Source organism: Paenibacillus sp. FSL H7-0737, assembly GCF_000758545.1.
GTDB lineage: Bacteria > Bacillota > Bacilli > Paenibacillales > Paenibacillaceae > Paenibacillus_AQ.
Window position 1 is genome coordinate 1,557,131 of record NZ_CP009279.1, and the last position, 57,671, is coordinate 1,614,801.

General features: G+C 42.6%; 41 protein-coding genes and 3 pseudogenes (2 of these 44 running past the window's edge). 27 read left to right on the plus strand and 17 right to left on the minus strand.

The window, feature by feature from the left end; genetic code table 11:
* A protein-coding gene (gene nrdI / locus H70737_RS06850) for a class Ib ribonucleoside-diphosphate reductase assembly flavoprotein NrdI (RefSeq protein WP_042185827.1) crosses the window boundary here: on the minus strand, positions 1–129 show its start. Its footprint begins 231 nt before the window's first position; the window shows 129 of its 360 coding nt (coding positions 1–129); it begins with the start codon at positions 127–129; its stop codon lies beyond the left edge, outside the window.
* 480 nt (positions 130–609) lie between these two features.
* Here nrdI and sigK point away from each other — a divergent pair, with 480 nt between their 5' ends.
* Positions 610–1,311: an RNA polymerase sporulation sigma factor SigK gene (sigK, locus tag H70737_RS06855; RefSeq protein ID WP_042125228.1), complete on the plus strand. Its 702-nt coding sequence runs from the start codon at positions 610–612 to the stop codon at positions 1,309–1,311.
* A 367-nt stretch (positions 1,312–1,678) separates the two neighbouring features.
* On the opposite strand, the gene H70737_RS06860 is transcribed toward sigK, so the two are convergent.
* The 5 genes from H70737_RS06860 to H70737_RS06880 form a co-directional block, all read right to left on the minus strand.
* Positions 1,679–3,244 (minus strand): histidine kinase N-terminal 7TM domain-containing diguanylate cyclase, encoded by a 1,566-nt coding sequence (locus tag H70737_RS06860; RefSeq protein ID WP_042185829.1) that lies wholly within the window; start codon positions 3,242–3,244, stop codon positions 1,679–1,681.
* Between the two features lie 409 nt (positions 3,245–3,653).
* Positions 3,654–4,643 (minus strand): glycoside hydrolase family 43 protein, encoded by a 990-nt coding sequence (locus H70737_RS06865; RefSeq protein ID WP_042185831.1) that lies wholly within the window; start codon positions 4,641–4,643, stop codon positions 3,654–3,656.
* Between the two features lie 29 nt (positions 4,644–4,672).
* Entirely contained in the window at positions 4,673–5,506 is an 834-nt protein-coding gene (locus H70737_RS06870; RefSeq protein ID WP_042193441.1) for a carbohydrate ABC transporter permease, read from the minus strand.
* A 16-nt stretch (positions 5,507–5,522) separates the two neighbouring features.
* Positions 5,523–6,419, minus strand: a complete 897-nt coding sequence (locus H70737_RS06875) for a carbohydrate ABC transporter permease (RefSeq protein WP_042185833.1) — start codon at positions 6,417–6,419, stop codon at positions 5,523–5,525.
* 85 nt (positions 6,420–6,504) lie between these two features.
* Positions 6,505–7,842, minus strand: a complete 1,338-nt coding sequence (locus tag H70737_RS06880) for an ABC transporter substrate-binding protein (protein WP_042185834.1) — start codon at positions 7,840–7,842, stop codon at positions 6,505–6,507.
* A 263-nt stretch (positions 7,843–8,105) separates the two neighbouring features.
* Between H70737_RS06880 and H70737_RS06885 the strand changes: the two genes are divergently transcribed.
* Positions 8,106–9,170 (plus strand): GntR family transcriptional regulator, encoded by a 1,065-nt coding sequence (locus tag H70737_RS06885; protein ID WP_042185836.1) that lies wholly within the window; start codon positions 8,106–8,108, stop codon positions 9,168–9,170.
* A 790-nt stretch (positions 9,171–9,960) separates the two neighbouring features.
* Here H70737_RS06885 and H70737_RS06890 read toward each other — a convergent pair.
* Complete coding sequence (locus tag H70737_RS06890) at positions 9,961–13,113, minus strand: amidase family protein (RefSeq protein ID WP_081951055.1); 3,153 nt, start codon at positions 13,111–13,113, stop codon at positions 9,961–9,963.
* 215 nt (positions 13,114–13,328) lie between these two features.
* On the opposite strand from H70737_RS06890, the gene H70737_RS30975 reads away from it, so the two are divergent.
* Both H70737_RS30975 and H70737_RS06900 read left to right on the plus strand, forming a co-directional pair.
* Positions 13,329–13,580 carry a hypothetical protein gene (locus H70737_RS30975; protein ID WP_042185838.1) on the plus strand — a complete coding sequence of 84 codons (252 nt, stop codon included), beginning with the start codon at positions 13,329–13,331 and terminating at the stop codon, positions 13,578–13,580.
* 255 nt (positions 13,581–13,835) lie between these two features.
* Complete coding sequence (locus tag H70737_RS06900) at positions 13,836–14,402, plus strand: sigma-70 family RNA polymerase sigma factor (RefSeq protein ID WP_442950255.1); 567 nt, start codon at positions 13,836–13,838, stop codon at positions 14,400–14,402.
* A 246-nt stretch (positions 14,403–14,648) separates the two neighbouring features.
* Here the strand turns inward: H70737_RS06900 and H70737_RS30645 are convergent, their stop codons facing one another.
* The gene (locus H70737_RS30645) at positions 14,649–14,903 is read right to left on the minus strand and encodes a hypothetical protein (protein WP_156113067.1); all 255 of its coding nucleotides are present in this window, start codon (positions 14,901–14,903) and stop codon (positions 14,649–14,651) included.
* A 347-nt stretch (positions 14,904–15,250) separates the two neighbouring features.
* Between H70737_RS30645 and H70737_RS06905 the strand changes: the two genes are divergently transcribed.
* The 9 genes and pseudogenes from H70737_RS06905 to H70737_RS06940 all read left to right on the plus strand — a co-directional run.
* Complete coding sequence (locus H70737_RS06905; protein WP_231573473.1) at positions 15,251–16,234, plus strand: Gfo/Idh/MocA family protein; 984 nt, start codon at positions 15,251–15,253, stop codon at positions 16,232–16,234.
* Positions 16,235–16,240: 6 nt separating this feature from the next.
* Positions 16,241–16,550, plus strand: a pseudogene (locus tag H70737_RS06910) (sugar phosphate isomerase/epimerase); the annotation flags it as partial.
* A gap of 145 nt (positions 16,551–16,695) precedes the next feature.
* Complete coding sequence (locus H70737_RS06915; protein ID WP_042185843.1) at positions 16,696–17,328, plus strand: carbohydrate-binding family 9-like protein; 633 nt, start codon at positions 16,696–16,698, stop codon at positions 17,326–17,328.
* Between the two features lie 161 nt (positions 17,329–17,489).
* Positions 17,490–17,735 (plus strand): DUF1871 family protein, encoded by a 246-nt coding sequence (locus H70737_RS06920; RefSeq protein WP_042185845.1) that lies wholly within the window; start codon positions 17,490–17,492, stop codon positions 17,733–17,735.
* 583 nt (positions 17,736–18,318) lie between these two features.
* Complete coding sequence (locus tag H70737_RS06925) at positions 18,319–18,822, plus strand: hypothetical protein (protein WP_231573395.1); 504 nt, start codon at positions 18,319–18,321, stop codon at positions 18,820–18,822.
* Between the two features lie 15 nt (positions 18,823–18,837).
* Positions 18,838–19,311 carry a hypothetical protein gene (locus tag H70737_RS06930; protein WP_042185849.1) on the plus strand — a complete coding sequence of 158 codons (474 nt, stop codon included), beginning with the start codon at positions 18,838–18,840 and terminating at the stop codon, positions 19,309–19,311.
* Positions 19,312–19,514: 203 nt separating this feature from the next.
* A complete protein-coding gene (locus tag H70737_RS06935; RefSeq protein ID WP_042185851.1) occupies positions 19,515–20,504 on the plus strand; it encodes a hypothetical protein in 990 nt (329 codons plus the stop codon).
* Positions 20,505–20,509: 5 nt separating this feature from the next.
* A complete protein-coding gene (locus H70737_RS31450; protein WP_269321842.1) occupies positions 20,510–20,797 on the plus strand; it encodes a DUF4368 domain-containing protein in 288 nt (95 codons plus the stop codon).
* 512 nt (positions 20,798–21,309) lie between these two features.
* Positions 21,310–21,716: pseudogene (locus H70737_RS06940) on the plus strand (sigma factor); the annotation flags it as partial.
* A gap of 184 nt (positions 21,717–21,900) precedes the next feature.
* Here H70737_RS06940 and H70737_RS06945 read toward each other — a convergent pair.
* Positions 21,901–22,104, minus strand: coding sequence for a hypothetical protein (locus tag H70737_RS06945; protein WP_042185853.1), 204 nt, complete (start codon positions 22,102–22,104; stop codon positions 21,901–21,903).
* A 118-nt stretch (positions 22,105–22,222) separates the two neighbouring features.
* Between H70737_RS06945 and H70737_RS06950 the strand changes: the two genes are divergently transcribed.
* On the plus strand, positions 22,223–22,861 hold the full coding sequence (locus H70737_RS06950; protein WP_042185855.1) for a YczE/YyaS/YitT family protein: 639 nt from the start codon (positions 22,223–22,225) through the stop codon (positions 22,859–22,861).
* Between the two features lie 70 nt (positions 22,862–22,931).
* Here the strand turns inward: H70737_RS06950 and H70737_RS06955 are convergent, their stop codons facing one another.
* Positions 22,932–23,348, minus strand: coding sequence for a MerR family transcriptional regulator (locus H70737_RS06955; RefSeq protein ID WP_042185857.1), 417 nt, complete (start codon positions 23,346–23,348; stop codon positions 22,932–22,934).
* 120 nt (positions 23,349–23,468) lie between these two features.
* Between H70737_RS06955 and H70737_RS06960 the strand changes: the two genes are divergently transcribed.
* Positions 23,469–24,521 carry an NAD(P)-dependent alcohol dehydrogenase gene (locus tag H70737_RS06960; protein WP_042185859.1) on the plus strand — a complete coding sequence of 351 codons (1,053 nt, stop codon included), beginning with the start codon at positions 23,469–23,471 and terminating at the stop codon, positions 24,519–24,521.
* Between the two features lie 198 nt (positions 24,522–24,719).
* Here the strand turns inward: H70737_RS06960 and H70737_RS06965 are convergent, their stop codons facing one another.
* Positions 24,720–25,757, minus strand: coding sequence for a LacI family DNA-binding transcriptional regulator (locus tag H70737_RS06965; protein WP_042185862.1), 1,038 nt, complete (start codon positions 25,755–25,757; stop codon positions 24,720–24,722).
* 493 nt (positions 25,758–26,250) lie between these two features.
* Between H70737_RS06965 and H70737_RS06970 the strand changes: the two genes are divergently transcribed.
* The 9 genes and pseudogenes from H70737_RS06970 to H70737_RS07010 all read left to right on the plus strand — a co-directional run bounded on the left by H70737_RS06970 (position 26,251) and on the right by H70737_RS07010 (position 39,662).
* Positions 26,251–27,144, plus strand: coding sequence for an ABC transporter permease (locus H70737_RS06970; RefSeq protein ID WP_081951057.1), 894 nt, complete (start codon positions 26,251–26,253; stop codon positions 27,142–27,144).
* Between the two features lie 17 nt (positions 27,145–27,161).
* Positions 27,162–28,043 (plus strand): carbohydrate ABC transporter permease, encoded by an 882-nt coding sequence (locus tag H70737_RS06975; protein WP_042185867.1) that lies wholly within the window; start codon positions 27,162–27,164, stop codon positions 28,041–28,043.
* 61 nt (positions 28,044–28,104) lie between these two features.
* A complete protein-coding gene (locus H70737_RS06980; protein ID WP_042185869.1) occupies positions 28,105–29,715 on the plus strand; it encodes an ABC transporter substrate-binding protein in 1,611 nt (536 codons plus the stop codon).
* 116 nt (positions 29,716–29,831) lie between these two features.
* Entirely contained in the window at positions 29,832–31,313 is a 1,482-nt protein-coding gene (locus H70737_RS06985; protein WP_042185871.1) for a glycoside hydrolase family 32 protein, read from the plus strand.
* A 21-nt stretch (positions 31,314–31,334) separates the two neighbouring features.
* Positions 31,335–32,228 carry an ROK family protein gene (locus tag H70737_RS06990; RefSeq protein ID WP_042185873.1) on the plus strand — a complete coding sequence of 298 codons (894 nt, stop codon included), beginning with the start codon at positions 31,335–31,337 and terminating at the stop codon, positions 32,226–32,228.
* Positions 32,229–32,315: 87 nt separating this feature from the next.
* Entirely contained in the window at positions 32,316–36,119 is a 3,804-nt protein-coding gene (locus tag H70737_RS06995; protein WP_052404192.1) for a GH32 C-terminal domain-containing protein, read from the plus strand.
* Between the two features lie 271 nt (positions 36,120–36,390).
* Positions 36,391–37,371: an ROK family protein gene (locus tag H70737_RS07000; protein ID WP_442950256.1), complete on the plus strand. Its 981-nt coding sequence runs from the start codon at positions 36,391–36,393 to the stop codon at positions 37,369–37,371.
* A 262-nt stretch (positions 37,372–37,633) separates the two neighbouring features.
* Positions 37,634–37,933 (plus strand): annotated as a pseudogene (locus tag H70737_RS07005) (MFS transporter); the annotation flags it as partial.
* A gap of 547 nt (positions 37,934–38,480) precedes the next feature.
* Positions 38,481–39,662 (plus strand): sensor histidine kinase, encoded by a 1,182-nt coding sequence (locus H70737_RS07010; protein WP_042185879.1) that lies wholly within the window; start codon positions 38,481–38,483, stop codon positions 39,660–39,662.
* Positions 39,663–39,870: 208 nt separating this feature from the next.
* Here H70737_RS07010 and H70737_RS07015 read toward each other — a convergent pair whose 3' ends face one another.
* Positions 39,871–41,802 carry an ATP-dependent DNA helicase gene (locus H70737_RS07015; RefSeq protein ID WP_231573396.1) on the minus strand — a complete coding sequence of 644 codons (1,932 nt, stop codon included), beginning with the start codon at positions 41,800–41,802 and terminating at the stop codon, positions 39,871–39,873.
* A gap of 334 nt (positions 41,803–42,136) precedes the next feature.
* Here H70737_RS07015 and H70737_RS07020 point away from each other — a divergent pair, with 334 nt between their 5' ends.
* Positions 42,137–42,583: a V4R domain-containing protein gene (locus H70737_RS07020; RefSeq protein ID WP_042185883.1), complete on the plus strand. Its 447-nt coding sequence runs from the start codon at positions 42,137–42,139 to the stop codon at positions 42,581–42,583.
* A gap of 118 nt (positions 42,584–42,701) precedes the next feature.
* Here H70737_RS07020 and H70737_RS07025 read toward each other — a convergent pair whose 3' ends face one another.
* The gene (locus H70737_RS07025) at positions 42,702–45,356 is read right to left on the minus strand and encodes a cation-translocating P-type ATPase (RefSeq protein ID WP_042185885.1); all 2,655 of its coding nucleotides are present in this window, start codon (positions 45,354–45,356) and stop codon (positions 42,702–42,704) included.
* Between the two features lie 516 nt (positions 45,357–45,872).
* Between H70737_RS07025 and H70737_RS07030 the strand changes: the two genes are divergently transcribed.
* Positions 45,873–50,330, plus strand: a complete 4,458-nt coding sequence (locus tag H70737_RS07030) for a glycoside hydrolase family 10 protein (protein ID WP_042185887.1) — start codon at positions 45,873–45,875, stop codon at positions 50,328–50,330.
* 714 nt (positions 50,331–51,044) lie between these two features.
* Here H70737_RS07030 and H70737_RS07035 read toward each other — a convergent pair.
* The 3 genes from H70737_RS07035 to H70737_RS07045 form a co-directional block, all read right to left on the minus strand.
* Positions 51,045–53,450, minus strand: coding sequence for an MMPL family transporter (locus H70737_RS07035; RefSeq protein WP_042185889.1), 2,406 nt, complete (start codon positions 53,448–53,450; stop codon positions 51,045–51,047).
* A 28-nt stretch (positions 53,451–53,478) separates the two neighbouring features.
* On the minus strand, positions 53,479–54,096 hold the full coding sequence (locus H70737_RS07040) for a TetR/AcrR family transcriptional regulator (RefSeq protein WP_042185890.1): 618 nt from the start codon (positions 54,094–54,096) through the stop codon (positions 53,479–53,481).
* Between the two features lie 257 nt (positions 54,097–54,353).
* A complete protein-coding gene (locus H70737_RS07045; protein WP_231573474.1) occupies positions 54,354–55,796 on the minus strand; it encodes a DHA2 family efflux MFS transporter permease subunit in 1,443 nt (480 codons plus the stop codon).
* A 294-nt stretch (positions 55,797–56,090) separates the two neighbouring features.
* Here H70737_RS07045 and H70737_RS07050 point away from each other — a divergent pair, with 294 nt between their 5' ends.
* Positions 56,091–56,672, plus strand: coding sequence for a TetR/AcrR family transcriptional regulator (locus H70737_RS07050; RefSeq protein ID WP_042185894.1), 582 nt, complete (start codon positions 56,091–56,093; stop codon positions 56,670–56,672).
* 69 nt (positions 56,673–56,741) lie between these two features.
* On the opposite strand, the gene H70737_RS07055 is transcribed toward H70737_RS07050, so the two are convergent.
* On the minus strand, positions 56,742–57,671 hold the 3' portion of the coding sequence (locus H70737_RS07055) for an ABC transporter substrate-binding protein (protein WP_143764054.1). Its footprint extends 342 nt past the window's final position; only the last 930 of its 1,272 coding nucleotides appear in the window; its start codon lies off the right edge, out of view; it ends in the stop codon at positions 56,742–56,744.

Consider the following 57,671-nt stretch of genomic DNA (forward strand, 5'->3'; position numbering starts at 1 on the left):
GGTGGTATATGTAATAAGCACATAGGGCTCGTCAATGGTCATATGCTCTTCAATCTGCACAGCTGGCAGCTTAAGCTTACCAATGAAGCGTTTGACGTTTCCGGTTTTTGAATCGTATGCGACTAGCATGGAGTCTCTCCCCCTGTATATATTACTGTAAAGATTGAATAGATAAGCTATAAATACTGGAAAATCATATGCATACTATATTTAGTGTGCGTTGTTTATTTTATCACTATATGTTGAAAAGTCAACATGAAAAGTGCTTCCTAACTAGTCGGAAACTGGTCTAGTAAACGCTCTATTAAAGTGTTAATATCACGAAAATACGCAGGTTGGAGCGGTTTGCTAAGGCAGCTGTGTTGTTTTTTGTGCTGGATCTTACTGCATCTTTTTTATCATGACAAATTAGCGTCACTCCGTTGAGCAGAACTGGGAGAAGATGGATGAGATCATTAATGAAGCAAAAGCGGAGAGACTAACAATGGGGTTGTACAATTTCCCCCGTACATGCACTTCTAGGCATCTACCCACATACAATAAGATGACCATGAACCCGTAAGGCTAACAGATCGGTTTCATTGTACAAGTGCGGGAGGTGTCGCCAAGTTGCCTGGATTCTTAAGTACGATCGCGTTGCTAATCAAAGAACTGACGTTGCTGGTATCCTACGTAAGGAACAACGCATTTCCACAGCCGCTCTCGGAGCAGGAGGAAAGTAAATACTTAGGCATGATGGCTGAAGGGGATGCTAAAGCCCGAAATTTGCTTATCGAGCACAATTTGAGACTTGTCGCCCATATAGTAAAAAAATTCGATAATACTGGGGAAGACATGGAGGATCTGATCTCCATCGGCACGATCGGCCTGATTAAAGCCATAGAGAGCTATCGCCCGAACAAAGGGACAAAGCTAGCCACTTTTGCTGCCCGATGTATCGAAAACGAAATTCTGATGCACTTAAGATCCTTGAAGAAAACACGGAAAGACGTATCTCTGCACGATCCAATTGGGACAGACAAGGAAGGTAATGAGATCACGCTGATCGATATCCTTGGCTCCGAGGCTGATGATGTCATTAAAGAGGTCGATCTGAAGATCGAGAAGAGCAAGATTTATCGTAATCTTGATATTCTGGATGACCGAGAGAAAGAAGTTGTGGTGGGTAGGTTTGGGCTGGATACAGGTGGAGAAGAGAGGACGCAGCGGGAGATTGCCAAGGAGTTGGGGATCTCGCGGAGTTATGTTTCGCGGATAGAGAAGAGGGCGCTCATGAAGTTGTATCATGAGTTTTATAAGGCGAAGCGGTAAGACTGATGACAATTTCACAGTAATAATCCATTAATAATAAAACTTGAAAAGCGACTTGTCTAAGGATGAGTCGTTTTTTGTGTGGATAGGGTTCACCCTACTTATGATACGGTTCACCGTAACATCTATAGAGCGAAATACAGGTAATTCTCATACCTATACCGTTTACAATTCCTCTTTCTGTAAATTGCCTAATAGCATCACTAGCATATGATCCTTCAATATCAGAATAACTGACTGTTATATCCTGTTGAAACAGTCACTCATAAGTATATTTCTTCTTGATTGATAGGCATTTTGCTCTCAATCCACCAAGTTACTAAACTAAGCACGGCTCCGATGTACGCCTCTATTTTAATTTGCTGTACTATTCCACATATTCGTACTTTTCATTAAAAACCCGCACTTGATTTCGACCAGCTCTTTTGGCAGCATAAAGTGCTTCATCAGCTTTATGAAGAAGTTGATGGATTGTTTCCTCCACAGCTCCTGTCGTTACGGATACCCCAAAACTAGAGGTAATCGTTACCGATTTTTCATTTTCAACTAGAGGCTTCTGTTCAATGCAAAATCTAAGGTGATTAGCGAAGTTTTCCCCTTCCGCTAGTGTATAACCAGGTAAAGCGAGTACAAATTCTTCACCACCATATCTAGCAAATAGTATATGTTCTCCCATCTCAGCCTTACATATTTGAGCCACATGTACTAGCATTTGATCTCCGGTTTGATGCCCATAAGTGTCGTTCACTTTTTTGAAAAAATCAATATCAAATAGAATAATCACAAAGGATGATAATTCACCCTTTGCTTTCATTAAGCTTTGCTCACTTTTCTGGAAAAAGGCACGACGATTGTATATTTGTGTAAGATCATCATAATAGGCTTGATGCTCTAACTTTTGTTGTAATGTATGTAGCTCTGTTATATCCGTAAATATAATTAGTAAGCCAGAGTTATTATTAGATTGTTGAAGCATAGAAATACGTAGCTGATATATATATTTACCTTGATGAATCGTAACATTCAATTTATCTGAGATCGTATCTAATTGAACAGGGAATGATTGATCCGTTAGCATATACCAAACTTGATCAAATGGCTGCCCTAACGTTGATCGATCCAATTCACTAAACATACTTTTACAAGCTTGATTATATTCGATTAATTGATAGGTATCATTAAGCACAATGACACCATCGTTCATACTATTAAAGATCGTTTCCTTTGCAATTGGCATTATTGATAACATTCGAGAGGAGGTAATAGACCAAAGGTACAAAACAGAAGAAAACCAAATAACCATGGGTACAGGATCGATACCATCGGGTGTCACTCCTATGAATAATAAAAATGCAGTCATTATTGGAAGCAGTTGACCGCAGATGAGGGCAAATAATTGAGATCGATATACACTAACGGTTTCCTTCCAGCGTGAAAGCAGCAATAAGAGCGCAGCTAACATACAACAGAAAATGTAAATATTATGTACGGCAAACCATGCCCCATACTCAATCTCACTATATGGAGCCCCGAGCACCGAATGGATATCATATATTCTATAGTAAAAATGATGGGATTCATTAGTTACATTGATGAGAAAAGTAATACAAGGCATTGTAAGTAGCGCGATTATTCTTTTTCTCGTTATTTTATAACCCAAATATTGCATGACAAACATTAATCCTAACGGAGGGAAAAATGGCATCCCTGCATACTGTACAATATTCCAAAATCTAAGCTGTTCTAACGAAGTCGATGTTAAGCTAAAGGCATAACCAAAGCAATAAATCATTGAAGTTAATGTATTCCACATGAACAAATTAGCGATATTTGTATAATAATGTCTCCTCCAATAAGTAAAGACAAGTATAGACAAATTCAGAACAGCCGAAGTACAAACTAATGTTATATATGCTGCTAGCTTCGAATCCAATAGGTATACCCACTTTCATACAATACATATATTTACGTTAACACGATTAATATAAGATGTTGATTTGTTCCTTGAACCATTTACAGGATTCCGTCCACATCACTATTATGTCTGTACTACCCACATCGTATTGATTATTGCTTCATGAAATAGATTGTTTTTAACTTAGCATGACACTCATGACAGTAGCAACACATTTAGCCAATCAGTAATGTTGTACTAACTATTTCGTCTATACCGATCACCAAATAGTTAGTACAACATTACGTAATTCATCACTTCTATTGCATTGCAAACAAGTACCCATCGATTGGATGGGTACTTGTTTTTATTTCTAATTATAAAGGCTTCCCCATGTACGACATAAGTCAACTAAATCCATTTAGAATTTTGTAAGGCGCTTGCAGATCTATTCGTATTGTACAGAACGTGCAAGTGCCGCAACAGAGCCGCGAAAATCAGGTCTGCCGTCATCCGTCCACAACAGCTCCGCTACAAATGTATGGCGATTCGGATCGTATAGCGGATCTCCTACAATATGCTTATACGTTCTTGCGTGGAACATAAACAGCGTCTTCTCGCCAGTCTCTGACACCGTGAAACTATTATGACCAGGACCATACATCGAGATGCTCTCATCAGTCGTGAGAACCGGTACTTTCGACTTGCGCCATGAGACAGCATCGAGCAAATCCGAGTCCGCATCGGCTTCAAGCAAGCCCATGCAATAATTGAAATCAGTAGCGCTAGCAGAGTAAGTGAGGAATACTCGATTATCTTTGCGAACAAATGCCGCGCCTTCGTTCACTTTATACCCGATGATCTCCCAGTCATATTCGGGCATCGTAATCATCGTTTGCGCCCCAATCAACGTCCACGGATTGCTCATTTTAGATATGTAGAGATTAGAGTTGCCTTCGATTTCCGGATCCTTTTGTGCCCATACGAAATAGAGGCTACCATTGTGCTCAAAGGTAGTGGCATCGAGGGAGAAGCTTTCCCACGCGGTACGAACCTGTCCTCTTTCCGTCCAGCTGCCTTCGAGCGGATTTGTATTTTCATTCTCCAGTACATACATCCGATGGTCGAACAAGCCTTCTGTCGTTTCCGACGTATGCGCGGCAGCGAAATATACGTACCATTTTCCATCAATAAAATGCAGCTCTGGCGCCCAAATATTGGCACTAAGAATGCCAGTCTCTCTCTTTCTCCAGATCACTACAGGAGCTGATGTAATAAGCCCTTCAAGGTCCTGTGCCCTACGGATTTCAATCCGATTATACTCTGGAACCGAGGCAACGAAATAATAATAACCATCTGAATGTCGGCATATAAAAGGATCAGCTCGTTGCTCGATCAATGGTTTAATGACGCGTAACTCCTCTTGTTGGACTCCCATCTTATCACCTATTTCATAAGTAATAGATACTAACCTTTAACAGCACCCGCAGTCATACCATCAATGAAATATTTCTGGAAAGCGATAAACAATATGAAGATTGGAATGATGGAGAAGAAGGAGCCCACGATCAGAAGGTCATAGTTATTCCCATAAGGAGTTAACAATGTTTTTAAACCGATTGGCAGTGTATATTTATTTTGATCTCCCAACACCATGAATGGCCACAATAGATTATTCCAGCTATTCATACCATTCAGAATGGCCATTGCCGCAAAGGAAGGCTTCATAATCGGCATAATCACTCTGAAATATATCGCATATTCGTTTGCTCCATCAACTCGCCCAGATTGAATAATTTCTTTTGGTATGCTTCTGAGATATTGCCTAAAGAAGAATATCGTCCCGGCATTAGCTATACCCGGCAGAATGATTGCCGAATAGCTATTCACCATTTGCAAATCATTTATTAAGCTGTACAAAGGAACCAGCAATATTTCAAATGGCACCATCATAATGAGCAACACACATATAAAGAGGAAGTTCTTACCTTTGAAATCATACGCTGCAAAACCATATGCAACAAAAGCGCTTACAAACAGTGTCAAAGCAACCTGAATGATTGTTAACGTCATACTGTTCCAAAACCATACAAAATAATCATGTTGTCCAGTAAATAAATAGATAAAATTATCAAAACTCATTATTTCAAAATTCAAACTTAAGTTAAGACCATATCTTATTAAAGCTTCACCTGGTTTAAAGGAAGAGAGGGCCACTGCGTAGAATGGAACCATAATTATAACGAATAGTATAATAAAGGTACTAATTATGACTATTCTAGCAATTAAGTTGTTCTTCATCTGACTAGTGTCCATTTTAATCCTCCTCCTTTTTGAACATTCCACTAAATTTCAACTGCGTTAAATTGATAATCATAGCAATGACTAATAGAACGATACCAACTGCTGCAGCGTAACCGAGCTTATTCTTCTCAATTCCTTGTCTATACAAATATCCCACTATAGTTAGGCCAATATTTTTCGGTGAATTGTTACCGTTAAACATCATTAAGCTCTCGGTAAACATTGCCAAACCTGCATAAACACTAATTGTCGTAACATATATCGTGGTCGGCTTCAATAATGGCATTGTAATCGATCTGAACTTCTGCCAAGCAGATGCCCCGTCAATTGAAGCAGCCTCATAATAATCGTTGTCAATGTTTTTCAAACCAGATAGATAGTACAGCATATTAACACCTGTCCATCGCCAACATGCAAGAATTAATAGTGCAGCCATACTCCATTCTGCATCTTTCAAGAATTTAGTAGGCTCTACACCAAATAGACCTAGAAAACTGTTCATTAATGAACCATCCATTTCGCCGAATGTTAGGCGAAAAATAGTACCCGCCACTGCGACAGATGTCAATGCAGGAAGAAAGAACGAAGATTTAAAAAACTCCCTCCCCAGCATTAACTTACTGTTTATCATAACTGCAAATAACATTGGGAAAGGGATTAACAGCACTAAGGTTCCTAGCATGTATACAACGCTATTTTTAATAGCCGTCAAAAACACTTTATCTGTGAATAACTTCGAATAATTCGCTTCACCAACCCATTTTGGATCCTGTCCCAACATCCTATCTTGAAAACTCATTACGAATGAATTTACAAGTGGATAAGACCAGAATATCAAGAATATGATTATGAATGGCAACACAAATACATAAGGTGCAACCTTTTGAGAGTATACAAATTTCTTTATCATAATCCCACTCTCCCTTGACTATGACTAAACCTGCCGAGCACCATTCTTGCCGACAGGCTTAATCATAACCATTTACTTATTATTTTTATTTCAATTCTTGTTCAATTGCTGCCTGTGCTTCATCGAGAGCTTCCTTCACGTCTTGGCCATCTTCAAAGATCGCATTCAGAGTAACCGTATTGAGCACATTGCCGATCGTCGGTGAAGCTTTTACGGATTTGATAGCTCTAATTTCGTCTTTGATTTCATTCAAAGTATCAAATGCATTTGTTTTAAAATACTGGACGTATTCGTTATCAGGGTTTTTCGTTACAGCCTCATCTTTCCATACTTCCATATTGATTGGGTCAAATCCAAGTGTATTCCAGATTTCAGTAGTAGCTTCTTTCGAAAGCTTAGCAAAAGCTACAAACTCTTTTGCCAACTGAACGTCTTTACCAGTCTTAGTAACAACTGTGCCAGTACCGCCTAAGCCAACGGAACGAGGATTACCTTCTTCGAATACAGGCAATGGAGCAATTGCATACTTACCTTTAAGGTCCTTCATTTCGTTTACAAAGCGGGACATGTACCACTCAGGCATCAATGCGCTTGCGTAGTTGCCTTTGTTGTATTCGCCTTTTGCTTCTTCTGTGTCGGGTTGTCCGCCTGGGATCGTATGAATAACATTATTCTTCTGCAGGTCAACTAACATTTCAAACGCTTTAATCATCTCAGGTGAGTTAACTTTTGGATTGCCATTTTCATCTGTAAAATCAGCGTTTTGCTGAGCAAGTAACAGCGAGGCTTGCCACGTAGCGGATGTATCAGCAGTACCTAAGTACTTACCAGTCTTTTCATAAACCTTGATACCTGCTTGATTGTAATCTTCCCAAGTTTTGATCATCTTGTAGTCAACACCTGCTTGTTCGAGAATTTCCGTGTTGTAGAAAGCAAGCGTAGCACCTACGTGATAATCAAAGCCATAAACCTGGTCAGCTTTGGAGTAAATATCAACACGTGAGGGAACGACAACGTCTTTGTATGGTGCAAATACATCATTCAAAGATTCCAGTGGAACGTTGTCCCCTTCCAAGAATTTAGGGAACTGACCAAGCTCGATATCCGCAATATCAGGAGCACCTTTTCCACTTGTAACTGCCAATAAGAGCTTGTTGTGCATATCATCGTAAGGCATAACCGTTACATTCAACTTAATCTGTTTGTCTGGATTCTGTTGGTTCCATAACCCCAGCATTTTATCCAAATGCTTGCCATGCAAATCTACGAATGTCCAAAATGACATTTCTGTTGCATTCTCACCGGCATCAGCGCCTAACTGCTGTGTTTCCGTTGATGAACTGGAAGACTTACTACATGCCGACAAAACTAGTGACATCATAAGGATTGTAACGATGGAGATTAATGTAATGCGTTTTTTCATTTGTTCGTCATCCTCTCTTTTTTTGTTACTCATTTGAGATGCTGGGTGACTGGTCACTTCTGTTAATTTAAGCGGTTTCAATACGTCTCGTTACCAACCTTCTTAACATGATTCTAACCTTTCAATGAAAAGACACCTTCGTAATAAATTTCCTAATTCTGTATTGTAAGCGCTTTATAAATTGCATTATAATATATACGTAATATATTTTATATAACCAATTGATTATAAAAATCATTAAATTTTAAGGGAGATGTACTTATTTGAAAAAGCTGGTGCTCTACAAGCAAATTCAAGAAGATATTGTACAGAAAATTAAATCTGGGCAGCTTCGGCCAACGGACCGCGTCCCTTCTGAACAAGAATTAATGGACGAATTCAAAGTAAGTAAAATAACCGTCAAAAACGCCTTAACCCAGCTAGCTGACGAAGGATTAATTATACGCGTACAAGGCAAAGGCACATTCGTCTCTTCTAGTCTTGATGTTTCTAGCATTGATTCTCCATTATCTCCACACAGCGCGTCGTCCTTGCCGCTCATCGGCTTCATTATTCCGACGATGGTAACCCGTGTCATTCAGAAGCTCGTCGACTACACGGAACAATTCCTGTCTGAAGCTGGCCTTAGCATGGTACTAAGCATCACGCGAGAGTCCTCCTCTATCGAATCGAACGCCATTCGTACACTAACGGGGCTCGGTGTGAAGGGACTGATCGTTTTTCCAACAGAAGATGAGAAGTACAACGAATCACTACTGCGTCTGTCGCTCGATAAATTCCCATGTGTGTTCATCGACCGCTACCTGCGCAACATTGAGACATACACGATTACATCAGACAATTACGGCGGTGCGTATAAAGCTGTCTCTCATTTGCTATCCAAGGGTCATCATCAGATTGCACTCATCTCACCTGAGAATGCCAATACAGCCATCGAGGATCGCACGCTCGGCTTCGAGAAGGCGTACATAGATCGAGGTATATCAATCGACAAGAGCTTGTGGTGTCACATCCCTCTCGACATTCTACGCGGTAAGCAAGCATTGGACTATGTAAGCGACTTCTTGCAGGGGCATAGTGGAATTTCGGCAGCTTTCTCCTTAACCGAAGAAACCGCACGCCTTACATCGGCCGCTATCAGCCGTCTCAACAATCACTCAAATATCGATTTGCTATCTTTCGATAATCCACATCTTTCATTCGTAGCTTATGTACAGCAGGATGAACAGGAAATGGCACGTACAGCCGTAAAGCTGTTACTTGAACAAATAGAGAATATATATTCACCTAAGAATGCCGTCATTCCCGTGCAGCTCATCTTCCCCTAACTATTTCATTGGACTTTATCGACACTCTAGGAGCACCTTCAGTAGAAGTTGTCTTCTTTTGCGTTCCAGCGCATAGAGTATAACAATATATCATAAAGGTGCTAGCGGCCAAAACGGGAGATTCGCTCCACTTTGTTACGAAAACCGCTGATTCATACGGATGAAACCGATCTTCGGGTCGGGGAGTGAGTGTCAAGGAATCTCAGAGCATGATGATCATGAAGGAATATTCAAATGTCTCCAGGAACTCAATGAGGAAATAAATATGAAAATGTTTATATGAGCAAATAATTTTCTAGGCGCTGGATGGAGTAAGATCGAGTAGGGATGACATGCCGAGTGTACCGACTTGTACATCGACCGAGCCCCCACCATAGTAGATTGTAAGATATTCATACTGATTTGAGACCATATTTTATTCACGTTTTGTAGCCAACTATTTGTAGAATCTTTATAGTGATTATCGCCGCTGTAGCTTGCAGTAATAGTGTGATTACCAACCGTAAGATCTGACGCCTCATAGACCGCTAGTCCCCTGGTATACAGTCCCTAACTCTACTTTTCCGCCATAAAAAGTGATAGTCCCGCTAGGAACAAACGACTTACAGAGGGAACTTCTGCTATAAACGAGACCGTCTTTCCATAATCCGAAAAAAAGTCTTTTCGTTCTACTTGTGGTACGGTTCATCGCACTATCTGTAACGGCAAGTTATAAGGCCATCCCTTTCGGGATGGCCCTTTCTGTAAACGTGGTTACTCGAGTACTCTGTCATTTTTAATTGAATTTCTTTTAATTAATAGTTCCTAGTAATCTGGAAACAATTGCTGCAAACTCTGCTCTAGTAATATCTTTTTCAGGCTTAAATGTACTGTCTGCGTAACCTGTAATAATATTATTGGATGCGAGTGCATCAATGGAATCATAATACCATGCATTTCTTGTAACATCTTTGAATGATGTGTTTCCAGTACCTGTTAGCTTAAAAGCTCGAGTGATTAGTGTCGCTAATTCACCACGACTAATCTTCTCATCTGGACGGAATCTTCCGTCACTATATCCGTTCATCAAGCCTGATCCAGCAGCTGCACCAATAAACTTATTCGCCCAATGAGTTGGAGATACATCTATAAAGTTACTTTCTTGTCCTTCAAGTCCCATGTAAGTTGCAATTACTTTAATTGCTTCGGCACGAGTCAAACCTGAATTTGGACGGAATGTTCCATCGGAATAACCGGTCAATAATCCCTTAGCAATTAGTGCGTCAATGCTTGCTTTTGCCCAATGATTCATTGTATCTACAAAACTAACAACTTTCGGCTTATCTGCTGGTGTTATTGTTTCTGCAGGTGCCGTTGTTTCTATAGGCGTTGTTACTGCTGGAGGTGTACCTCCTCCAGTATTTGGATTGGTTGGTCCATTATCTGTGTTTGGATTAGGATTAGTAGAGTTTGAAACATATTGAAGTGCTGGAGCAAATGTTGTAAGTAGTCTAGCTTGACTTTGTTGCTCAAGGGCGTAGCCCATGCCTAAAATTTTTGCATCGTCCCATGCTCTACCAACCAGTTGCATAGAAATAGAATATCCGCTGTCATTCGTTCCTACAGGAACAACTACCGTAGGGAGACCCACATTAGAGGTTAATACGCCCGTGTTACGGTCAGAACTTAATTGAGAAGCTGATGCGTCATTGTTATATACATCACTAATAAAACCTGCATAAACAACAGCATCAACGCCATTCGCGTCCATCCAGTTTTTAATAACTTCCTTATAGTCGGTTCTATACTTAATGTAATCTTGTACAGCTTGTTCAGTCATACGAGTTGGAGTACTATATCCTCTTTGATTATAGATAAGCACCTTATCTGAAGCTAGTACACTTGCTCCATCAATATAAGGGAAGTCCTTATGAAGCTCAATATAACGTGCCCAACCTTCAGTAGATCCATTAATACCTGAAGGACGACTAGGGCCTGATGGTACAGCTGACATTTCAACCATTGTCGCCCCCGCTGCTTGAAGCTCTGAGAACTTATCCATCACTGCCCGTCCAGTATCATCATCAGCATATGCAGATACAAAGGAAGCAGGAATATATCCAATTTTCTTTCCTTTCAATGCATTAGCATCCAGAGATTCCTTCCAATCCACTGGACGCTTATGATCTGCATCAGCAGTGACTGTGAAAATATCTTGTGGGTCCGTACCCGTTGTAGTATTCAATATAATAGCTAGGTCAGTTACTGTTTTAGCAATGGGACCTGCATAATCTTGTCCCCAAGTGAGTGGAAGTACTCCTGTAGTACTTGCCATACCGTCTGTACCCCGGAAGCTTTTTAAGCTAGCGCCTGTAGTTGGTGCATAGAGAGATACCCCTGTTTGCGATCCCATTGCTGCTGCTGCAAAATCAGCTGCAACAGATACTGCAGACCCGCCGCTTGAGCCAAAAGATGTTTTTGATGGATAGAGTGCATTCCATGTTTGCTGCCAGCCGCTCTCACTAAAGCTTCCGCTGTTAGCAAACTCAGAAGTATTTACTTTACCAATAATTACAGCTCCAGCTTCCCGCAGCTTTTTCACTTGGAATGCATCGGAATCAGGCTGCCAGCCTTCAAGAGCTTTACTGCCACCTGTAGTAGGCATATCCTTTGTGTCATAAATATCTTTTATCGCAATTGGAATACCCAATAAATCACCTTTTACACCTTGTGCACGGGCATCGTCAGCAGCTTTTGCTTGGTTAAGCGCAGTTTCAGATACATGCAGGAATGCATGGAATCCCAATTGTCCCTCATCGTATACCTTGATTCTATCTAAATAGGCTTGAGTAATTTGTACAGAAGTAGTTTTACCATTAATCATATCCTTCTGCATTTCTGCAATTGATTTATTCTTAACATCATACGGCGATGAAGTTATTAATTCTTTGGCCGCAGGAGCATTTGGAATATCCAGATGATCTCCAGTATCAAGTCCCTCTATAGCAGATATATCCCAGTTGCTAATTGAACGAATTTGTGCGTTTGTTAATCCTGTTACATCCAGCAGACTATTAAGTCCATCTAGCATAGCAACCAGATTTTTCAACCCTTCTTCACCAGCTTCTCCAACTTGTACATAATTTACTAGGGACTTCGATTCGCCCGGCCCAATATTGAGTGAATTAATGAACCCATAGAAATTCGCTTCATTTCCATACTCAGCTAAGGGTACTGTGAATGGATCCTGTTGCTGATTCCCTAGACCTGTTAATCCATTATCAAACGGTTTTGGTGATCCCACTGCAACGCCTAGCGGCTTATTGTTTCTGGCACTGCTATCTACAACAATCCATGAATCATCTGTTGTTACCTTTAGATCGCCTGAGTAGGTTGCCTTAACTACTGAAGCATTTGTTGTTGTGCCATATCCTAAAGAGCCACCGAATGATACATCAACTTTTATAGCGACATCATTTTTATTAGTGAATGTATCAAAGAATCTCGTTCGATTATGAATAGTATCCACATACACCTCACGTGTTACAGTTACATTTCCTAGATTTACAGATTGAGCCGAAGTAAACTTATTAACGCCATCGTATTTCAAGTCAAACCCACGCATCATTTGACCATTCATCAGTGGAGCTGAAGGCGAGGACACTTTAACAAAGATATTGCCGAAACCTTGTACTTGTGTAGCACCAACTGTACGCAAACTTCCTGTGTCTAAGCTAGGAGCAAAAACATCGTGAATCTCCCATACTGTGCCACTTTCTGAAGTAACTCTAGTTAAAGCGTCAGCTGTTTGGAACGGAATTACACTCGTAGCAATAACAGATAACACAATTGAAGTAGCTATAAATTGCTTTTTACTCCAATTTTTTTTTGCAGGTGAATATTCAGATCGGGTGGAACCAGAATGATCTCTTTTAGTTTCACGTAGACGTTTGAACTTATTCATGTGCGTAATCTCCTTTTCCTTTATGTATTTTATTATTTAATGTTAGGAAATATAACACTAGTATTTGTTACAGTCAATAAATATTATCAATTTAATATATTTTGAGTTTGAAAAAAAGGAAAAAAAGGCTTTTTTGATTATTTTGTGTAATGTATATGTGAAATATTATGTTAAATAGATAACGTTATATGATAGGTTTTAGGGGCCATAGGATATTGAGTATCTTCATCCGCCTGCATCATCAAAAACCTTTAATTTCACGAAATCAAAAAGAAGAGGAACAGCTAATAATTAACGGAGAATATTATGTTTTTCATTTCATGAAAGTGGAAGATTTCTATATGGGAGAATGGCATAAAGCGGAATCACTGATGATTCCAGATGCACGAGCCCGCAAGATCAATAATGGACATCCTGAAAAGAGTAAGGTATCTGCTGGGAAAGAAGCCATAAGAATAGCCAGGTAGTATATCTGGAATAAGTGGGATTTCATTGTGGAAACCACTTTAGCGGGTGGTAACGTTATAAGGCAGATGAGGGATACAAAGGAACAAGGCTTTGAAATTATTGTGTTTTTATGTGGGACTAGAAGATGTTCGACTAAATATTGAATGTATTGCTCTACGTGTGAAAAACGGTGGCTATCATATTGAAACCGAGGATATTGTTAGACGCAATTTAACAAGTATGAATAATCTCACTTAGAGTTGATTGATCAATTAATTGTTATTGATAATAGTAAAGCTGTAATTGGTTTATTTTTTTTGACATCACATCGTGTCCATAACCTCAAAAAATTCGATAATACTGGAGAAGACATGGAGGATCTGATCTCCATCGGCACGATCGGCCTGATTAAAGCCATCGAGAGCTATCGCCCGAATAAAGGGACAAAACTGGCCACATTTGCGGCTCGTTGTATTGAAAATGAAATCCTGATGCACCTTAGATCCTTGAAGAAAACACGGAAAGACGTATCTCTGCACGATCCAATTGGGACAGACAAAGAAGGTAATGAAATTACACTCATTGATATCCTCGGTTCGGAAGCGGATGATGTTATTAAAGAAGTGGATTTGAAGATCGAGAAGAGCAAGAAGAGCAAGATATATCGAAACCTCGATATATTGGATGACAGGGAAAAAGAAGTTGTCGTTGGTCGGTTTGGATTGGATACAGGCGGGGAAGAGAGGACACAGAGGGAGATTGCGAAGGAGCTGGGAATTTCGCGGATAGAGAAGCGGGCACTCATGAAGCTGTATCATGAGTTTTATAAGGCTAAGCGCTAGGATCTTAAATAATAACTAAAGATTCACTATAGAGTGTTTTAAAAGCGACTTGCCAACAGGGGAGTTGCTTTTTTGTTAATTCAATTAGTTGGGATAAATGAACAAAAAAACATATTCAGAAAATTATCTTTTTAGCTGCTGAGGGCGGGGGGGCGAACCCGTACGGTACTCACGTACGCAAGATTTTAAGTTCTGCGCTTCTACCTACTGCAATTCACCGTGATCCCGATCATTTTGGTGGTCGGATCAGCCTCCTTTGCCTTCCGGTGGTAGACGCCGGAAAGCAGAACGATAGGCTGCCTGGGTAACACCGTGTAGGTTCGCTCCTCCATCGCAATGGCATACATAGAGCAGCATACATAGAGCAGCTCGAAATCGTACAGCCTCCTTCTCGGGAACAAGCGAGGTGCGATCCTCTGGAACTGTGCGTAATGGATGGAGGGAGTCCGCTCCTGGAAGGAGACTCGCTTGCGGACCGGTGTTGGAGAGGGGGTGGTTCATAGCGGGACAGCTCCCTTACATAGAATTAGACAGAATAACGGAATCGTGCAAAAAGTAACTTTCTTAGCTAAATAAAACTATCCATCATTCTTATATAATAAAGGTAACAAGGTATCATAACTGGATAAAAGTTATTCTGTATTAATCCGGTATAATACAAATGTAGTAGAAGGATATGCATGAAGAATGGTAAATCATCAATACCCAAGAAGACTAGACGCTGTAGGGAGACTTCGGCTTCTCCCAACATGGAGCTTGGATTAACATAAAATAACCTCCGCGAGTGAGAAGGATAGGATGGATGCATCATGAAAAGGTACGGGGCGGTCGTGATAGGCTGCGGTTATATGGGCTCTCTCCACTTGGACGCGATATCACGACAGGAGCGGGTCCGGTTGATCGGCGTGGTGGATTGGAACCGGGACAGGGCCTCCTTAGTGGCAGGCCAATACGGAGCCGAGTGTTGGAGCACGGATTACCGGGCCTTGATCGAGCGTGACGATGTGGATCTGGTTATTATCGCCACGTACCCGTCCTCCCATCTGGAGATCGCAAAAGATTGTCTCGCTGCAGGGAAGCATATCCTATGCGAGAAGCCGATGGCGGGCAATGCACGGGAAACGCAGGAATTCATGAAGCTGGCCCGTGGAGCCAAAACCAAGGTCCTGATCGGTCACATCCTTCGCCATAACACCACGTACCAGGCGGTTATGAAGATGATCCGGGAGGGCGCTATCGGCTTCCCCTTGGTCATCCGGTTATCCCAATTGAAGCCCTCCAAAAACTGGGCTTCCCAATTGTCCCTGCTCCGGGACGTCTCGCCGATCGTGGATTGCGGCGTTCATTATATCGATGTGATGCGTTGGGCTACAGGGGCGGACGTGGTAAGCGTCAACGGGATTGGGCAGCGTCTCTATGAAGAAGTCCCGCCGTACACTTACAATTACGGACTAATGACCCTCCGTCTGTCGGACGGCTCCATCGGCTACTTTGAGACGGGATGGGGCAAGGGGATTCCGACTGATAACCGGAAGGAATTCATCGGACCCGCAGGCCGGATCCGTATCATCTACAAGAACGATCGACCGCGAGAGGATCAGCATTTGGGAAATCTGGTCGAGGTCGAAGACCACCGGAAAGGAACGTTCCGGCAGATCAATATGGACTTCTCCGTGAAGCCTACGGGTGCCCAACTGGACTATTTCCTGTCCATGCTGGAGAACAACTTGCCCGCTATACCGGCAATGGAGGATGCTTGCCGGGCGATGGAGATCGCTCTCCTGGCCGACCGGGCGATTCATGAAGGAATTACGTTACCTTGCGCGAAATAATGGTGGGCCAACATGGTGATGGTAACAGGGGGTGGTCCGGTGCATGGTGTACACCTGCTGAAGGACTATATCGTCCACACCCATGTGAAGGACGGCATCCGACATCAGCTGCTCGAACCGAGGGATGTATACGGTGCCGTCGGGTACCAGCCGCTGGATCATCAACGGATTGCAGAGCTTGTAAGCTCCGGAGCCATATTCCAGGAGGTTCCGTTGGGCGAGAGGAAGGGCCGCCTTGCAGGAGAGCGGATACGGGGAGGATGCGCCCGAGAGGGATATAGAGCGGGCGGTCTCCTTCATCCTCCAATACAGGTAACGGCAGACGGCCGTGCGAAATCTCGGGGATCGAAACTGCGTATTGGAAACCGGGGAATCGCGGCGGATCTAAATAATCAAGTTAATTAATGGGGTTGTTTTGCTGTGTTAGCCCCAGTGGGATTCCGAACAGAAGGGAATGAACCATGGAAAGAAAATTAGAAACCTTAGTAATTTCCCGCCTGGCAAATCAGACGGATGGTTCAGATACAGAAGAAGTCCAGATCATCAAGCAGTATCAATGGCTTAAAGGGTATAACCCGGTCGTTACAGCAAGATTAAATTACAGTCAGGAGGATCTGAAGCTTCAGTTTAAGGTTTACGAAAAGAATCCAATACGAACATATAGAAACATGAATGATCCCGTGTATAAGGATAGCTGCATCGAGTTCTTTTTTCAGCCTACTCCTGATTCGGACCAGCGCTATATGAATTTCGAATTTAATGCGAATGGCGCAATTCTCTTGCAGATAGGAGCGGATCGGTATGATCGCTTCCCAATCACTATCAATCCGGCACTTTTCCACGTCCTATGCACCACGGATCAAATCAATGTTAAAGGAGAAGTCTATTGGGAATTAAGCTTTTCGATCTCATGGGCTTGGGTACAATCTTATTTTTCGGATTTTCGGGTAGTACCGGGAAAAAGGATAAGAGGTAACTTTTACAAGTGCGGCGACGATACGACCTATCCGCATTTTGGAACATGGAGCAAAGTTCATTCGAACAAACCAGATTTTCATAGAAGCTGTGATTTTGGGATTCTGTACTTAGAGTAACTGCGAAATGCAGCGTCAATGAATAACTTCCGAAGCCGCATATACGGGGTTGGAGGTTTTTTATATTTTTTAGGGAAATTAGTCAAATAGAAACAAGATTGATATCATTTCAAATTAAATATAGGTTTATATCTCTATTTGGTAAATAAGTGAGGGAATATATGGAAAAAGTTATGGATATAATCAACAAATGGAACCCAATCGAAATATACCCATTATTGGAGGACGAATATCAATCTGAATCAAAACAGATTATGATAGCGGATATAAATTCTGAATCAGCAGAAACATTGGCTAAAGAGATTTTTAATGTATTTAACGAAAGTTTTGGAAAAAAGTTCAAGAAATCTCTCAAAGAATGTGAGGTAATCGCTGAAGAAATACTAAGATGCAAGCTTGAAAGCTAACAGGTTATCAAATTTGATAGTGCATCATACCTTTCAACAGTTCTTTTTTTGTGGGGCTACCAGTGCCGAATGAAACCTTCATTTAACCAATAACACACTTAACCCATTTAATGCCGTTGTAATAATTATTGAGTTCTTTTATACGCACGATGGTTACTATTGAGTTTACTCTAAGGGAAAAGAGAAGTCCTTTATGGCTTTATTAACTATAATGGAAGAAGCATAAATAAGCCTCATTGAATAACTTTACGTGGAGAAGTGGGTACAATAGGCTGTTATGCCAGGCGAATCACTTGCGGTTTGCTGCTATTCGCAAGTAATCGTGCCCATAGAGGCTCCGCGTCAAGGGGACATACTAAAGATGGTTTATCTTCTAGATACATTAGAAATTTCTCGTCCCAAAAAGAGGAATTTTATAAAAATAGTAAAATTGTATAAAGTACAATAACTAATAGGAGTTGCTTCAATGCCACCTTATTTTTCAGTACATTATTCTTTTCCGTGCTCAACGTACAATGAAAGTTTTGTCAGTGAGATTTACAACATAATATTTAGCCGATTTCCATTTAAGTCGGGTTATTGGATGTCAGAGAAAAACACGCTAGAAGAGATAATAAAATGGAATACATCCAAACTTGCTAAGAAATTCAAGCTGGGATTTGACCAGCATGTAAAGCATGACTATAAACAAATTCTTCTTGAGTCGGATTTGTTCAGACATCTTCGTTTATATTGGATGTACGAATCAAACGAGATTGTTTTGCATTTGATTCTTCCTGAAGATGACATCTTCGTAAATGATAAATATTTGAAGTACGACAGTACGAAGTTAGTGCCTCTTCTTAATATTTCCGAAAAGATATGGGACTCTTTTGAAGTAAACACAATTCAGACATATCATGAATTAGGGGCACCGACAAGTTATAAGGAACTCCTAGACGGTGAGCAACCATCGTCAGAACCATTCAGCATTGTTTCAACTGAGGCGTTAAGTCGAATCAAGAATGTGCTGAATGACAAATTATTAGTTAAGGAATTGAATCGTGGTTTTCTAATAATTCAGAAGGAAATTGGCGTTCAATTTTAATTGAGGTGGGTTTGAATGAACAACGAGGAAAGGCTAGTTGCTGAAGAGACAATCCACCACTTATTTGTGGGTTCGAGTGTTGATGGGATACAATTTGGATTATCTCCCGCGACAACAAAAATTTACTTTACTCATTATGACAGGAATAGCGATGAAGATTTTGTTTATTTGAATATTGAATCTAAATGGTCAATTTACCCAAACACTACTGGTTCATTTCCGGATTCAGAACTCGAAATGATAGATATGACTGAAGAAGAGGAATACTGGAATTTATACAAAATAAGACGTCAGAAAGTAACTCAAATAAGAATTGGTGAAATGTCTCCACATCTATACATCACATTGGAATCCGGTTTGATTCTTTTTATTAACGGGTTTCATGAAAAGTATGAGTGTTGGCAATCAGGAGTTCTTTTTGATAATTTATGGTTAGTAGTTGCATGCCCCGGAAACGGAATAGCCACTTGGACTCCAACGAAAAAATAGATAACTAAGGTGAATACTCCTGCATCTATTTTGATGTTGTCAATAATGCTTAGTCCACACATGTGGAGTGCTGTTCACTATTAGTGAGAAAAGAATAAATACAATATGTATCGATGTAGACCCTTCCTACTTTGGGAGGGTTTTTCTTTTGGAGATGGAATATTAAACCTAATGGGCCAAGCTATTTGAATGGGGTGGGGACATTGGGACAAAGAGCGAATTTAATTATTGTTAGAAATAAATCTTATGAGTTGTATTACAGTCATTGGTGTGCGAACACTTTGCCAAAAGATTTATTTTGGGGAGAACAATATGCCATTAATTTTATCGAGATGCAGACAAAGCTTGATGAATCAGGTTGGTTGGATGATGTTTGGGCAGAAGGTGGGGCAATTCTTGATTTAGATAAAAAGAAATTATTATTCTATGGTGGTGAGGATATACTTTACGACATTCCACTAAGGAATCTCTATTTGAAACTTATGGGGAATATTTGGTATGGATGGGAAATCCAATGGGCTTATGAAGGTATAATAGATTTAGCAACATATGTTGGTTACCCTAAGGAAAAAGTATTAACAAGTTCTGAAGATGATATAAATGATTTAAGTTTAGCACCTCCGGAAGAGAAGAACTGGGTTGATACGGTGGCAAGTGTAAGGTTCTCTCAAAACGAATTACTTCTATTTCCGTTATGTGGGGGAATAGACGTTTATTTATCATACGGACCTGATTTGATTAACAAAATAGATAAATCCTATGGTTACAAAAGTATTTTCTTAGATGAATGGTCTAAGGATTTCCCTATGGGGGGCTTCCATATTGATATATTGTCGAGAAGATTAGAGTTTTGGCATGCTAATGATATTCCAAACATATCTCAAGAACTTCAAGCAAAATGGTTTGATTGGGAAGTTATTGATAATTATAGCAATTACGAAACACAGTATAAAAGCACTAATGGACTGCTACAGTTCCAAGACATTAATCAGCATCAATTATTGGAGAAACTAAAGGTTTTACTATTGAATGAATCATCAAATCCATTGGATACGTTAGCGTACATTGTTAAAAAAGAAGCAGATGCGGGAAGAAAGGTAGAAATAAGTCCGTACGCATTAAGATATGATAAATATGAATTGCCTAGAAATGTAAGAGAAGAAATACTAGACTTTGCAATAGATAATTTATAGTTATAATCCCTTTAACTGTCTCTGAGACTTGCTCTGAGGCTTTTTTTTATGGAGGCAGTGGGTGTCGATTAAATCCGAATTTCGACCACTTAAGAGGATTTCAGTCTTTAAAGGCAAGAAATAGCACAGGAGAAAGTATCGTTCGATTGAAGAAGGTACTCAAGCAGTTTATGAAGTTGGATGAACTGACTTCTGAAATGGTGCATAGATTTATTGATATGATTGAAGTTCAAACGGATGGCTCGATAAACATTAATTACAAGTTAACCGCCACCGCTCTTCTTACGGCTTAAAATACAGTGACTGACACTCAAGTCATATGGAGTATGGAAACAATGCTGATTCATAATATGAGAACAAAATTCGTCACCAAGGCTTAAATTCTTATAATCTGATCTGTGCTTATTTGCTTGTGTTAAGTTATTAGTGGAGATTCCAAAATCGATTTCTCAAGTCGGGATTTTTAATATAAACCCCGTTACTATGAGTAGTGGTATTATAAAGGTGAAAAAACGAAATGACTGGTTATCTAAAGCGGCAGTTCCTTAGTTGTGTAGAAAAAATATTTTAAGGATTGATTGTGTTCTTCAGCGATAATAATACAGAGAATTATTTAAATGCAGCATTATCACAGTGGATTTTTTAAATAGAATTAAATTTTCGTGGATTGATTATTCTGCATATTGAATTCGTTGAGTGGTTACTGATTCCAATCGCCGTCTCGTTTATCATTCTCAATGAATCTGGTGGAGCGATTATTTCTTAAATGAGATGTAGTACGATCAAAATGACATCGTATCGTGTCCACAACGTCAAGAAATTCGATAACACCGGAGAGGGAGAGGACATGGAGAGGACATGGAGGATTTAATCTCCATCGGCACAATCAGCCTGATTAAAGCCATCGAGAGCTATCGCCCGAACAAAGGGACAAAGCTGGCCGCTTTGGCTTCTCGTTGTATTGAAAATGAAATTCTGATGCACCTAAGATCTTTGAAGAAGACTCGTAAAGATGTGTCACTACACGATCCGATTGGGACAGGCAAGGAAGGTAATGAAATTACACTTATCGATATCCTCGGCTCCGAAGTGGATGATGTCATTAAAGAAGTAGATCTTAAGATCGAGAAGAGTAAGATTTATCGCAATCTCGATATTTTGGATGACCGGGAGAAGGAAGTCGTTGTGGGACGTTTTGGAATTGATACAGGTGTTAACATTAATGTATTAAAAGGCGACTTGTCTGCGGATAAGTTGTTTTTTTTTTTTTTTTTTTTAGGAAAGGTGATTAGATAACAAAGTATCCCGGATCCTGGAATATTAAAAAACGGGATACCTCATTAGCTGTAATAATATCGGACAGTCTCTTTCCTAGAATGCTCCCTTCAAATAATGTTCAGTCCGTTGTTTCTGTATTTTTTTGTTTATCAGGAGAAATGCCGGGAGCTGTGATCTCTGGTTCGTCGCCCTGCAAAGCACCCACGATTTCTTCCAGCTTACCTGTTGCTCCCATATCGCCAGCCAGGCTTGAATCGGGTTCGGTTATAGGATCAACACCCGGGCCGCGCCCATCAAGCGGAGCTTTCTTGTCGCCCTTCATTTGATCGTCTCCTTTTTGTGTAGTCTTTGTATTTCTTTCCAATCCAAATCAAGAAAATATGATATAATGACGTCGTTATTGTAAGTTGCATTTTTAATATGAAAATAGGATGGACAATATGAGGGGATATATTCATAACGTCGATAAAAAACGATTGCTTATTATGATTATCGGCAATGTATTTCTGGGCATGGGAATTAGTATTTTCAAGCTGTCCGGTATGGGGAATGATCCCTTCAGCGGTATGGCAATGGCACTTGCAGAGAGCGTCGGTATAACATATGCGAATTTTTTGATCTTATTGAACCTGGTATTGTTTGTAATCGAATTCATAACAGGACGAAAGTTTATTGGAGTCGGGACTTTCGTAAACGCAATTCTTTTAGGATATATTGCTACTTTCTTTCATAATAATTGGCTATCTCTGTTCGGCGAACCTCATTTGTTATGGCAGCAAGTGGTTATCGTAGCAATTGGAGTGGTGGTATGCAGTTTTGGGGTATCCCTGTATCAGACATCGAAGGTGGGAGTAGCTCCCTACGACAGCTTGTCCCTGATTATGAGAGAGAACTTCCCTAAAATATCTTATTTTTGGCACCGGATGTTTACGGATGCTCTTTGTGCTCTGATTTGTTTCCTGGCAGGAGGCATTGTAGGCTTAGGAACTTTGGTGTCAGCACTTGGTCTGGGACCCATCATTCATTTTTTTGATGTGAATTTTACGGAGAAGCTTCTGGCAAAAAGGCGTACCAATTAAAAAAAATGAATTGAAGAAAGGCGGGGCAGATCAATCTGCCCCGCCTTTACTGTAATTTGAAGGTCCATTCCTAATGAGCGGATGAACTTTTTATTTTATTATTTTTATGGATATCTTCCGTACCACTATCCAAGGCAGTCTTGTAGTAGAAGCATTTGTGTTCTATGACTTCCATCGTTTTTTTCAATTCTTCCATCTGCGCTTCTACGGAAGCTTTCCGCTCCAGAAACATGTCATATCTTTGCTGTAAGGTGGAATCCCCCTCAGAGCACCACTCAATGAAATGTTTTATTTCTTTAATTGGCATCCCGGATGACTTCAGGCATTCAATTACCTTTAAAGCGTCCATATCGGATTGTTTGAATATACGTTTACCGCCGGAGGTTCTTTCTATAGAAGGGAAAAGACCTTCCTTGTCATAGTAACGCAGGGTATGTGGTGTCATGTTAAAGGACTCTGCAACTTCACTTATGGAGTATGTCTTCATCATCTATCTCCAATCTCAAATATATTTTGTGCTTGACTTAGAGTTAACTTTAAGTAATAACATATGTTTTGTAAAGCTGACGTTTTAGATTTTATTATTAACCAGAAGAGAGGTTTCACTATGATAAAAGTTAATGCACGCGCTACATTCAGTCAGGAAGGTCCATTTAAGCTAACCACAATCGAACGCCGAGAACTGCAGCCGCACGATGTTCTTATTGAGATTAAATACGCTGGTATTTGCCACTCGGACATTCATACTGCCCGCGGGGAGTGGGGACCGGTCAACTATCCACTCGTTCCGGGACATGAGATCGCCGGAATTGTCAGCCAGATTGGTTCTGAAGTCACAAAGTACTCAGTGGGCGACCGGGTAGGGGTGGGTTGTATGGTTGACTCCTGTGGAGAGTGCAGTAATTGCCATAAAGGTGAGGAGCAGTATTGCCTGAGTGGAAATACGGGCACCTATGGAGCTATCGACCGGTACGGGCAGTATACGCAAGGCGGCTACTCCACTCATATCGTCGTAACCGAGGATTTTGTGGTTCGGATCCCTGACAGTATTCCGCTTGATGCTGCTGCACCGCTTCTGTGTGCAGGAATCACCACCTATTCACCTCTGCGTCATTGGGGAGCAGCTCCCGGTAAAAAAGTAGCTGTAGTGGGTCTTGGTGGGCTTGGACATATGGCTGTGAAGATCGCTCATGCCATGGGGGCTGAGGTTACTGTTTTATCACAGTCCCTGAAGAAGAAGGAAGACGGATTGCAATTAGGGGCGGATCATTATTATGCCACTAGCGATCCGGAGACATTTAAACAGCTTGCCGGTTCGTTCGATCTAATCGTAAATACTGTAAGCGCGCAGATTAATATCGATGCCTATCTTTCGCTCCTGGCGCTGGATGGTACATTAGTCAATGTCGGTGCGCCTGCTGATCCTTTGGCAGTAAACGTGTTCTCACTGATCGGCCACCGCCGCTCGTTTGCCGGATCGATGATTGGCGGAATTCGTGAAACGCAGGAAATGCTTGATTTCTGTGCTGAACATAATATTGCATCTGAAATCGAGGTCATTTCTGCTGACCGGATTGATGAAGCCTGGGAGCGTGTGCTTGCTTCAGATGTCCGTTACCGGTTCGTCATCGACATCAGCACGATGGGGAACAACGAATAAGAGACGCCCTCTTTATTGACATCACATCGTGCATCGGCTTGTTAAATGCCATTAAGAGCTATCGTCCCAATAAAGGAAGTAGACGGTCATTCTTGTAGTCTAACAAACATAAAGAACCCAAGCGATTGAATTTTAAATCGCTTGGGTTCTTTGCTTCATTTTCATAGGTTATTTTTTTATCTCAAAATTATGAATTCATCAACTGATATTAGGTGTAGAGTCTCTTATGATGAGTTTGGTATAAATATGAGAAACCTGATAGGGTTGCTTCGGATCATTAATTCGGGAAAGTAGCATTTCGGCTGCTTTGACACCCATCTCATTACTATAAATATGAACCGTAGTAAGATGGGGTTCTACAATGCTTGATTCAGGACCGTTATCAAAACCACAAATGACGATGTCGTTAGGAATGGAAAGCACATTTTTGAGTGACTTCATAAAGGTAACCGCAATATAATCGTTAGCACACACGAAAGCAGAAGGGAGCTCATTTATTTGACTTAGTCTAGTATCTGCCCACTCTGGACTAGAGAAAAATAGTTGATCGTCATCGAGAATGCATTGTGTGAGATCAAGCTGAATCCCGGATTCTATTAGTGCACGATTAAAGCCCACCCATCTTTCATTAAAACTCCTACAGTGATTATAGTCCCCGATGAACCCCAGTGATTTGTAACCGCCCTCAATTAACTTTTTGGAAAGTTGGTATGTGCTGTGTTCGTTCTCCATGAGAAGTACATCTGCTTGGAATTCAGGGTAACAGACATCTCCAGAGCAGTCGATGAAAATAGTTGGAATACCTAGACTTGTAATCAGCTTACTATATTCCGAGTTGAACAACTCAATACAAATAATTCCGTCTACATTGGAGACATCAAAATTATTTGGAAGAGTCAGGGACTTTTGATCAATGTCTCTAATAATGTGCATGGATAAATTATATCCTTCTGCACTGATTCTTTTTTCCATGCCACTGATCAGTTTCGACCCAAAGTGGGAAGTGTTAGGTAAGTTTTCTGTTAATAAAGCGATGTTTCCAGAGTTTCTGGATTGAACACTCTCGGTGTCCATAAAAGCAAATTGTTTATATTTTAACTCTATTGCTTTCTTAATTACTTTGTTTCTGGTTTCATCAGGTATACCGTTCGTTCCATTTAGGGCTTTAGAAGCTGTATTTCTGGAGATTCCTAAAGCATCCGCGATATCTTGTATGGTTACTTTTTCTCTGGCCATCTATGTAATTCACCTCTATATTCTTGTTCTTAATATTCGCCACAAATAGTGTACTATTTGCCATTATTCCAACTCTCTTAAATGTATATTAGTTTGCTGAAAATAGCAACATGATATTTACAAATGCACAATTTAGTTTACATTTTATCGTGACGTTGATGTGCAAAAAAAATAGCTTTGTTTTCATATTATTGAGAAAATGATGAGATTGAAGTATATATTCTTATTTAAATTGGCTGTATTTGTAATTATGTAAAATTGTATACGCCATTTATGAACATAATAATTTGTCATATGCACATAAATATTTTTACAAAATGTATTGACGAACGATTAAGTGTTTGGTAAATTGTAAAAGCAGCAGGACATAAGTGAGATTGAAAGCCCTTACTGCATCAAGATGTAAACATTGATAAGAACGGAGGTAAAGGCATTGCATAACCCAATAGAAGCCGAACACGGAATAACGGTGACGCGACATAAGAGTTCCTTAATGGATTATTTAAAGAAGCACTACTTTCTTTATATTTTGCTCGCACCAGCTGTGATTCTGACCCTTATTTTTAAATACGGTCCTATGTATGGTGCGATTATCGCCTTTAAAGATTTCAGCCCAATCAAAGGAATTATGGGGAGTGAATGGGTAGGCTTGTACAACTTCGAGAAATTCCTTTCTTCTCCCAATTTCGAAGTAATCTTTTTGAATACGCTTAAATTAAGTTTCTTCGGATTAATTCTGAGTTTTCCAATTCCGATCCTGCTTGCCTTGATGTTGAATCAAATTCGCCGTGCAGGCGTCAAAAAGAACATTCAATTGTTCTTGTATGCACCTAACTTTATTTCTGTTGTCGTTGTGGTCGGGATGTTGTTTATCTTCTTGTCCCCAACGGGACCGATTAACCAGTTTTTCACCTGGCTTACAGGTGAACCAATTATGTTCATGTCTCGTCCCGAGTACTTCCGTTCGATCTACATTTTATCCGATATTTGGACCGGAGCTGGTTGGGCATCCATTATTTATGTAGCAGCGCTTGCTAATGTCGATCCTGAGTTACATAATGCAGCCAATCTTGACGGCGCTAATCTTCTACAAAGAATACGCCATATCGATCTGCCAACCATTCGTCCAATTATGGCTATTGTATTTATCCTTGCAGCTGGTGGGATTATGTCCATTGGCTTCGAAAAAGCCTATCTCATGCAAACGGCGATGAACTTGCCAACCTCAGAAATCATTCCGACTTACGTTTATAAAATTGGTTTGCAGTCGGGCGATTATGCTTATTCAGCCGCAGTAGGATTGTTTAACTCTATCATCAACATCGTCTTGCTCGTCACCGTTAACTTCACCGTGAAGAAACTGAATGAGGGTGAAGGTCTTTACTAAGAAAGGAGCAACAAGCTATGCCCATTAAACATTCCGGATTAGATCGTTTTATCATCGTGTTGAATGCGATCTTCCTGACGCTGGCCGTACTTATCATCGTACTTCCCTTGATTTATGTAGTGATTGCCTCTTTTATGGATCCATCTGTCCTGCTCAGTAAAGGATTATCATTCAACCTATCGGACTGGTCATTAGAAGGGTATAAAAAAATTCTTTCTAATCCTGCCATGATCCGAGGTTTTGGAAACTCTGTTTTATACTCTGTTTCATTTGCTATGATTACCGTTCTCGTCTCAATCTGTGCCGGTTACGCACTGTCCGATGACAGGCTCAAAGGAAAAGGGTTCTTCATGACATTGTTTATTATCACCATGTTCTTTGGGGGTGGACTCATACCTACATATCTGCTCGTTAAGAACCTTGGTCTGCTTGATACAGTATGGGCGGTGATCATTCCAGGGGCGGTCAATGTTTGGAACATCATTCTCTCTAGAACTTTCTTCAAAGGAGTTCCGAATGAAATGAAGGAAGCCGCTAATGTAGACGGAGCTTCCGAGATGCGGATTTTCTTCAGTGTCGTTTTACCGCTCTCCAAACCGATTGTTTTTGTGCTCGCTCTTTATGCCTTTGTTGGCCAGTGGAATTCCTACTTTGACGCTATGATCTATTTAGATAATCCTAATCTTCATCCACTGCAGCTCGTGTTGCGTTCCATCTTGATCCAGAATCAGGTAGATCCGGGCATGATCAGCGATCAACTTGCCATGGCGGAAATGAAGCGATTGTCTGAAATCATCAAGTATGCTGCCATCGTTGTTTCTAGTTTGCCACTCATTGTTATGTATCCATTCTTCCAGAAGTACTTTGAAAAAGGTGTTATGGTCGGTTCCCTTAAGTAGGAAACAGGCTGCACATAGATAAAGATTAATTCATTCATATCTAATTTGGAGGTCATACCCTATGAAAAGAATTAAGAAATCAAGAGTTTCGACGAAAGCAGCTTCTGTAACTGTACTTGCTTCACTTATGTTCCTTAGTGCATGCGGTGGAGGAGGAGGGGGAAGTGCAGCTAGTAAAGAACAGGACGCCAGCGGTAAAGTAACTTTGAACTTTATTACGCAAAGCTCTCCACTTGCACCAACGGATCCAAATGAAAAACTGATTAATAAACGTCTTGAAGAAAAGACGAATGTTCATATTAATTGGAAGAATTTCACGAAAGACGTATTTGTTGAAAAAAGAAACTTGGCTGTGGCAAGTGGTGATCTTCCTGATGCAATTTTTAATGCGGACTATAGTGACTATGAGCTGCTCAAGCTTGCTAAAGATGGTGCCATCGTCCCGCTGAATGATCTCATCGAGAACAATATGCCAAACTTCAAAAAGGTGCTGGAAGAAGCACCAGAATATAAGAGTATGATTACGGCACCAGATGGCAATATTTATGCCTTTCCATGGATTGAAGAGCTGGGTAGCGGTAAAGAAAGAATCCAGGCGGTAGATAGTATGCCTTGGATCAATGTGGAATGGCTTAAGAAGCTTGGCCTTGATATGCCTAAAACAACAGAAGAATTAAAGGAAGTATTAATTGCATTCAAGACAAAAGATCCAAATGGCAACGGTAAGGCTGACGAAATTCCATTGTCCTTTATTAACAAGCCGGGAGCAGAAGATCTGGCATTCCTATTTGCTTCGTTTGGATTGGGTGAGAACCCTGACCATGCGGTTGTGAGCAATGATGGGAAAGTGATATTTACGGCGGCACAAGAAGACTACAAGGAAGCAGTTTCTTTTATTAACGAGCTGTATAAAGAAGGACTCATTGATATTGAAGCCTACACACAAGACTGGAGTACTTACCTTGCAAAAGGAAAGGATCAGAAATACGGACTTTACTTCTCATGGGATAAGGCCAACATCACCGGAGATAATGACAGCTACGAAGTTATGCCTCCACTTGCTGGACCCGATGGTGAAGTTAACGTAACAAGAACGAACGCGCTTGGTTTGGGAAGAGGTAAGATGGTTGTCACAAGCGCCAATAAGAACTTGGAAACGACAGCCAAATGGGTTGATCAACTCTTCGATCCGATTCAATCTGTACAGAACAACTGGGGGACGTATGGAGATGAGAAACAGCAGAATATTTTCGAATTTGATAAAGAAAAAGGAATGCTGAAACATTTGCCGCTGGAGGGTGCAGCTCCTGTAGAACTACGTGAGAAAACAAGTGTCGGTGGACCCCTAGCTATTCTTGATTCTTATTATGGGAAATACACAACCATGCCGGATGATGCCAAAAGCAGAATGGATATTATCAAGAATATCATGGCGCCAAAGATGAAAGCAGAAAACGTAATGCCGAGTGTATTCCACTCCATTCAAGAGCTTGATCGCCTTACGACAATTGAAACGGATCTTTTTGCCTACGTGCTTAGAATGCGCACAGAATGGTACCAAAACGGTAAAATCGAAGCGCAGTGGGATGAATATCTGAAAGAATTGGATCGTCTGGGCTTGCAAGAATGGCTTGAAATTAAACAAGGCGGATATGATAGAGCAACCCAATAACAAATGATTACTATTGTGGGATGAAGGCCGAGTTCCATGCAGTTACACTGCTATACACGACCTTCATCTATATAAAGAGAGATGATCTTAGAACGGGAGTAAAGGAGAAAACAATAATGTCTACGATTGCGAAACAAAATTACCGAGGTGTATATCATTTTTCCCCTAAGGAAAAGTGGATGAATGATCCAAACGGAATGGTTTATTTTGAGGGTGAATATCATTTGTTCTTTCAGCACCATCCGGGTGGAATGACCATGGGAGCTATGCACTGGGGCCATGCGGTCAGCAAGGATCTTGTTACATGGGAGGAACTGCCTATCGCTCTCGCTCCAGATGAATTAGGTATGATTTTTTCCGGCAGTGCTGTAGTTGACTGGAATAATACGACTGGATTTTTTGAAGGTAAACCAGGTTTAGTAGCGATTTTTACGCATCATTTGGATATGCCAGAAGGCAAGCCAGCCATTCAGCGTCAAAGCTTGGCCTACAGTAAAGATAACGGAAGAACCTGGACGAAGTATGAAGGAAACCCGGTACTTGAACATGATACATTCATTGATTTCCGTGACCCCAAAGTATTTTGGAATCAAGATACGAATCAATGGGTGATGATTGTAGCTTGTGGTCAAACGGTGTGTTTATATCATTCTCCTGATCTAATTAACTGGACATATGCCAGCGAATTTGGTAACGGAATCGGTTCTCATGACGGGGTATGGGAATGCCCAGACTTGTTCCCACTTGCTATTGATGGCGATCATTCGAACACGAAATGGGTGATGCTTGTGAGCATCGGTGCGGATCCCGCTTTTGTGGAAGGGTCAAGAACTCAGTATTTCACAGGGGATTTTGATGGAGAAGTGTTCACGCCAGATGAAGATTCGATAAAAGTTCGCTGGATTGATTATGGAAGAGATAATTATGCAGGTGTAAGCTGGTCCGATATACCGGCTGAAGATGGAAGACGACTATTTATCGGCTGGATGAGCAACTGGATGTATGCTAACAAGACGCCGGCAGAAGAATTCCGCGGCGCGATGACGATTGCAAGGGAACTTCAACTCGAATCAAGACAAGGGGAGATCCTTCTTGTGCAGAAGCCGGTACAAGAGTTGGAATCTGCTCGTGTACAAGTCCTTTCTGTGAAAGAGGCAACGGTGCAAGAAATCAATACTCTTCTTAAGGAGATTCACTTGGAATCTTATGAGATTATAGCTGAGTTTACTCGAGGTAAATCTGTAGGCTTCAAAGTAAGAGTAGGTGCGGATAGTCAAACAATAATCGGTATTAACGGTGAGACAGAGGAGCTTTATGTAGATCGGATGGCTTCAGGTCAGCATGATTTCCACGAACATTTCGTAGGACATCATTCAGCCAAGCTCGAAGCGCTTGATGAGTCAAATGATCTCCGTATTTTTGTGGATCGCTCTTCAGTTGAGGCGTTCAGTAATGGTGGTCAGGCAGTGATTACGGATCTTATATTCCCTGGACTAGAACCTAAAGGTATAGCTGTGTTTGCAGAAAATGAGAATGACTTGCTGATTTCCCTGGATATCTATGAGCTTACTCCCTCTGCTGAGCAAGACAAGAATTAGTCATCGAGAGGAGTCATGTATATGCGTATAGGAGCGATTGAAGCTGGCGGGACGAAGTTTATATGTGGCATTGGGAATGAAAATGGGGAAATTGAAGATCAGATTAGTTTCCCAACAGAACATCCTGAGGTGACGTTGCCTAAAGTTATTCAATATTTTCAAGGCAAGCAAGTAGAAGCTATAGGAATTGGATCGTTTGGTCCGATTGATATTCACACAGATAGCAGGGCGTATGGTTACGTTACAACAACACCAAAGCCAGGGTGGGGAAATTACGATATGCTGGGCACTTTGAAAAGAAACTTTTCGGTTCCTTTTGGATGGGACACGGATGTCAATGCAGCGGCATTTGGTGAAGCCAAATGGGGCGCTGCCCAAGGGTTATCCAGCTGTTTGTACTATACAGTTGGCACGGGTGTTGGTGTGGGAGTGTATTCAGAAGGTAAACTCATTCATGGTCTTGTGCATCCTGAAGGGGGGCATGTTCTTACGAGACGCCATCCTGACGATGTATTCCCAGGGGGATGTCCCTATCATGGGGACTGCCTAGAAGGGATGGCGGCAGGTCCTGCTATTGAAGCAAGGTGGGGGAAGAAGGGCCATGAACTTCCTATGGATCACCTTGCATGGGAAATGGAAGCATTTTATATTGCACAGTCGATTACGGGTGCTATATTGCTTAACTCTCCTCAGAAAATCATTCTGGGTGGTGGTGTTATGCAGCAGTCACAATTGTTTCCACTGATCCGTCAGGCTGTGCTTCAGAACCTGAACGGCTATGTCAGCTCAAGTACTATTTTGGAACACATAGATGAGTATATCGTTCCACCAGGACTAGGCCAACAGGCGGGATTATGCGGTGCTCTGGCTCTTGGACTCACAGCACTGGAAAGTAAGATTTCTGCTCAATTGTAAAAGAATATATAGAGGAGGTCAGTGCAGTAACGAATTGGCCTCCTTCTTGTTTTTCAAAATTAATGATAGAAAAAGAGGGCAAAGAACATGGGGAATAAAGGAAAAGTCGCAATATGCTTTCTTATGGCAACAGGGCTTGTAATGACTTCAGCAGGCATTTATGTAGCAAATCCCGGGACTGGATGGGCTGCGCTCGCTGAACAGGAGGTAAGCAAACGAGCTAAGGAGGGATTTTCTATTTTTGAAAGCGTAACCAATACAAATACGAATTTGACAGGTTGGCAAATAAAAGGAAAAGGTAACTTGGTGGATACTCCTGAAGGAATCTTACTGTCTTCCGATCCAAAAGAAAATGTAATGGCAATCTCCGAAACGGTGTCAGAGGATTTTATCTATGAAGCTGACGTCATGATCAAGGATATGCAAGCTGACGCGACCTTATTGTTCCGTTCTAATGAAGATGGCTGGGGTTCCTACATGCTCCAAATCGTACCGAATGCAGGTATGATTCGTTTACAAGACGCAAGTGGTGATGAAGGGAAATTAAAAGAGGAGCGAAAAGTTACAGTCAAGGTAGGCGAAATCTATCATCTCAAGGTGAAAGCAGAGGGGTCATCGCTGAAAGTATATTGGGACAATGCATATAAACCTGTAATTGAGGTTCAGGATAACGCGTATCGTACAGGTAAGCTAGGACTCAATGTATGGGATGGTTCTGTTTTGTTCCAAAACATAATCGTAAGTGATCTGAAAGGAAATCTAGGTGCTGTGGTTACAAATCAAGGACAATGGCAGCCTAATATCAACGGCAAAAAAGGAATGGTAGTAAACCAGAGTAAGTCACAGCAAATTTATAACAAACAAGCTGCTGATTTTGTATATGAAGGAAATATATCTCTTCGTCCTGATTCTGTTGCAGCGCTCGCCTTTCGTTCATCGGCTGATGGAACAAAGGGATATGAAGCTGTCCTTACGAAGGAAGGAAATCAGGTCCGTGTAAGCTTGACGAAAGCTAACGGAACAACCATTGCAAGTTCACAGCATACCTATCCAAGTCAGACCGGAGCAAAACATCACGTAGAGATAAAGGCAAATGGAAACAGAATTCAGGTCTTCCTAGACGGATACACCCCGGCTGCAATCGATCTAACAGATAAAACCTACACCGATGGATATGCAGGAATCGTCGTTAAACAAGGAACGGCTTACTTCCAGGATACTTATGTGACGGATGCTAGCAGTTATTATAATGAAAAATATCGTCCTCAATATCACTATACGCCAATTCGTGGTTCTGCAAGTGATCCGAATGGACTGGTCTACTTCGAAGGAGAATATCATCTATTCCATCAGGACGGAGGCACATGGGCACATTCTGTCAGTAAAGATATGCTGAACTGGAAGCGGCTTCCGATTGCGCTGCCGTGGAATGATCATGGACATGTCTGGTCTGGGTCGGCTGTGGCAGATTTGACGAATGCATCAGGCTTGTTCGGGGATTCAGGAGGTAAGGGGCTAATTGCCTACTACACTTCCTATAATCCCGATGGCCCGAATGGGAATCAGCGTATCGGTCTTGCATACAGCAAGGACCAAGGTCGTACTTGGGAATATTCCAAGGCGCGTCCAATGGTTATCGAGAATCCAGGAGATAATGGAGGGGAGCCCGGAGGTTGGGATTTCCGTGATCCGAAAGTGATTCGTGATAACGACAATAACAGGTGGGTCATGGTTGTATCCGGTGGAGATCATATTCGTTTCTTTACTTCAACGAATCTACTTGATTGGACCCTAACAGATAGTTGGGGATACGGGGACTATGTTCGCGGCGGTGTATGGGAATGTCCAGATTTGCTTCAGCTTTCGGTAGACGGAACATCACAGAAGAAATGGATTCTGATGATAAGTACAGGAGCGAATTCAAAAACAGGCGGATCAGATGCTGAATATTTTGTGGGTCATTTAACAGCGGAAGGTAAATTCGTAAATGATAATCCGGCAGGCAAAGTATTGCGAACTGATTTTGGAAAAGAATTCTACGCATCAATGTCTTTTTCGAACATGCCAGATCATCGCAGCGTAATGATGGCTTGGATGACAAACTGGGACTATCCGTTTGCTTTCCCGACGACCCATTGGAAGGGCGTATTGTCAATCCCAAGAGAAGTCTCATTAGTGACGACAAAAGATGGGATTCAGCTCGTTCAAAGCCCAATTAAAGAGCTCCAATCGCTGCGTAGTCAGCTGTATTCTACAGCTAATAAAGTGGTGAGTCCTTCTTCTCAGAACCTACTGAAAGGCGTTACTTCTGGTGCATACGAGATTGAAGCTGAAGTAGAAATTCCTGCAGGCAGTCAGGTAAGTGAATTTGGTTTTAACGTTCGTGTAGGTGGAAGTCAGAAAACGGTAGTTGGATATAAACCTAGTGAGAGTCAGATTTTTGTGGATCGGTCTGCATCTGGTTTGACGGATTTTTCGAGTTTATTTAGTACAAGACATGAAGCGCCAATGCAAACGGAGAATAGGCGTATTAAGATGCGTATCCTTGTAGACGAGTCTTCTGTTGAGGTTTTTGGCAACAACGGTAAAGTCGTTTTCTCTGATGTCATTTTTCCGGATCCAGCCAGCAGAGCTTTGAGCTTTTACACCAATGGAGGCAACGTAAAGGTCGTATCTCTGAAAGTGAATCAGTTAGGATCTGTATGGAATCAGGAGTCCGATTCCGCTACCAAGATAATGATGGATACAAATGATCGTGAACTGAGCAAGGGGCAAAGCGACACACTCTTGGCAATGGTAGAGAATGGAACAGGTAATGGTGCACAGCCGCTGAAATGGAATTCCAGTAACAAGGATGTAGTTGAACTAAACGTAGAAAATAGCTCACAGGCAACCATTGTAGGAAAAAAAGAAGGCGAGTCTATCATTACTGTCTCTACTCCAAATGGGAAGACATCAATAAGCGTTTTAGTTAAGGTAACTGATGGTGAATTTCATACGAACTTAGGTGGATGGACTAAAGATCTTTCTGCAGCCTCTTGGGTCATTAGTGAAAATGGGATTCGTGGAAATTACTTGAGTGACGCGAATTATATCGCAGCGAAGCAGGCTGGAGACTTTACTTATGAAGCAGATATGATATTAGGGAAATCCGGGGGAGCAGGCTCTATGTTGTTCCGCGCCAGCGAAGATGGACGCAGCGGATACTACTTAAATCTGGATCCGAATATGAAGTCCGTACGTCTCTTTTATAAAATCGAAGGCCGTTTTGAAGAGCGTCAAATACTGGCGAAAGTTCCGATGTTCATTCAGCCGGGTCAAACCTATAAAGTAAAAATCGAAGCGAAGGGCTCGCATATTGTAGTTTATGTGGATGGGCAGAAAGTGATCGACCTCCAGGACGGCACATTTGCAGAAGGTCGCTTTGGACTACATGTATTTGGCGGATATGCTTCATATCAAAACGTTAACGTGAGCGGAGAAACACCTGCCAACTTAACCACATCTAGTCTAGTAAATGCAAAACTACAGAAATCTCTCTATACAGCAAATCTTGCAAATGGTGAAGCTGTTACCCTGAAGGATGCGAATGTTTCTACGGATCAGAAGTGGGTAATCGTGCCGACGGGGGATGATGCAGGTTCCTATTCCATTCGTACAACAGCCGGTCAGGCGCTTGATCTCGACACAGGGCAAAATAAAATTCAGTTATACCCTTATCTCGGATATAACAATCAGCGTTGGATTCTTCACAAGAATGATGATGGTACTCTAAGCATTATTTCTGCTCATCATAGGAAAGCGCTGGAAGTATCAGCGGATGGAACAACATTGTCTTTAAGCGAATTTGATCCTACTCTTGATCGGCAAAAATGGGTAATTACGAATTAAGATGAGAATGAGGGACTAATGGAAGAGCGGCTAAGATTTGGCGGCTCTACTTCTTAATAATTAAAGGTCCTTATTGTTAATCCGAGCCAGGTTCAATTCTTTGCAATTCAGTTTGATGGACCCCAAGATTTAATATTTCACTATCGTATTAAGATACGAAGATGAAAACTAGACGACATTAAGGTACAATCTACTTAAAAGGAATACCTGATGAATTGATCCATACGTTCATCGAGCAGGGGGGCTTATGAGAACAGCAAACGCCAACTTAATGAAGGAAATTAACCTCAACAACGTTCGTCAAGTGATGAAACGTATAAATACAGCCACCAAACCCCAGCTGGCAGCACTGACCAAACTGAGCGTCGTAACAGTAAACTCATTAGTCAAGGAGCTGCACGAGTTAGGTGAGCTCTTCGAAGACTTGACTGTACCATCAAACGGCGGTAGACCAGCACAAACTTATCGCTACAATTACAACTTCAGCCTCGGGCTAGTCATTTATCTGAAGGATAAAGAGGGACAGGTACTGATTTCAGCCACTGTCGTGAATTTGGAGAACGAGATTCTGGCGAAGGATGAACATATCATTCCAGTCTTCGAAAGACAATTTTTTTGTGATATTATTGAACACTCTATAGCCTTGTATCCTTCTATCAAGGTTATTGGCATAGGCATTCCGGGACAGGTTGTCAACGGCGAAATTAAAGTCAGCAGCCACCATGAGCTGACTGGCTCACGGATGATTCAAGAGATTGAGCAACAATTTGAGTTGCCTATCTTGGTTGAAAATGACGTTAATGCAGCTATCAGCGGATATTGCATGAACCAGGGAGAGGAAGAGGAACAGTACTTGCTTGGTCTTTACTTTCCAAACAGGTACCCACCTGGCATGGGTATCTATCTGAATGGAAAGATCCTTAAAGGTAATCAGGGCATGTCAGGGGAAATAAAATTCCTGCCCGACATGCCTGACTGGAGTCTCGAGATGGGCAAGGACACGTTCATCGATACTGTCTGCCGGATTATCCAAACCCTGAATGCTGTTCTTGCTCCGGACAAAATTGTAATATATCAGGATAAGGTGGAATTAGAAACCTGGACATCTGCTTGGGAAGCTTATCAGCTTCGACATCCAATGCCCATTTATCCACAGATTGTTATGCAAAATACATTTCAAGATGACTTCGAGGCTGGCCTGCGCTGGTTGACATTGAAGTCATTGGAGCCGGATTTGGTCGAGCTCCATTAAGAGGTTGTCCCATAAGTCATGAGATGAATGACTTATGGGACAAGCCTCTTTTTTTTAGGTGATCAATATGAGTATTGATCCAATTGCTGATATGCACTGCACACTAATGATACGGCTCCAGATCAGTGAATGGGTTGCTTGACAAAGGAATACTTATATCGCATACTTCATACATAGACTTTATAAAGTATATTTATTAAGTGCGTAAATGTATTTCTTTACGCGTTCAACGAATCATTTTTATCACGAGGGGGAAGCATGCTTGTCTACCTGGTTTTTGATTATTATATATCTGGCTTTTATCAGTCTAGGACTTCCTGACTCTTTACTCGGCTCGGCATGGCCCGTTATCTGGCCCGAGATTGGTTCATCTCTTGGCTCGGCAGGTATCGTGTCCATGATCATTGCGGGAGGGACCATCGTGTCCAGTCTGTTCAGCAATAGGATGGTCGAGCGTCTGGGTACGGGTAGAATCACATTGTTCAGTTGTTTCCTTACTGCGGTTGCGCTACTTGGATTTTCCATTGCTCCATCGATGCTCTGGTTCATAGTATTTGCCCTACTAACATTGATGTTTTTGAGTACAGAGACGATTAATAGATTGCTGATAAAACCCACGCAAGGGAGGGGGTAAAGAGATGGTTTATATCATTTTATGCGCAATCATCTGGGTAGGAGTGTATTTGAATCTAGCCGCATCGAAGGAATCGATGGATGTGAAGCCTATTCGTTCCGTGAATGATCTGTTTGAATAATCAAGGAGCAACGTAAAAAGCATTTGATCCTGGATCAAATGCTTTTTTGATAGTACAAAGACATTATCGTTTCAATTGCATAGTTATACTAGAATGAGGAAGGTTAGCCTTTTGAAGTTAAGTAGGGGCTAACAAGCTCCCCTTGGTTATATAGATTTATCATACAAGTAATCAACACCCCAAATCATTCCGTTACAGGCGGAATAGCTTGGGGTGTTGCATTTTTTATAGCGCTTATAATTATTAATTAAGTAAAACTATTGGTTTTGTGAAATATAGTGACTTACTGTTACTTTTGAAGCAGGAAAATATACATATATATTGAATACAAAACAACAAAGAGGGAGGATGAAAATGTCATACAGAGCAAATGCATTACGTTCGTCATTAACCCTAGCTGTTCCAATTATTTTAGATAGGCATTACCATTCTATAACTATGAAAAATATCGAATCCGTCTGGTTTGTAGAGACGCATAAGGAATTGTTAGATTCAACATTCAGCACGATATTAATCAGTATGATAGAGGCACTGTTCTTGGATTCCTTTGGTTACGACCAATACCTAAGCCTACTAGAAAAAGAGGGGGTGGAGCGAGGGATTTATACTGCAGAAATATTCGGTGATCATTTTGATATCTTACTTGAAATGAGCAAGGATTTAAACTTAATCGCTCAGAATATGATGTTTAAGATCATTGAAGAGATAGAAGATGAATCTACGACTCGATTGTTTTTTTATAATCGTTTAATGGAAAGCAACTGGACCGGTTTTACGGGCTTTGCAAAGGGGTATTTATCTAATAAAAATCAACAGATTGACAATTTGCATGAACAAAAAATTGCTGTTATGGGACAAATGGCAGCTGGTATGGCACATGAAATACGGAATCCGCTTGCTTCGATTAAAGGGTTTGCCCAGCTTGTAAATAACAGGCTATATGAACCGGTGATCAAGGCGGATGAATTGCGTGCGTATCTGGATATAACCATCAAAGAGATTGATGCTCTGAACGGATTAGTAACGGACTTCCTAGTACTGGCTCGAAAAGGAGATAGTTCGAAAAATACCGGCGTAGTATATAACGTTATCGAGGTTATACATAGAGTTAATAACATCGTGAATCAACTCATACTTAGTGATGATATTATTCTTTCCGTGGAGTATTCTCTAGAGAAAGTAATGACGTATGGAAACGCCTCTCAACTAGAACAGGTAATCCTTAACATTTTAAAAAATAGTATCGATTCATTCACAGCGTTTAGAGGCAGAATAGACATTACAGTTAGCACCGCTAATGAGGCTAACGAAATTATACTTATTTTTAAAGACAATGGAGAAGGAATTCCACTGGATAAACTAAATCGAATATTTGACCCTTTCTTTACAACCAAGCAAAAAGGGACAGGAATTGGATTATCAATTTGTAAACAATTAATAGAAATGTATGGGGGACAAATTAAGGTAGACTCAGAAGTTCAGGTAGGTACTAGCGTGATGGTTATTTTGCCTTGGGTAAATGATTATCACATTTGAGGCTACGAACAATTTGAATGATTAAATGAAGGATGATAAATGGATCATCAGCTTCGGAGAGCTGTTACAGCAAAAATAAACAAGCCTGGCACAGAAGCTTTTCAGGCTTGTTTATTATTTTTCATGCTGAAAAGGATCCTATCCTCCAAACGATACGCAGTATCGCTATTCAAAAATACGCGTTCCTTAGAGGACGGCACAGCCTGTTCTACTTAACGCTAAGTTGTATCTCTTTTTCTTTTACAAACTTCTCCAGCACTCTAAAATCCTCGGTAACCTTTTTAAATGGTAAAGATTCCAGTGCCTTATCCCGGTAATCCTTTTTCGCAGCAGCAGACAGACGGGAATCAAGTATGCTGAGTACACCAAGGTCAGTCTCACTACGGATCAATCGCCCGGTTCCTTGTCTTAACCGAAGCAGCATGTCCGGTACAAAAACGTCATTTAAGGGATCCTTCGCCAAAGATGCCTTATATTCATAGACAGGATCGGAAGGAACAGGGAAGGGCAGACGGAAAATAATTAACTGCGACAAATCAGAACCTTCGATATTCACGCCTTCCCAGAATACACCGGTACTAAGAAGGACGCCTTTACTGCCACGGAATTCAGCGATCACCCCGTCCTGAGACGATCCTTCTCTTTGAACATGCACCGCCCATGCAAGCTTCTCGGATTTTAACTTATTATGAATGTACTTCATATCTTCCTTCGCTGAAAAAAGAACCAATGTCCGTCCGTCCGTTAAATTACAGAGCCTCAGCATTTCCTTGTATGCCGCTTCAAGATAACCTACCTTGTTCTGATGGTTGTAGTAAGGGATGTCCTTAGAAATATACAGCATGGTGTGGTTGTCATAATCAAACGGCGAAGCCTGGCGCTCCATATAATCTCCCTTGTAACCGAGCGACTGCGTCAGATATGCATATTGTTCCTCTAGTGTTTCTCCGGTTTGGCACATGGTTGCTGACGTTAAAATAACAGATGTTTTCCCGTTAAATAAGCTATATCTTAGGAACTGGCTTATGCCTTTAGGACAGATACTAATAGTGGCCTCACGCTGGGTATTGCTTCCCCAAATCAGGTAGTTATCCTGGACTCCGGCGAGTACATCAAAGAGATCTATAAGTCCGTTCAAAGCTTCAAAAAGATTATCGATCTCTCGCTCATGCTTGGAAGTTAAGACGGATAAGCTGAGACTAAACTCTTTCAAAACCTGAGCCCCCCGCTTTAACGGAATCCCTGTGATCTCCGACACTTTTATCCGGTCATTATCCTGCTTGGCTGTTTGCAGCAAATCCGCTTCTACCTGTTTGAAAATATGAGCCACGCATCTTTTTAAAAATTTAAATTGCGGCAAAAGGCCGTTATCTGCGGATTGCTTGAAGAGAATCTGTAAGGTGTCATCCAGAATACGGCAGGTTCCCCGGTATGTAAACTCGAGCGTTCTAGCATCTCTAACCTTTGCTTCCAGATTATGAGCTTCATCAATTACGATCAGAGCTGGTCGTTCAGTGATTAATCCCTTCGTTCCTTCTTTTTTCTTGATCAAATCACGGATGAGCAGGTCCTGGTTGACGATAATAAAATCCATGTCGCTGGCGTCGGCGTTAATCTTCGCTCTCATCTCGTAAAATGAACATGTGCTTTTATAATGGCATCGTTCAAATTTACAATCATTCACACAAACATTAGACCATACTGCATCACTAACCCCGCCCTTAATGTCTGCTCTCTCATCAATGTCATAATTCACAATACGCTGGGCAAGTGTAGATAGAGGAGAGCTTGAATCATCAGGTTGTAATAGGTCTGCTGCCCTGTATCGGCAAGCATATTGCCCCATGCCTTTTCCGACTACGGAGCGAACCGATGTAAATCCGAGCCGGCTTCCGATGAATCTCAGATCTTTATGGATCTGTTCTGAAAGTTGTATGGAGGATGTTGCAATAATGATCGGTTGTCTTGAGACTTGGTTAATGAGCAGGCTGGGAATGAGGTATGCAAAGGACTTACCGATGCCGACTCCAGCTTCAATCATTGCGTTTCTACCATTAATATAAGCATCAGCGATATCCAGAGACATATCTTGCTGGCCGATCCGCTCTTTAAGTCCAATCCTGGGAAATCTATCATACATCCGAAAGATGGCATTGACTAAAGAGGGTTCGATGTCCTTTTTTAGCTCCCGCTTCTGTAATTTATATAGATCACTTAACCAGCTAATAACGACCGCCTCTTTTCAAAATCAATTTTCTTCCAGTCCCAGTTTTTTGGGTGAGGTTGTAATTATCGTAGATGAAGCGCTAACAGTCAAGTGTCAGAATATAAAATAATGATTTTTAACCCTTGTTCTTCCAATCATTAGGGATAGGAAGTGCGTAGGATCACAAAGCATTTATTGGATACGTTTATACTCAATATATTAATTAAATTTGAAATATAAATTACATAAGAATTTGGAGGCTGCAGGCATGGATCATTTTACTTTTACAGATATGAAAAAAATAAAGAGAGAAAATTTGGGTGATGCTGTACCCTTAGAGCTTTTCAGAACGATTAGACTTATTGGATTATACCAAGCGTTACCCATGAATGGTAAGGGCACAACGTTGACGATAGGAAGAAAAATTGGGGAAGAGTTTGGTGTTACCTCCGTTAATGAACTATTCGGGTTATTCGAACAAATGAAGATAGGGATCCCAATAATAACCCATGAAGATGACAAGGGAATGTCAATTGCAGTACACGATTGTTTCTGCGAAGGGTTACCTATTATGGAAGGGAAAATGGTATGTGACCTAGAGGGGGCCATTATCGAAGGAGCACTTAGCAAAATACGTGGGAAACGAGTTTCCGTCCGGGAAGTGAAATGTAATGTTCATGGGGATGAATGTTGTGAATACATAGTCAAATATTAAAAATTTACGTGATATTTTGATCATAATACGGATGTTTGAATCAGATCTGTAAATGACAGAAGAACAGCGATTCTCCATTCTCGGAGAATCGCTGTTTTTTCTTTTTGTTAAATTGTGATTAAGAAGCTGATTTAGGAGTAAACGCTCTACGAATAACCTTCGTCAATTCCATTAGGATGACGGCGCCGAGTGCCAGCCCGCTTGCAATCAGCCAATCGGACAATCCGAATGAAGCCGGAATCGAGAAGATTTCTCTAACTCCTGGCAGAACCGCAATCCCGTAAAAGGCAAAGCAGACCAAAACGGCTCCGATGACGTATTTGTTGCTGAAAAACCCAGCTTCAATAGCTGTTTGACTGTTCGAGCGAGCGGCAAAGGTCTGAAGTGTACGAGACAGGATCAGGGTTGTAAATGCCATAGCCACGCCCATATCAGGGGAATGCTGGAGTCCGATATACAGGGATATAATTACGGCTATACCTATAAGTAGACCACGGGTAATAATAGCCTGCATCATTCCTCCGGCAAATATACCTTCCTTCAGTTCCCTTGGATTTCTATTCATCACGTTAGGTTCAGGTTTCTCCATACCAAGGGCAATGGCGGGCAGTGAATCATTCGCCAGATTGATAAATAGAAGCTGAATCGCTGTGAAGGGATTAATCCAGTCGAAGATCAGGGCAAACAGAATAGCGATAATCGCACCCAGGTTGCCTGAAAATAAATAGGCGATCGCTTTTTTAATATTGTCGAATACCGTTCTGCCTACAGACACAGCATTCACAATGGATACAAAATTATCATCCGTCAAAATCATGGCAGCCGCATCTTTAGCAACATCGGTTCCACTACCCATAGCAACACCGATATCTGCTTGCTTCAAGGCAGGCGCGTCATTTACGCCATCACCGGTCATGGCTGTGATTTTGCCTTTTCGTTGCCACGCCCGGACAATTCTGATCTTATTCTCCGGGGAGACTCGGGCGTACACACCAATCTGCTCAAGCTTATTATCCAATTCTTCATCGGACATGGCATCAAGCTCTTGACCGGTTACGGCAATTTCTTTTTCGGTCATAAGACCGATATCGCGTCCGATCGCTTGTGCGGTTGTCTTATGATCACCAGTAATCATGATGGTCCGAATTCCAGCCTTCTTGGATTCTGCGATCGCGCCATAGACAGCTTCCCGAGGGGGATCAATCATAGCTGTCAAGCCTACGAGCACCAGATTTTGTTCATCCTCAAGACCCACTTCAGTGACTGTATTTGGTACAGTTTTGTAGGCATAGGCAAGTACACGTAGTGCTCTGCTGGAGAATTCCTCATTGGCTTCAATGAAACGATCAAGAACTTCCGGTGTCATCGGCACTTCTTGTCCACTTAGTAGTACATGCGTACAAAGACTAAAGAGTACATCTGGTCCGCCTTTAGTAATCATTGCTTTTTGTCCGTTAAAAGTGTGTAAGGTCGTCATTAGCTTGCGATCCGAGTCAAAAGGAAGTTCGGCTTCACGAGGGAAATTATCGCGTATTTCCTTGTAATCTTTATTCATGCTGTTACTGAAGGCAATAAGTGCCACCTCAGTTGGATCGCCTAGTTCTTTACCATCTTCATTAATGTTAGAGTCGTTACAAAGCACGGCAATGTGTAGGAGGCGCCGGGCTTCCTCAGACCATTCTTCGGGCTCTTGATTGAATTGATCACGATCACCTTCCGGTAAAAAGTAATCTACAACTGTCATTTTATTTTGGGTCAGAGTACCGGTTTTGTCCGTACAGATGACACTGGTTGATCCAAGTGCTTCGACGGCTGGCAGCTTACGAATAATCGCATGTTGCTTAGCCATTTTATTCGTACCTACGGATAAGACAATCGTTACGATCGAGGATAGAGCTTCAGGAATAGCGGCGACTGCCACAGCGACTGCAAACATTAGGGCATTCAGAATGGCTTCCGTGGTATCCACTGTATCATTCGACAGCCAAACACGTCCGGCTTGGATGGCAAAGATCAAAACGGACAGCACGATAATCGCTACACCCAGCTGTTTGCTAAAGGTTTCGAGCTTACGCTGTAGTGGCGTCTGCTTGGCTTCGGCGCTCTCAATGAGTTCAGCGATTTTGCCGATTTCGGTTGTCAGTGCAGTTCCTGTTACTACAAGAGTTCCACGGCCATATACAACCAAAGAACCGCTAAACGCCATATTACGACGGTCTCCGAGTGGAGATTCCTTCGCGATGGTATCCGTATGCTTCTCTACAGCTTCGGATTCTCCGGTCAGCATGCCTTCATTGATCTTCAAGCTTCCCGATTCTATGATACGGCCGTCGGCAGGTACGAAATCTCCAGCCTCCAGTAATACGATGTCACCGCGAACAAGCTCTCTGGCAGGGACGGTTTTTAAGGCTCCATCCCGCAACACTTTAGCCTCGGGTGCCGACATCTGCTGCAGGGCATCAAGTGAACTCTCCGCTTTACGAGTTTGGATGACACTTATAACTGCATTGAGAATCAACACGAGGAAAATGATAAGCGACTCCATAACTTGACCCATAACAATCTGGACAATGGCCGCAATAAGCAGTACGACCACCATAGGGTCCTTGAAATTTTCAAGAAAAAGCTTCCAGAGGGGATCTTTTTTCTTTCCTTTTAATTCATTGTAACCATCACGTTCCAGTCGTTTGTCGACTTCTGCCGACGTAAGCCCGTTAGTTGTACTCTGCACTTCCTGTAAACTGTCTGTTACATTCTTGCGGTAATACTCCACTAATGATAGCTCCTCTCCGCTGTGCTGTGTCTTTTTTTTAGGTCTCATAAGCTTCGATTTACTGCATAAGTGCACATAACTGCGTGTTCTACACAAGTATGGTATATCAGTTCGTCAAATCAGTAGACTTCAGGACCTATCTTCAAACTTACGATTCAACTTGGCGCAAGTTTCAAAATATGGAGCTTAGTATGCGCATATCTAAAAAAAGATCATTCGTTATCGTCCATATTGTGAAATCTTTTTAATGAATAGTATTGGATTACCTATGAAGAAGTCTTAATACATGGGAAGACATAGGGAATTCCTCGATCTTTCGTGTGTTTTCCTATGATTATGGGGGGTAACACCTTTAGTATTAGTATAGTTGTCAATTGTGTCGGAGTTGTAAAATGGTGTAAGCACATATGTAAGCGGTTACAAACGGGGGTGAATCTCTAAAGTTAAAGACATTGGCTACGCCTAAGTATCAGGAGGATATCTCATTTTAAAATCACTGGAGGAGGAATGCAACAAATGAGTAGAATGTTCAAACAAGTCATCTCGATCTTACTCGCAGCTGCTTTGCTTATTCCGTCTAGCTGGCTGGCTCCGATTACGGAAGCTGCAGCACCCGATGCGATAGTGCCATCAGACTCAGTAATGGTATATCACGAAACCTTTGCGAATGGCAAAGGCATCGCAGGCCAATCGGGCAGTGCTAGTCTTACGCCTGTCACAGATAAAGCATTTGCTGGCAATGCTGACGGAGCGGCTTTATATGTAAGCAACAGAACAAATAACTATGACGCGGTTGATTTCAAATTTAGTGACATGGGCCTAGAAAACGGTAAAACCTACATGGTGACTGCATCCGTTTATGTTGACGCTGATGTGACTGTACCTAGCGGCGCACAAGCTTATCTCCAAACCATAAACAGCTATGGTCTTTTGGCAAGTGTAAATTATGAAGCAGGTAAAGCGATCACCTTGACTAAAGAATTCACTGTGGATACGAGTGAAAATACGACGCTACGTATTCTATCGGACGAGATTGGTAAAGCCGTTCCGTTTTACATTGGGGACGTCCTCATCACGGCAAAAAAAGCGGTAACAGAAACGGATAAAGAAATTTACCACGAATCTTTTGTGAGTGGCAAGGGTTTAGCTACACAATCAGGTAGTGCTAATCTAACAGCTGTCACCGGTAAGGTTTTTGCTGGTAATGCTGATGGTGCCGCTTTATATGTTAGCGATAGAACAAATGATTGGGACGCGGCTGATTTTACATTTAGCGACATAGGCCTGAAAAATGGTAAAACCTACACGGTGACCGCAACAGTGTACGTTGATCCTGATGTGACTGTACCTAGCGGTGCACAAGCTTATATACAAGCGATAGGCAGTTATGCCCTTTTGGCAAGTGGGGATTATGAAGCTGGCAAAGGGATCACTTTGACGAAAGAATTCATCGTAGATACGAGTAAAGATACGAAACTTCGCGTCCAATCGAACGCGATAGGGAAAGCCGTTCCGTTCTATATCGGCGATGTATTGGTTACAGAAAAGGTGACAGCAGAGCCGACACCATTACCAACACCAGAACCACCTAGAGATCCAGCGTTACCTTTTACCACGGTTACTTTTGAGGATCAAAAAGCAGGTGGTTTTGAAGGCAGAGCAGGTAGCGAAACGCTTACTATTACCGATGATGAGAATCATACGGATAACGGTTCATACGCTTTAAAAGTAGAGGGCAGAACGAGTACTTGGCATGGGCCTTCATTACGTGTGGAGAAATATGTGGACAAGGGCTACGAATATAAAATTTCGTTATGGGTTAAGCTGATCCAGCCTGCAAGCTCCCAGCTTCAGCTGTCTACCCAGGTTGGCAATGGAAGCAGCGCCAATTATGTACAACTCGCACCTAAAACCATCAGCGCAAACGATGGCTGGGTTCAGTTCGAAGGCACATACCGCTATAACAATGTAAGCAGCGAGTATTTGACCATTTATGTGGAAAGCTCAAGTAACAGTACTGCATCTTTTTATATCGACGACATCAGCTTTGAAAAAACAGGATCGGGTCCGGTTGGTATTCAAAAGGATCTGATTCCGATTAAGGATGCTTATGAAGATCATTTTTTGATCGGAAACGCAATATCTGCGGAGGATTTGGAAGGCGTAAGACTTGATCTTCTGAAAATGCATCATAATGTCGCTACGGCAGGTAATGCCATGAAGCCGGATGCGTTGCAGCCTACAAAGGGCAACTTCACGTTCACTGGTGCGGATGAGCTTGTAGATAAAGTGTTGCATGAGGGAATGCAGATGCATGGCCATGTATTGGTATGGCATCAGCAATCACCAGCATGGATGAATACAACATCAGATGCAGACAACAACACGATCCCCTTGGGACGGGATGAGGCTCTAGATAATATGAGGACTCATATCAAAACCGTTATGGAGCATTTTGGCGATAAGGTGATCTCCTGGGATGTTGTCAATGAGGCGATGAGTGATAACCCGTCTAACCCAACGGATTGGAAAACTGCACTGCGATCCGCCCCATGGAAGAGTGCTATCGGCGCAGACTACGTAGAGCAGGCATTCCTGGCGGCAAGAGAAGTTCTAGACGCGAATCCTGATTGGAATATTAAACTCTATTACAATGATTATAACGAAGATAATCAGAATAAAGCGCAGGCCATTTACAGTATGGTCAAAGAAATTAATGATAAATATGCGCTCACTCACCCTGGTAAATTGCTTATTGATGGTGTCGGCATGCAAGCACATTACAGCATCAATACAAACCCGGAAAATGTGGAGCGGTCATTGGAGAAGTTTATTTCCTTGGGCGTCGAAGTTAGCATTACCGAGCTGGACATTCAGGCTGGAAGCAACTATCAGCTTTCTGAGAAGCTCGCTAATGCGCAGGGTTATCTGTATGCGCAGTTGTTAAATATCTTCAGAGCTAACGATGAGCATATCAAACGCGTTACCTTCTGGGGTATGGATGATAACACGAGTTGGAGAGCTTCGTCCAATCCACTACTGTTCGATAAGAACTTACAGGCCAAGCCAGCTTACTATGGCGTTATCGATCCTGATACGTTCATTGAAGAGCATGAGCCTGAAACGGTTGAAGCCAATCATTCGACCGCCAAATTCGCTGCACCTGTCATTGATGGAACGGTTGATGAGATCTGGAGCCAGACCGCAGAAATGCCGATCAACCGTTATCAAACAGCTTGGCAGGGAGCGAGCGGAGTGGCAAAAGCACTCTGGGATGATCAAAATCTTTATGTCCTGATCCAGGTTAGCGATACGCAGCTTGATAAGAGCAGTGTGAACGCACATGAACAGGATTCGGTTGAAATCTTCGTGGACCAAAACAATGGGAAAACAACGTTCTATCAAGAGGATGATGGGCAGTACAGAGTCAATTTTGACAACGAGACTTCATTTAATCCAACAAGCATCGCAGCTGGTTTCGAGTCGGCGACTCACATTTCCGGAACAAACTACACGGTTGAAGTGAAGATTCCGCTTCATGGGATAACTCCAGATGACGATACAAAGCTTGGTTTCGATGTACAGATCAATGATGCTAAAGACGGCTCACGTCAAAGTGTTGCGGCTTGGAACGATACAACCGGTACTGGATATATGGACACATCTGTTTACGGTGTACTTACCCTCAAGGGGAAGTCAACTGATACGGAACCAACACCAACACCAACACCAACACCAACCAATGAACCAACTGGTAGTAGCAACACTGGTAGTGCAGTAACAACTCCACAGCCTGTAGCCATTGCAAACAAAGATGGTGTTGTTACGATTACACTGGAGGTGAAATCCGATAACGGGCGTGCCATAGGCACGATCTCCAGCGACAACTTGAAAAAGGCGCTTGAACAAGCTACAGCAGCGGCAAACGGCAAGAAACAAATCGTGATCGAAGTACCAAAGCAAACGGATGCGAAAGTGTATGATATACAATTGCCAACCCAAAGCTTGATGGGGAAAGAAAACTTTGAACTATTGCTTAAGACGGAAAATGCTACAATCCAAATTCCAAGCAATATGCTGCCCGACTTAACAGACCATGCTGAGCAAGTGTCCATACGCATAAGTAAAGTCTCAGCGGACAGCCTGAGTGCAGCTACCCGCAATTTGATCGGCAGCCATCCGGTTATTGATCTAAGCGTAGTATCAGGCGATAAAGTCATTCCATGGAATAACCCTAACGCTCCTGTCACGGTATCCATTCCGTATACACCGACAGCGGAGGAACTAAGTAATCCGGATTTAATCGTTGTTTGGTACATCGATGATAAGGGCAACGTAGTACCGGTTCCGAACGGTCGATATGATGCTGCAACCCAAACGGTTGTATTTCAAACGACCCACTTCAGCATTTATGCAGTAACCTTTGTAAAGAAAAACTTCGGAGACCTGCAGAACGTATCTTGGGCAAAACAAGCCATAGATGTTATGGCTGCTCGCGATGTCATCCAAGGAACGAGCGTGAATAGCTTCTCACCTGCAGATTCTATGAAGCGAGCGGATTTCATTGCTCTTCTTGTCAGAGCGCTTGAACTGAAGGGAACGGGCAAAAGTGCAGCATTGTTCAGCGATGTCCAAAAGACGGACTATTATTATGATGAACTGGTCATCGCGAAGGAACTGGGAATTGCCACAGGCTTTGAAGATGATACGTTCCGACCAAACATTGAAGTCTCTCGCCAAGATATGATGGTGCTGACTGCGCGTGCGCTAGCGGCATCCGGTAAGCAAATCAAGGCGAGTGGAACTTTAAATGCTTATCTGGATGAAGCAAGCATCTCCAGCTATGCGAAAGACAGCGCATTATTGTTGGTCAAATTCGGAGTTGTGAACGGAAAGAACGATAGAATTGCGCCTAACGACACGCTTACCCGTGCTGAAGCAGCAGTTATCTTGTACCGCATCTGGAAGCTGTAGGCTAGCTTGGAGAGAAAGTCTTTATAGGCGGTTACAAGAAATATCAAAAAAAACGTAACGACAGAAAACAGCGATTCTCCCATCCATGGAGAATCGCTGTTCTTGTTTTGTATAGGACACAACGGATATGGGCTATGCCAGAAATGAGTTCAAGGGGTGCACGAAAGGAGTGCCGGAGCCCGTGTTTATTGGCTTCTTTATAGGAGTTGCTTTTTGTTCCTCGCTTCAGGGTCAAACCTATAGAATGATGGGGAAATCCTCCCTATAATTCTACATTAAAAGCTCATGTGGAGAGATTATAGGGAAATCCTCCCTATAATTCAGCTCAACTCGGTGTGTTTTATTGAAATTGAACAATATATAGGGAGAAATTCCGTATAATCTGCTCGTATAACGGCTGTGAGCTAATTTATAGGGAGGGTTTCCCTATAACACGTTCCACCTAAGCAAAATGCTCCTCTACATTGGAGTTTTTCTCGCCAAACCACCGAAAGTCTGTGGAAAGTACAACAAGGCGTGCTCCGTAAGCTACAAATTTAAACTAATAGAAGCCAACACACCCAACAGGGTAATTTGTTCGTCGATCAATATAGAGAAGATTTCTCTGACACAGGAGAACTGCAATGCCTTAAAAAATAAAGCAGACCCTGCAGGTAGTTCGCAGGGTCATGCTCTTCAAAATTTGGGGAGAACAATTCAAAGGCTGTCCTCTTCTTATTTCTTACCTTCTCCCTTGGCATTGAGCATGGCGATTAGCTTATCGCCCTCGACGTCGAGGTTCGGAAGCAGACGGTCTAGCCATTTCGGAAGCCACCAGGCTTTGTCGCCGAAGACGGCCATTACTGCCGGAACGAGCGTCATGCGGATGATGAAAGCATCGATCAGGATGCCGAAGGCCAGTGCGAATCCGATCTGCTTGATCATCGCATCAGGTGCGAAGATGAAGCCAGCGAAGACGGAAACCATGATTACGCCTGCGGCAAGTACGACACGGCTGGCGAGATCGTAGCCGTGAACCACACTGTCGTTGCCACGACGTCCATGGACGTAAGCCTCACGCATGGAGCTGACGAGGAATACCTGATAATCCATCGCCAGTCCGTACAGAATGCCGGTGACCAGAATTGGCATAAAGCTGAGCAGTGGGCCTCCTGTGTCAAAACCAAACAGGGAGTGCAGCCATCCCCACTGGTATACGGCCGTGGTTAGACCGAAAGTAGCGAGCACACTGAGAATGAAGCCTACCGTCGCCTTGATCGGAACGATGACCGACCGGAAAACAAGCAGCAGTATAATTAGAGATAGAATTACGATGATGCCGATATACACGGGAAACGCATCGGATAGCTTGGAGGACATATCGATGTTGATCGCAGTGAAGCCGGTCACACCAAGTGTTACATCATTTGATGATGCGAGGCTGGAAGCGGGATCGCGCAGATCCTGTACCAGATCTCTCGTTTTTGTATCTGTAGGGCCGGTTTTAGGGATTAGACTGATAATAGCAATATCTCCGGTCGCGTTGACACCCATCGGGGACACCAGCGTGACGTTATCATGCATTTGCAGCTCTTGAACCAGCTTACCAAGCGTCTCCATGGAAATCTTGTCGGACGGGTTGTTTGGTTGGGCCACCAGTAGTAGCGGACCGTTGAACCCTTCGCCGAAGCCCTTGGAGATGATGTCATAGCTCTGGCGTGCTGGAGTGTCCAGATTTGCCGAAGCGCCAGACGGAATACCTAGCTCCATTTTGGTTACTGGAATCGCCGCTGTACCAAGAACCAAGACCACTAGAACAATGATAGCCCAGCGGTATTTTACCGTTGCGTTCGCCCAGCGGTGTGAGAACCCGTGACGGGCTTTGTTCGCGGAAGCTACGTTCTTTGAACGTGCCTTGGCGGTGCAGATCCGTTCGCCGACGAGACCCAGCAGCGCAGGCAGCAGGGTAAGCGCCAACAGAACAGTGATCAGCACGCTGACAGCAGCAACGAGAGCCATGGTTGACAAGAAGCCGATGCCGATGACCAACATGCCGCAAAGGGCGATGATGACGGTCAGTCCGGCGAAGAATACTGCACTGCCGGCGGTGCCGACCGCTCGGCTTGCCGCTTCCTTGGCACTTAAATTCTCATCGAGAATTAACCGCCGCTGCCGGTTCACGATAAATAAGGAGTAGTCGATACCGACAGCCAGACCGATCATGACTGCGAGAATGGGTGTAATGTCATTCATGTGCACAATATTCGAAAGAGCAAAAGCACCGCCGACGCTAATCGCGACACCAAGGAGCGCTGTGATCAGCGGCAGTCCGGCTGCAACAATCGAACCGAGTGTAATAAACAGCACAACTGCTGCGACGGCTACGCCGATCGCTTCCGTAGATCCGATGGACGGTGTGCTTTTGAGCGAATCACTCGGAATGGCTGTGATCCCGGAGCCTGCCTGCTCGACTTCGGTTACAGCCTTAATCACGTTATCTGGTACAGAAGGGGGGAGTGATGTCTGCTGAACAGTGAACTGGAATTGAAACAGGGCGATGCTACCGTCGGCGGACAGCATGACGCCGGGAACTGGAGCACCATCAACGATTAGTGGCCCGTAAGGAGCGGCCTGAGCTGCAGCAGTAGCTTGACCCGACACGTCTGTCTGACTCGCAGCTGCCGAAGGGTCCGCAGCGTCTGTCTGACCCGCAGCCGCCGAAGGGTCTGCAGTGGCAGTTTGGCCACTGGCAGCTGCTGATGGGTCTGCTCCTGCAGCTTGACCCGCAGCCGCCGCGGCTTGCGCGGCCAGTTCAGCAGGATTGATGATATAGTCCATGCTGTAGACATCATTTATAGCCTTCAGAATCCGTGCTGATCTCTCCGGCGTATCTAGCCGTTCTCCATCAGGCGCGGTGAAGGCAACACTCGCCTGACCGCCAGCAGCTGCTGGAAGTTCCTTGACCAGCATATCCAGTACTTTTTGCGATTCAGTGCCCTCAATTTTCATTTCTGAGCTGGACTGGATGCCATTGACACCAAGCAGGGCGCCTATAACACCGAGAATCAGAATCCAGACGGTAAGGAAATACCAGGGCTTGGTATATGCAGATTTGCCCAATCGGTATAGAAATGTAGACATATTATGGTTTCTCCTTTGTATCTCTAAATTAAAAGCCTTTGCGTAAATAAGTAAACATGGAATTTAGATATTGATCGAACGATATGGCATCGGAGTGTTCATCCTGCGCTTCACCTGGCAGCATGACGTTCAGACGTCCATCCAGAATCGGCACGAACGCTCCGTAAACGGCGCCTGCGAGAAGATGTGTATACCCGTCGGCATAACGTCCATGAGTGAACTGTTCGAGCACTTCCTGTGCGGCAATCTGCAGGCGGCGGAATACGCTGAGAATATAAGGCTCCAGTGACTGATACTGATTAGCCAGCGATACGAACTGCCGCAATTGATACAGAAACTCGGAAGTAAACTGCAGCTTGAACAATTTGTACAAGGCATCTAGCGGTGTTGCATCTGGTGGCAGGTTATCGAATAACATGCTTTTATCTTCTCTTGAAGAGTTGCTGATAAAATATGCTGCTACCGCCTCTTCTTTGCACGAGAAGTAGTTGGCAAAGGTCCGCCGGGAGTAGCCAGCCTTCTGTACAACGTCGTCGACGATGAAGCCGTCCATCCCTAGTTCAAGCGCAAGCTCGAAGGCAGATTTGGCTAAGGCATAGGCCGTAGCTTCTTTTTTTTTGTCGCGCAGCGTCTGTTTGGGGTTCAAGTTCTATGCGATCTCCTTTCTTAAGTACAGAGGACATTCTGTGCTCTATTTTCTATTTTTATATTATTGCCCAAAGGGCAAAATTGCGCAATGGGCAATTTTTTAGAAGTGAGTGGGGGTTATATTCAGGATGCAGGGTATTTAACCGCCCGAGCTTGTAAGCAGGGTAGTTGTCAGACTAAAAAGAGATCAGCAATGATTAACATCGCTGATCTCTTTTGCAAGTTGGTTTAAATAGTGCTAATTGCTTCTATATATTAAGCTTCTTTAGCAATAATTTTTTTGAGCTTCACTTCGGGTTCTTGCTCCGGATCAGGCGCTTGCCCAACACGTTTAATGAAGAAAGAGAGCAGCAGCCCAAGAATGCCGATACCAACAATAACTAGATAGGAATCATTGATACCTTGAATGGAAGCTTCCATAATCATATGTTCTTGTGTTCCGTTCTGTGTGCTGCCCGAGGCCAGCATATCCTTCATATGCGTTGTAGTACGGCTTGTCATTACAGTGACAAGTAGGGAAGTCCCTACGGCGCCAGCCACTTGTCGAATGGTGTTCGAAATTGCTGTACCGTGCGCACTAAGCTTGGAGGGCAATTGATTTAGCCCTAAAGTTTGTATTGGCATAAGGAGCAGAGCCATACCGATCCGGCGGCCAGTTGACATATATACCAGATACATGTAACTGGTTGAGTCCGTTAAATTCACAAAGCTTAGCGTCGTTGCAATTGTAATCAGTAGACCGATAATAGCGAGCCACTTTGCCCCGAACCGGTCGAACAGCTTTCCGGTTACCGGCATCAATAAACCCATAATGAGCGCACCAGGAAGCAGCAGTAAGCCGGATTCCATCGCTGTAAAGCCACGGGCATTTTGAAGATACAAAGGCAGCAGCATCATATCTGCATACATCACGATAGTGACTGCGATACTGATGACAGTCGTTAAGGAAAACATGCTGTATTTGAAAGCTCGAAGATCAAGCAACGGGTTCTGGGAGGCTAGCTGTTTCCAAGTAAACAAGCCAAGGGAAAGGACACCTAGACCCAGAGACAACAGTACTTCTGCGCTTGACCAGCCTGCGCTGGCAGCACGGCTGAAGCCATACAGCAAGGTGCCAAAACCGATAGTAGAAAGAACTACACCAACAATATCCAGCTTAGGATAGATGCGCTCCGATACATTTCTCAAATAAATAAATCCACATATGATTACAATGACGGTCAAAGGAATCATGCCATAGAACATAGTCTCCCAAGAATAATGCTCCAAAATATATCCGGCCAGAGTAGGTCCAATCGCAGGTGCGAAAATAATGGCTAAGCCTACCATCCCCATGGCAGCCCCTCTCTTTGCAGGAGGGAACAGGGTCAAGATGACATTTGTGAGCAGTGGCATGATAATCCCAGCGCCAGCTGCCTGAATCATACGCCCGGTCAGTAGAATAGGGAAGTTTGTCGCGATGGCTGAGACGATCGTTCCAGCTAAAAATATAAACATGGAAGCTTGAAAAAGCTCTCGTGTCGTAAACCGTTGCATCAAATAAGCTGTAATTGGGATTAGAACACCATTAACCAGCATATAGCCTGTTGTCAGCCACTGAGCGGTTGCAGCCGAGATATTAAAATCATGCATTAACTCGGGAACGGCAACGCTCATTACTGTCTGATTCAGTGTCGCAAGAAAAGCGCCCAAAATCATAATGAATAAGATGGGTCCCTTTTTTACGGAACTGCTTGATACTTCTGTCTTTGTACTCACTCCACTCCATCCTCTCAAATCGTCGATCATGGACTAAATTTACAGTGTGTTGTATAGTTTACAATGCATGAATTAGATTATAAATGAAATTTTCATGTAATCAAGCAACGATTTGCGAAAAAATGTAAAATAGTTTACATTCATTTTAAATTTGTAGTGTTTTCTCATGAAAAAACAACAATTTTTTATAAATTGTAGTTTACGATATGAAAGTTAAAGATTGGAGAGAGTAAGATGAATAACACAACGCAACGTACAGATCCCCGGGTACTTCGTACACGTCAATTGCTTAGAGATGCTGTGATTGAATTGCTTGAGGAAATGGATATTGAGAAAATATCAGTAAACCGTATTGCAGAGCGGGCTAAAATCAATCGTGTTACTTTTTATCTGCATTATCGGGATCTCCCGGATATGTTGGAAAAGATGGCGGATGAGATGGTGGAGGACATTTTACAAGTGGTCAACAACGATGACAACGATCACGAATCGGTTGAAGAAGAGAATTTGAGGATATTAGAGAGTCTGCTTAAGCATATTGCGGAAAATGCCAAATTCTATAAAGTGATACTCACATCGAAAAGAAGCCCTATTTTTACAGACCGTCTGTTCAACTTGATGGCGGAAATCATCTCTGCACACCAGGAGAAAAAGGAGGGTGCTGCTGAGCATTCCAAGATGCCCATACAGAAGGACATTGCCGTTTGGTACGGTTCAGCAGCCCTGATTGGCACGGTTATTTCTTGGCTTCGAGATGACATGCCCTATACACCAGTGTATCTTGCCAGACAAATTAGTATGCTGCGTGCGAACTAATCAAATGAATACGATCAAAAGAAAAAGCCGCGCATCATTGCGCGGCTTTTGATGTACAGAGCGGGTAACTCACTGCACACTGAGATTATCCCAGTTGACTTGGAATTCCTTCAGCATGCCTTCTTTGGTCAGCTTGCCACCGAGATACCCTTGAATGCTGCTGGATAATTCCTGCGGCATCCCGTTCGGCAGACGGGTCCAGTTCCAGGTCAGCGCTTGATCCTTATCGGTATAAGCCAGCACCTCGGCGCCCAGCGCTCCAAGATCTTCTTCGGTGCCCTTAATGCTGTCGAGCGCAGGGATGAACTGGAATTCCTTAGTGATATACTTTTTCCCGGTCTCGGAGGTGACCAGCCAATCCAGGAAGACCTTGGCTTCCTCCTTAACGGGGGAGTTTTTATTGATCACCCAATTGCTGGGCACGCCTACATACAGCTTGTCATTGTCTTCTGGGGTGTCGTCAATGGGCATCGGTAGGATACCCAGATTTAAATTAGGATCGATGCCGTCGATCTGTCCTTGCGTCCAGTTACCCTGCTGCATCATCGCGGCTTCTCCGCTCGCTACCATCGTGACTTGGGTATTATAGTCGGTGGAGAGTGGATTTTTGTTGCCGTACTCTACAGTAAGGTCCAGCAGGTCGATCCATTTGGAGAAAACCGGGTCTCCAGCGAAAGTTTTGGTGCCGTCCGTAAGCCCGGCGATAAATGCTTCGGGATCTGGCTGCTGGGCGAAAGCTACGTTCACATTATGATTGCCGAGCACGAACCATTCCTGATATCCATTTGCAAAAGGTGTGATGCCTGCTGCCTTTAACTTCTCGGAGGCTTCGCGCAGAGCGGTTAGAGTTAAGGGTTTCTCGGTGATGCCTGCTTTCTTAAACAGGTCCTTATTATAGATGAAGCCGTATCCTTCGAGATTCATGGGCATGCCATAGAGCTTGCCATCTGCAGTCATTTGTTCTGCTGCAAGGGGCTTTACATCCTTGGCCCAAGCTTC

What these genes read in the sequence shown, in the direction of transcription:
- H70737_RS06865 (WP_042185831.1), bottom strand. Translation starts at nt 4,643, where the DNA reads ATGGGAGTCCAACAAGAGGAGTTACGCGTCATTAAACCATTGATCGAG.
- H70737_RS06870 (WP_042193441.1), bottom strand. Translation starts at nt 5,506, where the DNA reads ATGAAGAACAACTTAATTGCTAGAATAGTCATAATTAGTACCTTTATT.
- H70737_RS06875 (WP_042185833.1), bottom strand. Translation starts at nt 6,419, where the DNA reads ATGATAAAGAAATTTGTATACTCTCAAAAGGTTGCACCTTATGTATTT.
- H70737_RS06880 (WP_042185834.1), bottom strand. Translation starts at nt 7,842, where the DNA reads ATGAAAAAACGCATTACATTAATCTCCATCGTTACAATCCTTATGATG.
- H70737_RS06890 (WP_081951055.1), bottom strand. Translation starts at nt 13,113, where the DNA reads ATGAATAAGTTCAAACGTCTACGTGAAACTAAAAGAGATCATTCTGGT.
- H70737_RS30645 (WP_156113067.1), bottom strand. Translation starts at nt 14,903, where the DNA reads ATGAACCACCCCCTCTCCAACACCGGTCCGCAAGCGAGTCTCCTTCCA.
- H70737_RS06905 (WP_231573473.1), top strand. Translation starts at nt 15,251, where the DNA reads ATGGGCTCTCTCCACTTGGACGCGATATCACGACAGGAGCGGGTCCGG.
- H70737_RS06915 (WP_042185843.1), top strand. Translation starts at nt 16,696, where the DNA reads ATGGAAAGAAAATTAGAAACCTTAGTAATTTCCCGCCTGGCAAATCAG.
- H70737_RS06920 (WP_042185845.1), top strand. Translation starts at nt 17,490, where the DNA reads ATGGAAAAAGTTATGGATATAATCAACAAATGGAACCCAATCGAAATA.
- H70737_RS06925 (WP_231573395.1), top strand. Translation starts at nt 18,319, where the DNA reads ATGTCAGAGAAAAACACGCTAGAAGAGATAATAAAATGGAATACATCC.
- H70737_RS06930 (WP_042185849.1), top strand. Translation starts at nt 18,838, where the DNA reads ATGAACAACGAGGAAAGGCTAGTTGCTGAAGAGACAATCCACCACTTA.
- H70737_RS06945 (WP_042185853.1), bottom strand. Translation starts at nt 22,104, where the DNA reads ATGAAGGGCGACAAGAAAGCTCCGCTTGATGGGCGCGGCCCGGGTGTT.
- H70737_RS06950 (WP_042185855.1), top strand. Translation starts at nt 22,223, where the DNA reads ATGAGGGGATATATTCATAACGTCGATAAAAAACGATTGCTTATTATG.
- H70737_RS06955 (WP_042185857.1), bottom strand. Translation starts at nt 23,348, where the DNA reads ATGAAGACATACTCCATAAGTGAAGTTGCAGAGTCCTTTAACATGACA.
- H70737_RS06960 (WP_042185859.1), top strand. Translation starts at nt 23,469, where the DNA reads ATGATAAAAGTTAATGCACGCGCTACATTCAGTCAGGAAGGTCCATTT.
- H70737_RS06965 (WP_042185862.1), bottom strand. Translation starts at nt 25,757, where the DNA reads ATGGCCAGAGAAAAAGTAACCATACAAGATATCGCGGATGCTTTAGGA.
- H70737_RS06970 (WP_081951057.1), top strand. Translation starts at nt 26,251, where the DNA reads ATGGATTATTTAAAGAAGCACTACTTTCTTTATATTTTGCTCGCACCA.
- H70737_RS06975 (WP_042185867.1), top strand. Translation starts at nt 27,162, where the DNA reads ATGCCCATTAAACATTCCGGATTAGATCGTTTTATCATCGTGTTGAAT.
- H70737_RS06980 (WP_042185869.1), top strand. Translation starts at nt 28,105, where the DNA reads ATGAAAAGAATTAAGAAATCAAGAGTTTCGACGAAAGCAGCTTCTGTA.
- H70737_RS06985 (WP_042185871.1), top strand. Translation starts at nt 29,832, where the DNA reads ATGTCTACGATTGCGAAACAAAATTACCGAGGTGTATATCATTTTTCC.
- H70737_RS06990 (WP_042185873.1), top strand. Translation starts at nt 31,335, where the DNA reads ATGCGTATAGGAGCGATTGAAGCTGGCGGGACGAAGTTTATATGTGGC.
- H70737_RS06995 (WP_052404192.1), top strand. Translation starts at nt 32,316, where the DNA reads ATGGGGAATAAAGGAAAAGTCGCAATATGCTTTCTTATGGCAACAGGG.
- H70737_RS07000 (WP_442950256.1), top strand. Translation starts at nt 36,391, where the DNA reads ATGAAGGAAATTAACCTCAACAACGTTCGTCAAGTGATGAAACGTATA.
- H70737_RS07010 (WP_042185879.1), top strand. Translation starts at nt 38,481, where the DNA reads ATGTCATACAGAGCAAATGCATTACGTTCGTCATTAACCCTAGCTGTT.
- H70737_RS07015 (WP_231573396.1), bottom strand. Translation starts at nt 41,802, where the DNA reads ATGTATGATAGATTTCCCAGGATTGGACTTAAAGAGCGGATCGGCCAG.
- H70737_RS07020 (WP_042185883.1), top strand. Translation starts at nt 42,137, where the DNA reads ATGGATCATTTTACTTTTACAGATATGAAAAAAATAAAGAGAGAAAAT.
- H70737_RS07030 (WP_042185887.1), top strand. Translation starts at nt 45,873, where the DNA reads ATGAGTAGAATGTTCAAACAAGTCATCTCGATCTTACTCGCAGCTGCT.
- H70737_RS07035 (WP_042185889.1), bottom strand. Translation starts at nt 53,450, where the DNA reads ATGTCTACATTTCTATACCGATTGGGCAAATCTGCATATACCAAGCCC.
- H70737_RS07045 (WP_231573474.1), bottom strand. Translation starts at nt 55,796, where the DNA reads ATGATTTTGGGCGCTTTTCTTGCGACACTGAATCAGACAGTAATGAGC.
- H70737_RS07050 (WP_042185894.1), top strand. Translation starts at nt 56,091, where the DNA reads ATGAATAACACAACGCAACGTACAGATCCCCGGGTACTTCGTACACGT.